This is a genomic window from Anaeromicrobium sp., from assembly GCF_025210435.1.
Taxonomy (GTDB): Bacteria; Bacillota; Clostridia; order Peptostreptococcales; family Thermotaleaceae; genus Anaeromicrobium.
This window is the reverse complement of record NZ_JAOART010000032.1, coordinates 1-57,671: the sequence shown is the minus strand read 5'-3', so window position 1 is coordinate 57,671 and position 57,671 is coordinate 1. Positions and strand designations below refer to the sequence as shown.

Sequence of the window (57,671 nt, the reverse complement as noted above, 5' to 3'; positions counted from 1 at the left end):
GTTACTGTATAAAGAAAGCCTAGTGTTGATAAATCTATAGTCATTTTACTGGTTTATTTTTTCATATACCTTATTAATTATTCTAGAGAGTTTCTAAACTTTACTAGTTTTTCAAGAAGTTTATCTATATTTTCTATAACTATTTCCTTTTCGTCTTCATTAACATGTAATTTTTGCATTTGATTAATTTCAAAGGTAGCCTTTTCTAGTAATCCCTTTAAATTGGGAGAAGTTCTAGTGCTAGAATAGGTCCATTTAGTAATATCTCCATCTCGGATTTGCTTGAAGTTTCTAGATATTTGGGATTTTAAAGATCCTAATGAATTATTATATAGTTTACTTTTGCGTAGTTCAAAATATAGTTTTCTTAAGGGAATTCCTTCATTTAATCTAGTAAGTATCACATTAACACATTCTTTGTTAAGAGAGTCATAAGGATGCATATAAATTTCCTCCATATTTAAGCTTTATATGAGTTGTTGTACACTTAGATCTTCAACAACGTATTTCTATTATAATCATATTAATATAGTTTTTTGTTTATTACAAAAATCTAAAATGCAAAAGAAATAATATTTTTTTAAATTTAAAAAGAAGCTGAAAAAAGAAGTTTCTTTTTGAAAAAGGGCGAGTATACTGGTAAAATGTATATTAAGAGGAAATTATGTAAAAAAAGGAGGAAATATGCAGATGAGTAAGAAAAAGAAATCATCAATAGGAACGAAAACCTTAGGCGCATTTTTTGTAACAATGACCATAATAATAGTAATAATTACTACATTATCAGGTTTTATGATTGATAAATATATGAAAAAGCAAATGGCTGATAATGCTCTTAGGCTGATTAAGGAAACATCACAAAAGATTGAAATTAACGAAATGGCTGTAATAAACCTTGAAAAGCAATTAGAAGATAAGATTAAAATAGCAGCAAAAACAATAGAGGTAAGTGGCCATGTATCTAATAAATATTTGAAAGATATATGCCAAAAAGCTGGTATTGATCAAATAAATGTATCTGTAAATAGGGTAATAGTCAACTCAAATCATGATGAATATGTGGGATTTGTATATGGAGAAGATCATCCTGCAGATAGGTTATTTAAAGGTGAAATAAATGAAATTATGGAACCTATAAGAGCAGATACGGAATCTGATAAGGAATATAAATTTGGTGCTATTAAAACGGCTGATGGAAGAGTAATACAGGTTGGAATATCTGCAGATAAGGTAAGGGAGACTGAAAAGGCTTTTAGTAAACAAAAAATTATGGAAGAACTGGCTAAAGGTAAAGATATTGTATTTGCCCTTATTGTAAATGAAAAATTAAAAGCAATAGCCCATAGTGACAAGGATAGAATTGGAAAAGATTTAAGTGAAGATCAAGGAGTTAAATCGGCAGTTATAGACAAAAAACCATATACAAGTACATATATGTATAAGGATCAAATAGAAACCTATGAGGTATTGTTACCATTAGATATTAACGGAGAATATATGGGGGCCATAAATGTGGGCCTTTCATTAGAGCCTGTGAAAGAGACTATAAAAGAAGTTGTAAAGAAAAGTATAATCTATAGTTTAATACTCTTCGCATTATGTGGACTTTGCATATATATTTACATTAAGAAGTTAATAAAGCCATTAGGAGAACTATCAAAGGTGGCTGAGAAGGCTTCTAAAGGACATTTAAAGGCAGAGGTAAATATTAAGAGAAATGATGAAATTGGTTTCGTAGGTAAGGCCTTTAATGAAATGATGGAAAATATTAGGCACATGATAAATGGAATTATAAGGAATTCAAATGAAGTGAATAAATCTAGTGAAGAACTTTCAAGTGTAGCAGAAAAAATAACGGCAGAAATTCAAAATGTAGGAGCTACTACAGAAGAAATAGCAGCAGGAATGGAAGAAAGTAGTGCAGCTATAGAAGAAATAGTAGCATCTATAGATGAAATAACAGAGGCTTCTAAGAACTTATCTAACAAGGCTAAAGAGGGAAATTATATAGCAAAAGAGATTGACATTAGAGCTTCTAAGATGAAGGAAAATGCAGCAAATTCTAAGGAAGTAACTACTAAAATGTACAAGGAGAAGCAAGAAAAGATTGTTAATGCAGTTGAAAGAAGTAAAGTAGTAGAAAAGATAAAGGACATGTCAAATGCTGTATCTTCCATATCAGAGCAAATAAACTTACTTGCACTAAATGCAGCTATAGAGGCTGCTAGAGCAGGAGAACAGGGGAAAGGATTTGCAGTAGTTGCAGAGGAAGTAAGAAAACTAGCAGAAGAGTCTTCAAATAGTGTTGGACAAATTGAAAGTGTAATAGAAGAAGTACAATTGTCAGTAAAGGAACTTACTAGTAATGCTACTGATATATTAGATTTTATAAATAGGGATATAATGAAAGATTATGAGTTCTTAGAAGAATCAGGAGAGCAGTACTATAAGGATTCAGAGTCAGTAAAAGAGCTATTAGAGGATTTCTCAAGAGCCACTGTGGAAATTTCTACAGCTATGGATGAAATGAATACAGCTGTATCAGGAGTATCTGTTACAATAGAAGAATCTGCTTCTGGATCTCAGGATATAGCCGAAAGCATAGGAGATGTAACTGGATCAGTAGAAGAAATATCTAATGCAGCGTACATTCAGCTAAAGGCAGTAAAAGAATTAGGTGAAATGGTAAATAAATTTGAAATATAGAAAAAAAGTCTTCTCTTGGGAAGACTTTTTTCTCTTTCATGCATATAATGAAGTAATAAGTATAAAGGGGGATTTTAGTAATGAAAATACTCATAAATTTACTAACCCTTATATTATTACCTATAATATTAGTTAGTCTAATAATTGACGGTGTAGCCATTTATAGAACATCTGCCATAATAGTCCTAGTTTTATATATTCTATTTGTAGAAAATAAGTATGACAGAATAGTTTTATCATTTAAAGGTATACTAAACAAAGTAAAAAAATAGCCACCTAAGATGGTGGTATTTTTTTGCTTTGTTTAGTATATCTAAATTATTAAGTTAAATCTTTTCTTAAGTTAAATAAATTCCATGGATAGGTATCACCTGGTAATGTGCTAAAGTTTAAATACCCTTTTTTTACAGGATGCTTAAAATTTAGCTTATAAGCCCATAGGGCAATTTGGGACCAATCTTTTCTTTTCATAAATTCCTTGTTGTATTTAGTATCTCCCCAAAGGGGAAAACCGATGTGGGATAATTGAACTCTTATTTGATGGTGACGACCTGTTTTTAACTTTATATGTAATAGGCTTAGATGTCCAAACTCTTCCGTATCTATAGTTTCAATGACCCTGTATTCTAATAGAGCTTTTTTAGCATTTTTATCATCTTGGGTAGTAACCTTACTCATATTTACCGTTTTTAGTTTTTTTAGATAGTCTGTTAATTCCATAGATTCCTCAGTGGGTTTTCCACAAACTATGGCTAAATAATCTTTCCTAAAGGATCTACCTGAAATCTGTTTAGATAGATTTTGATTAGATTCCCTTGTCTTTGGAAAAACCATAATTCCTCCTACAGGTCTATCTAATCTATGGACAATTTCTAAATAAACCTTTTTTAAGTTAGGATTATTTTTCTTTATATGCTCTCTAAGTATGGAAAGAAGGCTAGTATCCATACTCTTATCATCCTGGCAAGGTACTTTAGGTGGTTTCTCAGCTACTATTATGTTCTTATCTTCAAATATTATTTTAGGATCCATCATATGTCCTCCTTATAAACTAGTTACTTAATTAGTAAAAGTCATATATGATCTTTTGTCAAGGTATATATGGTAAAAAAATAAAAATGTGGAATTAGGCATATTCAAATTCCTCAGGGAACTGACTAGTTTATTTCTTTCATATGCCTTAATCCACATTAACTTAATATTAAAACACTAAATTTAATTTTTTTAGTCTATTCTTTAATTCATTAATAGTATTTATTTCTTCTTCTTCGTTTTCAGCTTCAAAGGTTACAGAAAATCTCACGTAAGGTTCTGGTATATTCCATGGAACGGTACATATCATACTTTTTTCTAGTAGGTACAATGAAAAATCTTCTGCATCCTTAAATACTTTTCCATCAGCAGTTCCCTTTGGAATAGGAACATATAGATAGAAGGTGGCCTTAGGTTTACTTACTGAAAAACCTATTTCACTTAGGGCATCTACTAATAGATCAAATCGTCTGGAATAACGCTTAGAATTTTCATATATAAGGTTATAATTATTCAGTGCATAAAGGCCTGCCTTTTGAATTGCCCTAAATTGTCCAGAATCTGAATTTGCTTTTACATTAGCATATATGTCTATAACTTGTTTATTACCAGCTAAAAATGCCAGTCTCCAGCCAGTCATATTAAAAGCTTTAGATAAGGAATGAATTTCTACTCCAACTTCCTTTGCACCATCTAAGGATAAAAAGCTAAGGGGTTTTTCTCCATCAAAAGTAAGGGGAGCATAAGTAGAATCTGCAATGACTATTATTTTGTACCTATGGGCAAAATCAATGACCCTTTTATAAAATTCTTCTGTGGCAACTTGGCCTGTAGGATTATTAGGGTAGTTAATATATAAGAGTTTGGACCTGTGAAGAATTATATTTGGAATATTTGAAAAATCTGGATAAAAATTATTTCCATGGGTTAAGGGAAGGCCATATACAACTCCACCTAAGTATTTGGTGTGAGTGGATATAATAGGATAACTAGGAATTGTAGTAATGGTTATGTCTCCTGGATTAATAAAGCATAGGGGCAGTATGGATAAAATGGATTTAGCTCCTATACCATGGAGTATTTCCCTTTTAGGATCAATATTATTAATTCCAAATAAATTATATAAATAATTTCCAGCAGCCTCTTGAAACTCTGGGATACCATTGTCTGAATAGAATCTGTTTTCACTCTTTGGACATTCTAAAGAAAGTATATCACATATATTTTTATGAGCTGGTTTATCAGGTTCCCCTACCCCCATATCAATTATAGGAATATTAGGGTATTTCTTTTTTATATCTTCCTTAGCTTTTTTTATCTTCATAAACTTATAGTCCCTTTTAGCAATATCAAAGCTTTTGTCTCTAAATCTGTCAGCTATATTATCTCTGATAAATTCCATAAGGAAACCTCCTTTATAGTAAGTTGGAATTATAAAAAGTTTTATTTCAATTAAGTTATATCTTATACATAAGATATTTTATTCTTTTAATAAGAAAAATGTTCTTTCATGTAATAAAAATGAAAAAATACTTTAGTAAAATAGCTAAAAGGATGTGAATTTTTCACATCCCTTTAGCTATTTTATCAATTTCCATGGAGTTTCCCAGGGATTAGCCACTTTTTCATTAGGAATATCCCCTTTAGTCCACCATTTAGCTTCGTAAACTTTACCATTGTAGGTTATTGTAGAATCAGCATAATAGGTTTTATTAGGATTCCATTTTTCTAAATTATTTTCATACTCTGTATCTTCAGTCATGTTACGGCTATTATAAGCCCTCCAATAGGGAGAATTACTATAATGAGACATAATAATATTACCCTCCTATAAAACAGTATTTATACTATAATATTTTTTAGAAATTCTGCCTGTGACAATTAAAAATATAAGTCCTTGTAGAATTTTAAAATTAAAATGAATTGAAAAAGGTCTTTTATACTTGTTTAAAAATGGTATTATTATATATGAGAAACAGAGAGAGGTAGGAGCGTTATGATTAAAAAAATAATATTAATAAGTATTTTGGTTTTTGGACTGTCTATTAATTTTTCCTATGGGGAAGAAAAGATGTTTGTCCATGGGTTTTATGCCATAAACTCATATGATCAATTTAGTAGTATGGAAAAAAATAAATCCATTAAAAATATAGATTCCCTAGGATTTGGATGGAGCAGATTAACCTATGACGAAGAACAAGATTCTATAATCTTAAATATGAAGCCTACAAACAATAATGATTTCTATGTTCCATATGGTTATGAGGATCCCTTAAAAATAGCTAATAAATATGAAATAAGTACAGGTCTTAATGTTTATGCTAAAGATAATTTAAGTAAAATTTTAGAAAAAGAACATGAGCTCGTAGAAATTCTTATGGGTGAAATTAATTCAAATAATATTTCAGGGAAAAATATTAATTTTAATAGTATAATAATAGACTTTGAAAATTTAAAGGAAAGTGAACGGGATAATTTTAGTAATTTTTTAAGAAATTTAAAAGGAAAATTAAGTGAGAACAATAAGGAATTGTATGTGATGGTGCCTGCAAGTGATTGGTATAAGTCTTATGATTATAAGACCATAGGAGAAATAGCAGACAAAGTCATAGTCATGGCCCATGATTACGATTTTAAAAACATTCAAATACAAAGGGCTGAGACAGTCTATTCTCCCCTTGGACCAATAGATAATATAAGAAAGACATTAGATTACATTACAAATGAAGAAACGGGAATAGAAGATAAAAAGAAAATACTTTTACAAATAAATTTTGGCACTAGCCAATGGAAGATAAAAGATGGATATATATACACACAGACAAAGGATAATATAGCCTATTCATCTAAACCTACCTATGAAAAAATCTATGAAAGGGTAGAAAGGGAAATTGAAAAGGGGAATTCTGTAGATAATATAATATTTTATGATATAAAATCTAAATCTCCATGTATAACCTATTATAATGGAGAAGATTCAACTAAGAATATAATTTGGTATGAAGATAAAAGGAGTGTATTTGAAAAAATAAACCTTGTAGATGAATTTGGTTTGGGAGGCATATCTATTTGGAGAATAGGTAGTATACCAGAGTTTTATAGTTCTGGGAAAACTTCCCTTCATCTAGATGTTTGGCAAGAAATCCAATCAATTTTTTAGTATAAATCAAATCTTTGCCTTTGTGAATACTTTCATGCTATACTAACAGAGGTATTTTAACAAAGGAGGGAACAATGTGTTTAAAGAATATAAGGAAAAAGTTTTATTAGGATTGGGATTATTAGGATTATCTTTAATTTTATATGCTTTTCACTATCTGGCATTTAGGGATATGCACCACATATTAGTATTTAGTTTTGAGCATGTGGCTTTTATACCAATAGAAGTATTATTAGTAACATTAATAATTGAAGGTGCCATTGAAAAAAAAGAAAAAATGAAGATAATGGAGAAGTTAAACACCCTAATAGGATTGTTTTTTAGTGAAGTGGGATTAAAACTATTAAAAGACTTTATAAGTTCAGATTCTAATATAGATAAAATAAGAGAGAGGTTAATAATTTGTAAAGATTGTGAAGATATAACTTTCAAAGAATTAAAAGTTTTAGCACAAGATTATGAATATGATGTGCATATAGAAAAAATTAATTTATTAGAGTTAAAGGAATTTTTAAACTCCCTTAGAAATTTTCTAATGGGAATGATGCAAAATCCTTATTTGCTAGAACACGACACGTTCACAGATTTATTAAAGGCAGTATTTCATCTACAAGAGGAACTTAATTTTAGATCCAGTATGGATGAAATAAAAGAAAGGGATAAGGAACATTTAAAGGGTGACATAATAAGAATATATAAGCTAATCACTTACGAATGGGTAGTATATATGGAATATTTAAAGGTAGAATATCCATTTATGTATGCTACGGCTTTAATGAACAATCCATTTGATAAAAGATCTATTGATGAAATGGAAAGACAAATATATAAGGCATCTTAAAAATAGCATTTTAAGAAGGCCCATTATCTAGAGATTATTGAAAAAAGTCTTCCTTATGAAGACTTTTTTTCAATAATCTTATAATTTTATAATGAATATGGAGAAAAAATGAAAGAAGAGCAATTAATAAATTGAACAAAATTACTGAGTAATTTGACTACTTTATTTCGTTAATGAGCCTAATTGGAATTTAATAAGATAAATAGTTTTAATATATTACTCACAAAAAAATTATTATTGCATAGGAATATAAAGGGGGGATTTTTTTGATTAGAAATAAAAGAGTACATAAAAGACGAAGTTTTAAAGTTTTCATATCCCTAACTTTAATTTTCTTATTTTCCATATATGGATTCATATTTATAGACAAAAAAGTTAAACCAGCTTTTTTAACTATTGCTACGGTAAAGGCTAGAGAAATAGCCACAAGGGCTATAAATCAATCTGTAAATGAAAAGATAAATGAACATATAAAATATGAAGATCTAATATTTATAAGAACAGATATAAATGGAAATATTACTATGATGCAAGCCAATACGGTAATGATGAATCAGGTGGCTTCTGAAGTGGCCTTATCTATTCAAGATAACATAAAAAAAATTAAAACATCCTCCGTAAGTGTTCCACTAGGAACTGTCTTTAAGAGTCAATTGTTAGCCAAATATGGTCCTAAAATAACTATAAATGTTACACCGATAGGTATGTCTAGTGTAACATTTAAAACGGAATTTGAAGAATCTGGCATAAACCAAACTCGCCATAAAATATACCTAGTAGTCACTACTCAAGTTAGGATTATAGTTCCATTTTCATCCCAAGCAGCTAGTGTACAAAGTGAAATACCAATAGCAGAAACTGTCATACTTGGAAAAGTACCTGAAACTTACATGAAGGTACCTAAAGATGAGGCAACTAACGTATTTCCAACGGAGTAAGAACCTAAAAAATAAAAAAGTATCAGAGATTAAAATCTTTGTTACTTTTTTTATTTTTATATATTGTAGTGAAAGGGTAAAAAAGCATGGAAATATATGTAATAATTTCAAATAAAAGAATTAATAATAAAAGGTAAAGTAGATAATCATATATATATAATAGGCTATTTTACCAAGATTTCGTATGAAATAAATTTAAAAATATTTTTTCTGTTACGAGGATGGTTTTCAATTTAAGGATTAATTTATTTAAATAAGACCTTTAATCTTGCAGTAGTTTAACTAAAACTACATAAATACTAGGTTATGAGAAAAAGGAGGGCTTAGTTGTGAAAGATGTAAATCAAGAAAGAGAACAATGGGGATCGAAAATAGGATTTATTTTAGCAGCTGCTGGGTCGGCAGTAGGGCTTGGTAACTTGTGGAAGTTTCCATATGTGGCAGGTAAAAATGGTGGAGGAGCCTTTGTGCTAGTATATTTCATAATTTTATTTTTAGTTGGTTTCACATTAATGTTAGCAGAAATAGCCTTAGGACGTCATACTCAATTAAATGCAGTAGGAGCTTATAGAAAGCTTAGGGGAAAATGGGCATTTGTAGGTGGATTAGGTGTATTAGCTGGATTTATGCTATTATCATTTTATAGTGTCGTTGGAGGTTGGGTAATAAACTATGTAATTAAATCTTTAACAGGAGGATTAAATGTAAGTGACCCGGCTGTGCTTGGAGATATGTTTGGTAATTTAGTAGCAGATGCTACAAGGCCTATAATATACCATAGCATATTCATGTTATTAACTTTGCTAATAGTACTTGGTGGAGTAGGTGGAGGAATTGAAAAGGCAAGTAAAATAATGATGCCAGCTTTATTTGGATTTATTATTCTATTAGCAGGAAGAGCCATAACATTGCCAGGCGGAATAGAAGGTGTTAAGTATTTATTAGTGCCAGATTTCTCTAAAATAAATATGGAGGTTGTTTTAAGTGCACTAGGACAAGTATTCTTTTCTTTGAGCTTGGGGATGGGATGTATGATAACCTATGGAAGTTATTTAGGCAAGGATACGAATATTCCAGAGAGTGCCGTTATAATACCCCTTTGTGACACTGCCATAGCCCTATTAGCAGGTTTAGCCGTGTTACCAGCAGTATTTGCATTTAATTTTGAACCAGCGGCAGGTCCAGGACTTATATTTGTCACATTGCCAGCAGTATTTTCTCAAATGCCCTTAGGTAATTTGTTTGCCATAATGTTTTTTATACTAGTTCTATTTGCTGCATTAACATCATCTATTTCCCTACTTGAAGTATGTGTTGCATATGTGGTTGATGAATGGAAATGGAATCGTAAATTCAGCACATGGGCAATTGCAGGAACTATTTTTTTAATTGGAGTTCCAGCATCCTTATCAATGGGTCCTTGGGCAGATATTCATTTGTTAGGAGATAGAGGATTTTTTGATACTTATGATTATATAGTAAGTAACTTTTTACTTCCATTAGGTGGATTGTTATTATGTATTTTCGTAGGTTGGATTTGGGGCACAGATGAAGCTATAAAAGAAGTTACTAATAATGGAACATTAGAATTTAAACTTGAAGGCTTATGGGTATTTTTAATTAAGTATGTGGGGCCAGCAGCCATATTAGTAGTATTTATACGTTCATTAACATAAGACATATTCAAAAAATCGGGAGAATTTCCTGATTTTTTTATTTTTTTCCTTTTTATTAATTTTTTTTTGATTATAATAATATTATTGGGTTATTAAATAATCTATTTATCATTTAAATAGTTGAGGTTGGTGAACATATGAAATTTAATGAAAATAATGAAGTGATTTTAGAAGTGAAGCAAAGGGCCATATTAGTAGGATTAGATACGGGAAAAAGAAATGAAATACTTACTATGGAAAATTCCTTAGAGGAATTAAGGGAATTGACTAAGGCAGCCGGTGGTGAAGTAATAGATACTATTATCCAAAAGAGGCCTAAAGTGGATAGTACATTTTATATTGGAAAGGGAAAGGCTGATGAAATAAAAGTACTATGTGATATGTTAGATGCTAATTTAGTAGTATTTAATGAAGAATTATCGGGAGCCCAAATTAGAAATTTAGAAGAAAGAATAGAAGTTACTGTATTAGACAGAACTGCCCTTATACTAGATATATTTGCCCAAAGGGCAAAATCAAAGGAGGGTAAACTACAGGTAGAATTAGCACAATTAAAGTATAGGTTGCCAAGATTAGTAGGTCTTGGAAGATCCCTTTCTAGAACAGGTGCTGGTATAGGTACTAGGGGACCTGGGGAGACAAAGTTAGAATTAGATAGAAGACATATATTAGAAAGAATAAGTGACATAAGGAAACAAATTGATGAAGTTAAGAAGAATAGGGAGGTTCAAAGGAAGCAAAGGCAAAAGAATGAAATTCCTGTAGTGGCCCTAGTGGGATATACTAATGCAGGAAAATCAACTTTAATGAACAAAATATTAGAAATTTGTGAACAGGATATAGAAAAAAGTGTTTTCGCAAAGGATATGCTCTTTGCCACACTTGATACTACCCATAGAAAGATTACTCTACCTTCTAAGGATGAGTTTGTTTTAATTGATACGGTAGGATTTGTAAGTAAACTACCCCATGACTTGGTTGATGCATTTAAGGCCACATTAGAAGAAGTTCAAGATGCAGATTTACTAATCCATGTGGTAGATAGTATAAATGAAGATTATGAAGGGCAAATGAGAGTAACTAATTCTGTATTAAAGGAATTAGGCGTAGAGGACAAGGAGAATATATTAGTTTACAATAAGATAGATAGACTAGAGAATAATAATATATTAAAGGATAATGATGATACATTAGAAATATCGGCAATAAAAGAAATTGGATTGGATAATTTAATAGAAAAAATAAAAGAAAAAATATTTTCCCATATGAAGGAAGTAACCCTATTAATACCTTATGATAAGGGAAATATACTTTCTTATTTATGTGATAAGACTAATGTTTATAGTCAAGAATATGGGGAAAAGGGTACTTTAGTAAAGACAAAGCTTGATAATATAGATTATAATAAATATAACCAATACATCCTAGAAGGTTAGGAGATGAAAAATGGAAAAAATAAAATTTTCCTGGTCTAATACACAAGATTTAGATGATGATACTATAACATATTTATTATATAAAGAAGGCAAAAGCTTAGAACTAATAGGTCGTATAAGAAATATTAGTTTAAATGAAGTGAAAAAACAACTAGTAAATGCAAAGGCCAGGCTTAGATCTCGTAAGAAGGAAGAGAAAAAACTATTAGATTATTTACTTGAAATGAGCAAAACCCAAAGGCAAAAAATAATTGTAAACCTCTCAAAGGAAGAAAAGAAATCTTTAGCTAAGGATATATATATATCTTATCCTAATATTAAAAATTATGATGATAAATTGACCCTAATTTGGATAGTAGGGGAACTTGGCGTTAAAAAGTTGCTTCCCCTAATTTATGGGGAGATAAATCATCCCTTTGTAAATATTAGGAGAGTTACATGTTCTGCCATGGGGAAATTGAAATATGAAAAAAGTAAGCCCTATTTAATGAAATTTTTAAGGGATTCTAATCCTCAAGTAAGGCAATATGCAGTTAAAGCCTTAGGTCATATAGGAGATGAAAAATCAAAGGAAATATTAAATGAAATCCTAAGAAATCCTAAGGAAAAAGCTTATGTAAAAAGGGCCATACTAGAATCAGTTCAGGAAATAGATAAAAGAGTGATTAAGAAATAAGCGGTTTAATTTTATTAAGCCGTTTTTTTAGTATTTTTTTTTATAAAGGGTCAATAATATAAGTAAAGAAAACAAAGGTTATAATGTATATAACAAAAATAAAAGAAAATTTAGAAAATTATACCAATTGTACAGAATTTATTATATAATAAAATAAAAAGGAGGCGTTTCCAATGCTTTTTAGAAATTGTGCAGGTGGAGTTGTATTTTCAGAGGATAAGGTGCTTCTATTGAGAAATGAAAAAAATGAATGGATACTTCCAAAGGGTGTAATTCGTAATGGGAATCTTTCCTGTGATGTTGCTATTGACCGTGTCAGAGAGGAAACTGGAGTGGATGCGGAAATAGTATCATCGGTGGGAGATACTTGTTACGAATTTTTTTCTATTTCCCGACAAAAACCCGTTTGCAATGAAATCAATTGGTACTTAATGAGGGCCCTAAATGAGGATTGTGTTTTAAATAAAGAATTAGATTTTATAGATGTGGGTTTTTTTAAGGTAGATAAAGCATTGGATATGATTACTTATAGTCAGGATAAATCATTAGTTCGTTTGTCATATAATAAATTTAAATCCTTAATTGTACAGGAAATAATGGTATAATTGTAAAAGAGTAGTGAATACTACTCTTTTTACTAATTATATGTGTGAATATGCAAGGGGGATTTTGCTTTGATAAGGGAATATAAAACTATATATGAATACGGAGAAGATGAACAATCAATACAAAAGTCAAGGTTTATAGCCTACGTAAAACCTGTAAAGACAGAGGAAGAAGCTATTAATTTTATAAATAGTGTAAAAGAACAACATAAAACAGCAACCCATAATGTACCCGTATATGTACTAGGCCAGAATTATGAAATACAAAGATATAGTGATGATGGAGAACCATCTGGTACTGCAGGACTTCCAATTTTGGAAATGATAAAAAAGGAAGAAATAAAAGATATGGCCATTGTAGTAACGAGATACTATGGAGGAACTAAATTAGGTACAGGAGGGCTGGTAAGAGCCTATACTAGTACAGCTAAACTAGGAATAAATAAGAGTCAAGTAGTCAATAAAGTATTACATGACTTTGTAAAAATAAGAATAGAATATACTCTTTTAGGTAAAATGCAAAATGAGATTATGAATAATAATTATATTATAAAGAACACAGAATTTGATGATAGTGTGAATATATATGTATACTCTAAAGTGGAAGAAACGGAAAAATTAGATAATATAGTAAAGAATATTACAAAGGGTAAAACTAAAATCCAGATAATAGATACTTTGTATTTAGATAAACTTAAAGATGAGATTAAATTCTAATAAAAAGGAAGGTTATATTATGGAAAATTTAGTTAATATCATGCTACATAAGAAAAAATGGGCTGTAATGGGAGCTTCTGACAATGTGGATAAGTTTGGATATAAGGTGTATAAAAAATTAAAGGATAAGGGCTATGAAGTATATGGAGTAAATCCTAATTGTAATGAAATAGAAGGGGAAAAGTGTTATGATTCTATAGACTCTCTGCCAGAAAAGGTGGAATGTGTAAGCATTATAGTAAACCCTAAAATAACTAATAAATCCCTTGAAGAAATTAAGGATATGAATATTAAGCATATATGGGCACAGCCTGGTGCTTTTAATGAAGAAACTAAGAAAATCGCAAAGGAATTAGAATTGAATTTTGTATATGACAAGTGTGTATTAGTTGAATTAGCATAAAAAATATGACTTCATTCATATGATGAATGGAGTCTTATTTTTTTTCCTTGTAAAAAAATTCATAAAGGGCCATGAATAATAAAAAAATTCCAAATAGCCTCCTTAGGAAAGAGGATGGCATTTTAACGGCCACACTAGCCCCTAAAAGAGCCCCTAAAAGACCAGTTATTATTAATGGCATGCAGAACTTGGTTTCTATATATCCACCTCTTAAATGGGTTATGAAGGCCACTAGAGCTGCAGGGATAAAGCAAAGTAAATTTAGACCTTGAGATTGTTGTTGGTTTAAGTTTGTGAACATTATAAGAGCTGGAATTAATATGGTGCCACCACCTATGCCCATTCCTCCTAGGACTCCAGATAATAATCCTACTAGTACATAAAACAATCAAAACACCATCCTTAGGGCTGCAATTAACATGAACAGGCCAAAAGTTTTTCTTAGAATTTTTTCTGGAATATGACTAAGTAGCTTTGCACCTATATATGCGCCAATGACACTTCCACAGATGATTTTAATTCCAATAGTCCAGTTTATATTTCCATTTTTCATATATATGTATGTACTTAGTATAGTTAGAGGAAGAATAATGGATATGGCTGTGGCATGGGATTTATGTTGTTCTATTTTTGTTAAAAAAAACATACCCGGTACTAAAATGGTTCCTCCTCCAGAACCAAAGAGACCATTTATTAAACCTGAGAAAAAACCTAACAATAATAATTTAAATAATATGACTTTTTTCATATAATCTCCTATAAACTATGAATTCGTACTATTAGTTTGAGCTTTTAAAGGATTTTTATGAATATATTGACGTAAAAAAGAAAATAGTATAAAATAAATACAATAATTCCGATAAGAATACAATGAAATAAAAAGGGGTGTATGACGTGAGAATAGCAAAGGATGTTACAGAATTAATAGGAAAGACACCTATGGTGAGATTAAACAAGGTGGTAGACAAGAAGGGTGCCCATATATATGTAAAACTAGAATCCTTTAATCCAGGAAGTAGTGTAAAGGATAGGGTAGCCTTAAATATGATATTAAGGGCAGAAAAGGAAGGGCACTTAAGGGAAGGATCTGTAATAGTAGAACCTACTAGTGGAAATACGGGTATAGGTATAGCCATGATTGGGGCTGCAAAGGGATATGAGGTAATATTAGTCATGCCCGATACTATGAGTATAGAAAGAAGAAAGCTACTTAAAGCCTTCGGTGCTAAATTGGTTCTTACAGAAGGTTCCCTTGGGATGAATGGTGCCATAAATGAAGCCCGAGACTTGGTAAGTAAAAATGAAAATTACTATATGCCACAACAATTTGAAAATATGGGAAATCCAGAAGCCCATTCTCTAACTACAGCCCTTGAGATATATGAACAAATGGATGGAAAAGTGGACTATTTAATATCGGCTGTAGGAACGGGAGGAACTATAACAGGTATAGGTAGGACTTTAAAGGAAAGGATAAAAGAGTTAGATGTAATAGGAGTAGAACCATCTGCCTCAGCCGTATTATCAGGAGAAAAGGCAGGACCACATAAAATTCAGGGAATAGGGGCAGGTTTTATTCCTAAAATACTTGATATGTCTGTCATTGACTCTATTATAAAAATAGAAGACCAAGAAGCTATGGAAATGGCAAGAAGAGTTGCAAAGGAAGAGGGCCTATTAGTAGGTATTTCTTCAGGAGCAGCCATAGCTGCCGCTGCCCAAATTGCTAAGAAAATGAAAGAAGATAAAAGGGTAGTAGTAATAGCACCTGATTATGGGGAAAGGTATTTAAGTACATCCTTATATGAAGGATAATAAAGATAAAAGCATGGTGAATAGAGCCATGCTTTTTCATGTATAATAATCAAAAATACCATTAAAAAATCTTTTTTGTATGGTATAATTCAACATATAGGAAAAAAAGAAAGGAAAGATTTATCATGAAAAAACACATAGAAAAAGATATTGATAAAGTAGTACAGTGGCTTAGAAAAATGGTCAATGAATCAGGGACTAAAGGGTTAATAGTAGGGGTTTCTGGTGGTATAGATTCTGCAGTAGTGGCTTATTTAATAAAAAAAGCATGTCCTCATAATTCCATAGGAGTAATACTACCATGTAAAAGTAATCCTAAGGATAAGGAAGATGCATTAGCTGTGGTTAATGGATGTGGTATAGATTCTGTAGAAGTGGATTTAACATCTGTTCATGAAAGTTTATTTGATCAAATCACAAATAAGCTAGTGGATAAAGATCTTATAGATGATGAAACATCAGTAAGATTAAGTGATGCTAATTTAAGAGCTAGACTTAGAATGAGTACTATATATGCCATTGGAAATACTAAAAACTATCTAGTTGTAGGTACTGATAATGCAGCTGAAGTATATACGGGGTATTTTACTAAATATGGAGATGGTGGAGTAGATATACTACCTATTGCTAATCTATTAAAAAGAGACGTATATGAATGGGCTAGAGTATTAGGTGTACCTCAGAGTGTATTAGATAGAGCACCTTCAGCCGGGTTATGGGAAGGCCAAACGGATGAAAAGGAAATGGGTACCACATATGATATGATAGATGATTTAATTGAGGGAAAAGAAATTCCACAAAAGGATAGGGAAGTTATAGAAAACCTACATAAAAAAACAGATCATAAAAGAAAAATGCCACCTGCACCAGAAAAATAAGGCATATGAAAAAAACAAATTTTTTCAATATGCCTAAAGAGTAGAATTTAAAAAAGTCTTCCCTTTGGAAGACTTTTTTAAATTTGAGATTCTATTTCATTAGCCATGGAAATTACATTTTTCATTACTATACTGGAGTGGATTTTGATTAGATTGACATCCTTTTCATCAATGGCATCATTTAATTTTTTTATGGAAGCTTCAAATTTTTCTATGATGGTCTTGGAATTTTTACCTTTTAGTTTATTTTTCACATTAAGGCTTTGAGCTTCTAGGATTTTTACATCTTCCTTAGAACCTGAAAAGTCTCCTTTGGCAGCCTTTAGGACACAATCACGTAAAAAATATTTAAGAGAATATATGGTTGGTGGAATTTTACCTTTACCATAGGCCATAAATTCAGCAAGACAATAGGTTAATTTATTAGATAACAAAAGGGTATTAAAATAATCATGGTTCAATGAATGTTTAGTTAATAACTCCAGATTCTTATCAAATTCAAGTATAGACACAGAAGCAGCATTTTTAGATAGTAGCATAGGTTCTAATGTATTCCAGGTTTCATGAAGACTTATAACCGTATCACTTATTTTTTTCCAAACTTCATTTAAGTCTTGGGGAACTTTTTTAGCATCCTTATCTTCTTCTAAAACTTTTTCTTCTTTTATTATATCGGCTAATAGCATTTCTTGAAACATTAAAGGATCAGGTTTATCCTGTACTTGATTAGGTGATTTTCCTTCCTCCTTACTGCCTTTCTCAGAGTTACCAGATTCCTTAGTATCACCCGATTCTTCGGAAGATTTAGAATCAGATTCCTTAGAACTAGAACCTTTTTTTAGAATTTCTTCTTTTAATTCTTTTTTTCCTAATTCTTCCCTTTGTTTAACGGACCTTTCATAATATGGCACCAGATCTGCCATATATGTAACGGTCAAAATTTGTTTTTCAAGTTCCTTTATTATTTCAGGTATTTTTTTTGCTTGTTCTTCTTCTGGACTGGGTTTCTTAGACTTTTTGGTACAAGATGTTGATGTGAATAAAAGGGCAGTTATTAATATGAAAACAAAAAAGTTTTTGCTTTTAGACATATAATCACCTCAAAAATAGTATTTCCGAAGGTGAAAAAAACCATACTAAAAAAGCTCTGTCAAATTTGACAGAGCTTTTAAAAAAATTTTAAAAAATTATTTAACTAAGTTCATAAAGAATGTTATTATACCTGCATTGAAGAAATCTATAAATAAACTTCCTACTAGAGGGATAATGAAGAATGCTGCTGGAGCAGGTCCGTACTTAGATGAAATAGCTTCCATGTTTGCTATTGCATTTGGAGTAGCACCCATTCCGAAACCACAGTGACCACCAGCTAATACGGCAGCATCGTAGTTTCTACCCATTAAGTTAAATGTAACGAAGTATGCAAATGTAGCCATAAGTACTGCTTGAGCTACTAACATGGCAAGCATTGGGCCTGCAAGATCAGCTAATTGCCATAATTTTAATCCCATAAGAGCCATAGCCAAGAATAATGATAAAGATATGTTTCCAAGTATATCAATTTCTTCAGATGGTAATTTGTATGATTCCATTGCATCTGACATATTTCTCATGATAGCTGCTGCGAACATGGCACCTATATAAGGTGGGAATGTCATACCAGTTTTTTGTAATAAAGCTGATAATATTGTACCCAATCCCATAGCTATTATAATTTGCATTGCTGCAGAGAAGAAATTCTCTGGAATAAGTGTTGATGCCACCTTTTCAGTAGTGGAAACCTTTTCATCAGAGTCAAGCTTTTTAGATGTTTTAAGTAAATTGTTCTTCTCAATTAATCTCTTTGCAATTGGTCCTCCAAGCATACTACCACAAATAAGACCGAAAGTAGCTGAAGCCATGGCTACAGTAGTAGCACCACTTGCACCTGCATTTTCAAATAAAGGAGCAAATGCACCTGATGTTCCGTGTCCTCCAGTCATTGGAACAGAACCTGTAGAAAGACCTAATAATTGGTTAAGTCCGAAAACTTTAGCTAAACTAACACCAACCACGTTTTGAAGTGTAACTAGGATAGTTGCTAGTCCTAAGAACGCAAGAACTTGAACTCCACCCTTTTTTAATAATTTAAAACTAGCAGTAAAACCTACTGTAGTGAAGAATGCAGTCATTAGTACCTTTTTAAGAGTACCATCAAAGTTAAATTCTAAAATACCAGTTTGCTTTAAAACTAAAGAAAGTATTGCGAAAATAAGTCCACCTATAACAGGGGCAGGAATACAGAATTTTTCTAGAGCATTAACTCTTTTTCTTATAAACTGTCCTACAAGTAATACAACAACAGCTAGGGCCGTAGTTTGTATCATATCTAGTTCAAATATCATTTTGTCAACCTCCTTGAATTTTGTTATTTCTTATATTACTTATTATAATGGAAATATACGTAAAATAACAAAATCCTACACTTTCTGACATATAAAATTTAAATTATTCAATAGAAAGTGGGCATGTGAAAAAGTACATGCAATTATCTAAAAATTTAAATAAGACATTATTCCTTCGATGAACTTCTTTATATTAACCTTTCCACGACTTTGATTAGGATCCTTTATATGCAACATTTCCTGTTTCACTTGTTTGAAGTCAAATAATCTTGTGGAATATTCATTAAATTTTCCATTGTAGTAGTCGTCAATTCCTAATTGAGCTATACAATGGAGGGATTTTAGTATAGATCTTCTAATCCTTTGTTCTATTGATTTTGTGTTTATAGATTGACTATTTTCCTTATATTTTTCCTGGGATAGTTCTATGTATATATCCTGTAGCTGATATTTATTCCTAGAACCTCGCCTTTTGTGTTCGCAGATTATCTCTATAGTGCGAATGAGGTCCCTAGTGCCAGATTCACTAATTATTCCTAAATCTGTTAAGACACTAGAAATCTGTGTTTGTAAATCCAAAACAGCAGTAGGTCTTTGCTCTGTGGTATTAGAAAGAGCTCCTTTGATTATGGACAAAGTTTTTTCTAAGTTTATATGATTGCATATTTCCTTTAAGGTATAGTACATTTCTGTATAAGTTATGGGATTTCTTATGAAAAATCTGATACCAGATTTAAAGGATTTTGAAATAATATCTTCATCGTGTTCGTAGGAAAATAATACAAAAGTAATATTTTTTTCTTGTGAATGGACTTCTTGTACTATTTCTAAGGCATTTTTCTTACCTATATTATAATCAAGGATTACTAAATCAGGTTTATAAAATAGTATTTCTTCAGATGCATATTTGCCCTTTTGTAATATTTCAACAATATTTCCTAAAGTGTCATGGGTTATTACGGACTTTAAAAAATTAATAGTATTTATATTTTCTTGAATTATTAGAAATTTACAACTCATAAATGAACTCCTTTTTCCATTAAAATGTATTAACAATAGTAGTCTGTAAATGATATTATTACTATTATTGAACTTTGTCAAATAAAAAAGACATATATATAGGAAGGAATTTGGAATTTCATATGGATCTGCCATGTGGAAACTACCTTAATGTGAACCTACTTAAGGAAAACTTTGGATTTATATATACATATATTTTTCATATATGGACCTGCACCATATTAGATGAAACTAAATAATGTGGTTAGTATGAGGAAAAATATATTATAAGGGAGGTAGTACTATGGCAAAAAAGGGTCATATAAAGCGTGTATTTCCAGGAGGAAATACGGGAGATGGGTTTTATTCCTATTATGACCATATAATAGATGCATCTTCTAATAGAAAATATGTTATTAAAGGTGGACCTGGTGTTGGTAAATCATCTTTTATGAAGAAGATTGGATATGAGATGGTAGATTTAGGCTATGATGTGGAATTTCATCAGTGTTCTTCAGATAATAATTCCTTAGATGGTTTAGTTATTCCAAAATTGAAGGTTGCATTTTTAGATGGAACAGCACCACATGCTAGTGTTTCATAAAATTAAATTTCATATTCCTTAACATAGAATTTACAATTCCTTTATTTTGGCCTAACAATAGGATGTTAATTTATTAGTGTAGTAAGAAACGTTGAAAATAAAAGCTTTAAATAAAGGGAGGAAAATAAGAGATGAAAAAGGTAATAAGTTCAGTGTTAATAATAGGCCTTTTAATGGCTACACTAGTAGGTTGTGGATCTAAAAGGGAAGCAGTAGTTGAAAATAAAGAGGTAGAAGTAATAGGTTCTACTACAGTGACAGTTGTAGCCCAAAGTGTGGCAGATGAATTTGAAAAGGAAAATCCTAATATTAAGATAAATGTACAAGGAATAGGCTCATCAGCAGGGGTAAAGGCAGCCCATGATAAGAGTGCAGATATAGGTATGGCCTCAAGAGAATTGAAAGAAAAGGAAAAAGAATGGAACTTAACAGAGCATGTTATTGCATATGATGGAATTGCCCTTGTAACTAATCCTAAAAATAAAACTCAGTTAACAAAGGACCAAGTAAAGGACATATTTACAGGAAAGATTACTAATTGGAGTGAAGTTGGTGGGGCAGATGCTAACATTATCGTTGTAAGTAGAGAAGCAGGTTCTGGTACTAGAGGTGCCTTTGAAGAATTAACTAAGTTACAAGAAAAAAATGCAGAAGGTAAAAAAGTAAGTATAGTAAAGAAGGATGCCTTAGTAGCAGAAGGAAATGGAGCAGTAAAGGCAAATGTGGCTAGTAAGGAATACGCTATAGGATATGTTTCACTAGGATATGTAGATGAAAGTATATCAGTAGTGAATATAGATGGTGTAGAACCTTCTGTTGAAGCCATTAAAAGTGGAGCATATACCATATCTAGGCCGCTACTTATGTTAACTAATGGAGAGGTTAGTGAAGAAGTAAAAGCTTATTTAGACTATATGATGAGCCAAAAGGGGCAAGAAATAGTAGCTAAAAAGTATATACCCGTAACTAAATAGATAAAAGAAGGTTCAACTCTAAGGGGGTTGAATCTTTTTTGGTTAAAATTTAACGTAGATTTAATATTATTATATTATTATATTATCATAGTAGGTGGGTATTAATAATATAAAGGCGGTGAGAACATGAAAGAAAAAAATATACTAGTTGTGGATGATGAAATTCATATATTAGAACTTTTAAAATACAACTTAGAAAGTAATGGATTTTCAGTTGTTACTGCAGAAGATGGACAAGAGGCCATAGAAAAATTAGAGGAAAATATAGATTTAGTCCTTTTAGATGTAATGTTACCTATTTTAGATGGAATAGAAACTTTAAAAATAATTAAAGAAAAGAAAAAAAATCTTCCAGTCATAATGGTTACAGCTAAGGGGGAAGAAATTGATACGGTTATTGGACTTGAAGTGGGGGCTGATGATTATATAACAAAGCCCTTTAGGATTAGAGAGTTAATTGCTAGAATAAAAGCTGTCTTAAGAAGAAGTGAATCACAGGGTGAAAAGAAAGAAGAAACTGTGGAAATAACTATAGAAGATATTAAAATAAATGAAGAATCCCGTGAAGTTAGCATAAAGGATGAAAAAATAGATCTTCCAAAGAAGGAATTTGAATTATTACTATTATTAGTCAAAAATAAGGAGAAAGTATTTACAAGGGAAAGCCTTTTAGAAAAAATATGGGGTTATGATTATTATGGTGAAACTAGAACTGTAGATGTGCATATTAGAAATTTAAGAAAAAAGCTAGAAGGTAGCAAGGTTTCCTCTTATATTAAAACCTTAAGGGGAGTGGGATATAAACTTTCTGTGAAATAAAAAACTCTATTAAAGGTATAAACGCCTTTGATAGAGTTTTTTTGTTTAAAGTATTATAAAACTTAACAAAAACTTTACATTGAATTTAATATAACATAATAAAAGAAGTCTAAAATAAACTTAGGTTAAGAAAATAAAGGAGCTGATTAAAATGTCTGAGTTTATAGGCAGATTAGTAGATAGAAAAATAATAAAAGAAAAAAGGATTGGAATCAAAAGACAAGATATTATAGAATACGTGTTTACAAATATGTTTAAGTTTAGTGCCATAGTAAGTATTTTATGGATATTTATCATAAGTGGGTATATCTTTGTAGAAGGTCTACCAGCCATTTATGAAATTGGAATGAAAAGCTTCTTCCTAGGTGGAGAGTGGATGCCATCGGCAGATGTGTATGGAATATTTCCTATGATTATAGGGTCCATATTAGTAACCCTCTTGGCAATTTTAATAGGAGTTCCAATAGGAGTTTGTACAGCCATATATGTGGGAGAAGTAGGAAATAAGAAATATGCTAGAATAGTTGAAAACATAGTAGAGTTATTAAGTGCTATTCCATCTGTAGTATATGGATTTTTTGGTCTTATGGTCATAGTACCTTTAATTAATGATACATTAGGTGGTCCTGGAGGAGGAAATAGTTTACTAGCAGGGGGTATTGTACTAGGAATAATGATACTTCCAACTATAACACGTATTTCTGAAAGTAGTATAAAGGCAGTTCCAATGGCTTATAAAGAAGGTTCCCTTGCATTAGGAGCATCTTATATGGAAACTGTTTTTAAGGTTATACTTCCAGCTGCAAAATCAGGAATACTAACATCTGTAATATTAGGAATAGGAAGGGCAGTAGGAGAAACTATGGCAATAATCCTAGTGGCAGGAAATACACCTATTATTCCTAAATCCATAGTGGCACCTGTTCGTACACTAACTGCTAATATAGCCATAGAGATGGGGTATGCATTTGGGTTACATCAAGAGGCCCTATTTGCAACAGGAGCTGTACTTTTCATGTTTATAATGCTACTTAATTGTTTAATTACATTTACAGTATATAGGGGTGAAGCATAATGAAAAAAGTAAAAGATAGAATACTGAAAAATGTAGTAATTGGAGGAACTTTATTAACTAGTGCAATATTTCTTTTAATAATAGGATATATAGTATCAAAGGGTATTAGAGGAATAAATTTACATTTTATAAAGGATATTTTCCCAATGGTAATTAGTACTTGTTATATAATTTTGTCATCCATAAGTATATCTGTCCCAATAGGAATATGTGCTGCCATATATCTGGTAGAGTATGCGAAAGAAGGAAAACTTATTAAATTGATTAGATTTGCAGTAGAATCCTTAGCAGGTATACCATCCATAATATTTGGACTCTTTGGTATGATATTTTTCGTAACCTTTTTAAAGTTTGGATTTTCCATATTAGCAGGATCCATAACTTTAAGTATTATGGTATTACCTACCATAATAAGAACTTCAGAAGAAGCTTTAAAATCTGTACCTATGGCTTATAGGGAAGGATCCCTTGCATTAGGGGCAACTAAATTAACAACCATAAGAAAGGTAGTATTACCAAGTGCCATACCTGGAATTATGGGAGCTGTAATCTTGACCATAGGAAGAATTGTAGGAGAGACGGCGGCAGTATATTTAACAGCGGGAATGGTTCCTAGGGTGCCAGAGGGAATATTTAGTTCTGGAAGAAGTCTTTCTGTTCACTTGTATGTCTTGGCTAAAGAAGGTATTTCTTTTGAGGAATCCTTTGCTACGGCAACCCTATTAATAATACTAGTAGTTCTTATTAACCTAATGGCACATAGAATAACTAAAGTCTTTAAATATGCTAAGTAAAGGGAGGGATTTTATGAATACTAAATTTTCTATAAAAGATTTAAATTTACATTATGGTAGTTTCAAAGCATTAAAAAATATAACTATAGAAATTCCCAAGAATAAGGTAACAGCTTTAATTGGTCCTTCAGGCTGTGGAAAGTCTACTTTCTTAAAGACTTTAAACAGAATGAATGATTTAGTAAATAATGTGAAAATAGATGGAGAGATTTTATTAGAGGAAGAAAATATATATGATAATAATATTGATATTACAGATTTGAGAAAAAGGGTAGGTATGGTATTTCAAAAGTCTAATTTATTTCCAATGAGCATTTATGACAATATAGCATATGGACCTAGAATACATGGAATAACAAATAAAAAGGAATTAGATAAAATAGTAGAAAAATCCTTAAAAGGAGCGGCTATTTGGGATGAAGTAAAGAATAGATTAAACAAGAACGCATTAGGCCTATCAGGAGGACAACAACAACGTATTTGCATAGCCAGAGCTTTAGCTGTAGAACCTGATGTACTACTCATGGATGAACCCACATCTGCATTAGATCCTATTGCTACATTGAAGATAGAAGAACTTATTAAGGAATTGAAAAAAAATTATACCATAGTAATAGTTACTCACAACATGGCTCAAGCCGCAAGAATATCTGATAATACGGCATTCTTCTTAATGGGAGAATTGATGGAATATGGAGATACAAAGGAAGTATTTAATAACCCAACAAATGAAAAAACTAATGACTATGTTACTGGAAGATTTGGATAAAATCATTCTTCCAGTAACAGTTTTTTTTTATAAAGAATATCCTTTAATTTTAAATTTAAAATTAAAGGATATTCTGTTGTACATGAAAAGTAGGAACATCTATCGAGGCATGGACATAAAATAAAGTAATGTAATATAGGGAGGTAACATTATGGATGAAAATAAAGAACTTAATTCTTTTAGAAAAGATGCTACCCTTAAAACTATAATAATAAATGAAGAAGTATATAAGAATATAGATTTTGACAGATTAAAGATAGAAAAAGAGCTGGCAGAGGAGAATGTAGTTGTAGATGCGGGATTACCTGTAATTAGAAGAAATGATAGTATAATACCTGTGTGGGATTTAGAGAGGTACGCCTTTTTAATTAAGGATAAAATTCCTTATACTGCTAATCCAAAGCTTTGGGAACAAGGTAAGTTGAATTTAAATGCAGGTATATTTAAAGTTACAGATGATATATATCAAGTAAGGGGCTTTGACCTTGCTAATATGAGTTTAATTAAGGGAAGCACAGGTTGGATTATAATTGGATGTTTAACTTCAAAACAAACGGCAGAAGCTGCTATAAGTATAGTTAACGAATATTTTGGACATATTCCTATTAGTGCCATAATAATTACCCATTCCCATGTGGATCATTATGGAGGCGTCTTAGGTGTATTGGATAGTTGTACAGAAGATGATATAAAAGTATATGTACCGAGTGGATTTTCCGATGCGGTAATAGAGGAAAATGTTAATGCTGGAGTTGCCATGTCACGTCGTGGCATATATATGTATGGTGAGATATTGCCTCGAGACAAAAAAGGACAAATCGACTGTGGAATTGGGAAATATGCTTCTTTAGGAACATATACTCTTACAAAAAATGTTGAAGAAATAGCTTTAAAGGAAAAAGAAGAATATGTAGAGAAAACAATTGATGGAGTAACTATGCAATTTCAATTAACTCCAAATACGGAAGCACCAGCAGAAATGAATATATATATTCCAAGTAAAAAATCTTTATGTATTGCAGAAAACTGCACTGCAACCCTTCATAATATATACACATTAAGGGGGGCAAAGGTTAGGGATCCAGTTGCCTGGGCAAAGTATATACAACAGGCAATAGATTTATTTGGAAGTAGTCTAGAATCCGTATTTGAAGTCCACAACTGGCCTAGATATGGGACTAAGTACTGTATAGACTATTTAGAAAAACAAAGGGATTTATATCAATACATGAACGATCAAACCTTAAGATTGATAAATCAAGGATATACTATAGATGAGGTTGGAAGAATGGTTAAATTTCCAGAGACCTTAAGTGAAGAATGGTACAATAGTCCATTCTATGGAACGGTAAATCACAATGTAACGGCTATCTACCAACGGTATATGGGTTGGTATAATGGAAATCCAGTAGATTTAAATAAACTTCTTCCAGAAGATTCGGCGAAAAAATATGTAGAATATATGGGAGGAGAAGATTCTATTATAGAAAAGGCAAAGAAATCCTTTAAGAATGGAGAATATCAATGGGTGGCAGAAGTAACAAAACAAGTTATTTATGCAAATCCTAATAATAGGGATGCAAAGCTTTTGTGTGCTGATGCTTTAGAACAACTTGGATATATAGCCGAATCAGGACCTTGGAGGAATGAATATTTAATGGGAGCTTGGGAACTGCGTTTTGGCAAGATTCCAATGGCCGGTTCTTTTATAACGGATGATGTTTTAAATGCATTACCACTTGAGAACGTTTTGTATTTACTATCCATTAGAATAGATGGGTTAAAGGCTGGAGATTTTAATTATAAAATAAACTTCATAATTCCAGATAGAAAAGAAGTGGCATCTACTGAAGTTAAAAGAGGAATTTTTAGATATTTAAGCAATGAGCTTGCACAGTATGCTGATGTGACAGTTACCATGTCAAAGGACACATTATATGAACTAGCAACAACAAATAACAAGGCAGATAGTTCATCAATTATAGTAGAGGGAGACCTTTGTAAGTGGCTTATATTCTTATGGCTACAAGATAAAATTGATCCAGATTTCAATATAATGACACCAATAGAAAAATAAATTTATTTTAAAATATAAAACTGCTTCTAATTGTAAATGAAGCAGTTTTTATTTCTTATTCAATAGAATAAATAAAAAAAGTAAATAGAGATTAGGCATATTCAAAAAAAAATTAGTCATTTCACTGGTTATTTGAATTATTTTCTTCGTTATGGAATCGCTTACATATGTTCAATATGCTCGCTCACCATGCCTTGAAAATAATCCGAATCCCTCAGGAAATTGACTAGTTTATTTTTTTATATGCCTTAAATGAAACTTAAAAAATTAATAAATATGCATTTATAGTAGGGGAAAGAAGGAAATTTATGAGTATTTAATCTCTGTTTTTGATGAAAATTGCAAAAAAATTGTGATAAATTAAAATTTACTATTTACAAAATAGGGGCAGAAGTATATAATGAATTGCGGAAATGATAATAATTCTCATGTGTGGTAGCGTATGGAGATATTCCAATTACAATTGCCAAAAAACTTTATTTTAAGAATACTTTAGATTAGTCAGCTAAGAGGAGAAAAATAAGGGGGATTTGAAAATCCTCATTATTTATGCATTTATGTATTTAAATTTAAGGAGTGATATGGTGCAAAATTTTAAAATGAAATATAAGCTAATAACAATGTTTATAGTTACAGGACTAATACCAATAATATTAATATCTGGATTTTTTTACTATACTATCAAAGAGGACGTAATAAATGAAAATAAAGTAAATGAAGTAGCCCTTGGGCATGTAGATAAAAATGGAGATTCTCCTATAGTAGAGGAATCAGAAGGTCTATTACTATTAAAGAGGATGGAGAATATGATGGCTATAATTATACCTTCATCATTAATATTTGGTCTTATTATAACATTTTTAATGGCAAAGCATATACAATCACCAATGATACAAGTATCTAAAGCAGCAAATTTAGTTGCTAACTTAGACATTAGAGAAGATTTGAATATAAAATTAACTAATAGGAAAGATGAGATTGGTGAAATAGGACGAGGAGTTCAATCTATAACAGATAACCTAAGAATAATCTTAAAAGAAATAGAAGATACTTCTTTTAAAGTAATCCAATCATCTAAAGAACTATCAAATTCGTCACAGGAAACTTCATCAATGTCAGAAGAAATTGCTAAAACTATAGAAGGTATTGCAGCTAATGCAAATAGTCAAGCGGAAGATACTCAAATGGGTACAGAAAATGCATCTATCTTGGGGAGTATTGTAAGTATGAATCAAAGTTATTTAGATGGATTAAATAGGAGTTCTAATCAGATAGATAAAAATGTAGAAGAAGGATTAGAGGCATTAAATGATTTAGTTCAAAAAACTGAAGCTACAAGGGAAGCAGCACAGGATATACATAATGCTAGTATAGAAGCTAATAAGAGTTCCACAAAAATAGGAGCAGCTAGTGCCGTTATTGCTCAAATAGCAGAACAAACTAATTTATTAGCATTAAATGCTGCCATAGAAGCAGCTCGTGCAGGAGAACATGGTAAGGGATTTGCTGTAGTGGCAGAAGAAATTAGAAAATTAGCAGAACAGTCTACAAGTTCTACTAAAGAAATAGATAATGTAATAAAGGAGCTTATGATTAAGTTTGAAATTGTTTCAGAATCAGTTGAAGTTGTAAATGAAATAGTTAAAGACCAATCTGAAAGTGTGAAAAATATAGAAGAAAGATATGGAAAAATAACATGTGGGGTGAAAAGTTCTAAAGAAGCAATTGGGGGATTAAATGATTCGGGGCAGACCTTAGAAGGTGGAAAAAATACAATTTTAACTATAATGGATAACTTAGTTATTATAGCGGAAGAAAATGCCACTTCAATGGAGGAAGCGTCTGCATCTATAGAAGAGCAAAGTACATCAGTACAAGGAATGGCAATCTCTAGTTCAGAGTTATCACAATGGGCACATAAATTAGAAAATCTTTTAAATAAATTTGAAATTTAATAAATTAGTAAGGCAATTTTACTGGGAAGAATTATATTTAAAATGGCTGGGTTCTATGAACTTAGCCATTTTTCTTATGGTTATAAATTTTTATATTTTCTTAACAATATGGAAATCATTTTTTTTAGGTGACTTTTTTGTCTTTTGGTTTCTTCTAGGACAAAATGTATCTTTAATATAATTTATGAGGGGGATTATATGAAAGATATAAAATATATAGTAGTGGATAAATATGGTGAAGAAGTATGTATGGAAGAAGTATTTGCTAAAATTTTAGAAAAGATAGAGAGAGAAAAGATGGGAGAGTCAGAGTGATTTTATGGATAGGGTTGCCATATATTGTAGATTAAGTGATGAAGATGATCGTAAACTTGGCCTATTTAGTGAAAGTATAGAGAATCAGAAAAAACTATTAATTAAATATGCTACAGAGAAAAATTGGTCAATATATAAAATTTACATAGATGATGACTATTCGGGACTTAATGACCATAGACCTAATTTTATTAGAATGATCCAAGAGGGGAAGGACGGAAATTTTGATATAATCCTTTGCAAGCATCAATCGAGATTTTCTAGAAATATAGAGACTATAGAAAAATATCTTCACAATAAATTCATACAGTGGAATATAAGATTTGTAAGTGTGACTGATAATGTGGATACAAGGGATAAAAAAAATAAAAAGACAAGGCAAATAAATAGTTTAATGAATGAATGGTATTCACAGGATATTAGTGAAGCCATTAAAGCAACACTACAAGTAAAACAAAGAGATGGTAAATTCATAGGAGCATTTGCGCCATTTGGGTACAAAAAGGATATGAATGATAAGAATAAGTTAATAATCGATGGGGAGGCAGCCCAGATCGTTAAAAACATATTTAACTTATATATGGAAGGGAATAGTACAAATGGCATTGCAAAAATATTGAACAAAAAAAACATATTGACTCCTAGTAGGTATAAAATAAAATGTGGATATAATTATAGAAAATCTTCACAGATTAGTAAGTGGAATAAAACTACTGTAAAAAGGATTTTGAGAAATGAAGTATATATAGGTAATATGGTTCAGGGAAAACGAAAGAAAATTAATTATAAGAATACTAAAGTGATAAATATACCAAAAGAGAACTGGGTAGTAGTAAAAAATGTCCATGAATCTATAATAGATAAAAAACATTTTCAACTTGTACAAAAAAAGTTAGATAATAAAAGTAGAATAACTAAGAATGGCAAGAGTCACATACTTTTTTCAAAGGTAATATGTGGTGAATGTGGTGGAAAGCTAACATATGTTAAGGTTGCTGAAAAAGAATATTTAAGGTGCTTAACTGAAAGGAAAAGTACTAGTATAAGGGTAGATATGTTAAAAAAAATAATAATAGATAGGATAAATTTCCATCTAAGAGAGAAAATAGACAAGGATAAGCTTTTTTATATTTTAAATAATAATGATAAAGTAAAATCAGAACTTAGAGTATTAGAAAAAAAATACAATAATTTCATATGTCAATTAAATAAAATTAATATTAATTTAAAAAGATTATATATGGATAAAGTAGAGGAAAAAATAGATGAAATGGAATTTCATATTATAAAAGAAGAAATCATGGCTGACAGAAAAAATCTATTGGCCCATGTGAAGAATATTCAATGGGAGATTAAGAAAAATAAATGTGAAAAGAAAAATCATAATATAATTTTCAATGAAGAAATTAAAATGTTAGACCACTTTATAATAAATGAATTAATAGATTATATAAAAATATATAAAATAGACAAAGAAAATAAAAAACAGGTAATAGAAATTAAATGGGAATTTAAAGGGCTATGAATTTTCATAGCCCTTTAAACTTATTCCCTTTCTAATAACCAGTTAGCTAATTTGGGAGCAATTTCCTTTTGCGATTTGGAACTAACGTACATGCCTATATGCCCTACAGAGAAAGAAGCCAGTTCCTTATCTGTACTTGAAACTAAATCATTTAATGCTGAACTAGAACTAGGTGGGACCAAATGATCGTACTCAGCGTAAATATTTAAAAGGGGCATGGTTATATTTTTAAGGTCAACTTTTTTATCTCCAATTTCTAGTGTACCCTTTACCAATTTATTATCCTTATAAAGGTCATTGACAAATTGTCTTAAGGTTTCTCCAACTTGGCCAGGGCTATCAAATATCCATTTTTCCATTCTTATGAAATTAGTCATAATATCAGGTTTATGAATATTATCTACAAGATTTACATATTTGTCTAACATCAATTGGAATGGCTTTAACATTAAATAGCCACTATTCATCATGTCTCCTGGTAATACGCCATAGGCATCTACCATATTATCTATGTTTAAGTGTTTTCCCCACTTAAAAAGTAGGCCTTCATCCACATCAAAATCTATAGGAGTTACCATGGTAACTAAATTTTTAACTTTTTCTGGATATAAGGCAGAATAAATACTAGAGAAGGTACCTCCCTGACAAATGCCCATAAGATTTACTTTATCCACATTATTAGTTTTTAATATATGATCTACTGCATTATTAATGTATCCATTAATATAATCGTCCATAGTTAGATACATATCCTCTTGTTTTGGATATCCCCAATCTATAATGTATAGATCTAATCCACTTTGAAGAAGTTTCTTAATGACACTTCTGTCAGGTTGAATATCCATCATATATTGGCGATTTACTAGAGCGTAAACTATTAATGTGGGTGTTTTACTAACCTGCTTACCCTGAGGTTTATAATGATATAACTTCATTTTATCTTCTGTATAAGATATATCTTTAGGTGTAGAATCAGATTCTAGATCTTTTATGTCCATCATGTATTTTACACCCTTTGATAGTTTTTTGTTTATTTCAATAAATTCATCAATAGATTTCTCCATGTCTATATTTAAATAAGGGAACATACTTTGACCTCCTAATTTTCCTAAGTTATTAATCTATTTTCTTAGATAACTCTCTTACTTGCTTTTTCAAGTCGTAAACAGTTTTATATAAACTATTTAAGTCACTTTTTAATGGAAATGGTAAAAAGCTAAATTGTTGTTCTAACAGATTATCGAAATCCTTTTTAAAGGTAGCTCCTGAATCTACTACATGGGCTAATAATTTAGCAAAATCGTCCGTATTAAATAAGTTATTATAGGCTTCTTCGTTTTTTCTCCACCAGTATTCATAAAATTCTCTAAAGGATTGTGGCTCCTTATTTTCTTTAATTATATTTAAAGATTCAGAGACGATATTCTCCATTGTTTCATAGGCTACTTTGTATAAGGTAGAAGTAAATTCATTTGTAGTATTAATGTAGTTAATATAAGATTCCATACTTTTTAGATTTACTTCAAAATAATTGCGATTAAGACCTAGAGTAGGCATATCAAAGAACTTGCCAAAGCTTCTTTCATAGTTCTCTTTCCAAAGTCTTGTAAACTCCACAAAGGAGTTGGCATCACCCATAAGAGTTTTTGTGTAAAGTTCATTAAGTGGGGCAGAACTGTCAGTCCAAGGCTTAAAGAAGTTATTAGCATTAGCCATGTGTGACTTGTAAATATCTATACTATCCCTATAAAGTTTTTGAACTTTTTGTGGTAATACGGGAGAAAAAGTAGTACCTACCATATCTAAATATTCCTTTTTCCAAGAATCCATGAAAGAATTCATATCAAATGGATTAGTACCCATGGTCTTATCCTGAAAATCTTTCCACATATTAAATAAAGTGCCATAGGAGTTAATATTTGAGAATACTTTGTCATAAGTGCTATAAACTGGATTCTCTTTGGAAAATCCCATCATATTTTCAAAGAACTTAGAGTTAACTTCGTTCCATTTATTCATCATTTCTAAAGAAGAATCAATAAAATTAGGATCTTTTGAAATTTCTTTTTCTGTAACAGAAGGTGCTACAGCATTTTTCCACATGTCAAATATTTTCTTTTGAGAGTCAAATACATTTTCCATAAAATTTTCATAGTGTTTTTGTGTATACATGAGAATCCCCCTTTGTAATGTTCACATTTTTTTTACTACGGCACTGCCGCTTACTACTTTAGTACCATCTGATTTAAATATATTAGTTTCTAGTGTTAAAAGTCGCTTGTCTTCTCTTTTGTCAACAACAGTAACGGTGGCAGTGATAGTATCGTTAATATAAACCGGTGCTAAAAACTTTAAGGTTTGAGACAAATAAAGGGTATTAGCCCCTGGCAATTTAGTACCCAGTACAGATGAAATTAAAGAACTAGTCAACATCCCATGGGCAATTTTTTTCTTAAAGATACTTTTAGATGCGAAATCTTCATCTAGATGTATTGGGTTAAAATCACCTGATACTTGTGCAAAAGTGGAAATGTCATCCTCTGAAATAGTTTTAGTTAAGCTATCATTAAGTCCTATGGTTATCTCTTCATATTTTATGTCTTTTATCAATTGTGCGTCCTCCTTTATAATGATGGATAAATTTTTAAATTGCTTTTTTACTCACATTTTGAATAATATGCTCAAGAGTCAATTTAAATTACTAATTTTAAAAAAATAATTTCTTAAAAAATATTAAGAAATAAAAGAATCATTAATAAAATTTAGCTAACTCTTTCAGTTCACATTTTCAATAATATGCACTAAGGGTAGTTTAAATTACTACTTTTTGGAAAAAATATTTATCTTAAAGAAATTTTAAGAAATAAGAATTAGTTTAAAGATACATCAGGTCATGTTGTTGACCCCATATATCCTGGTGCATACGACGAAATTTTAAATTTCGGAGAGTTTTGGAATCGTAATAAGTTAGAAGAAAGTAAAGAAGAAATTATTAAAATGACTAAATTTATTGGGGAGAGCTTTAAAAGAGCCTACAAGTTTTTTAAAGCTGCTAAAATATTAAGGGATGATCTAGAATATATCTATGACAAATCTACTGATGAATTTAAATTATTAGAGGAAATTGAACTTATTAAAAATGAAATATTAAAAGATAAAAATGGGAATGGCCAGATGGGCAAGATTAGACATTTATTTGGAAGTGCATTAAGTCCTAAGGGATTAATAGATTATTACAATACTATAATAGAAAATAAACATAAAATATATTATATAAATAGTAAAAGTGTGAATAAATCTTCATACTTCATGGAAAAAATAGTAGGAGAAGCCATAGGAAAATCCTATGATGTGGAAGTGTATCATGAGCCCTTAGATGAAAAAAGGATAGAAACGATCATAATACCAAAACTAAATATTGCCATGACTTCCCATATTAAATATAAGGAAAATCATTTTAAGAAAATTGATATTATGATTTACATGGATAAAAAAATATTGAAGGATGAAGATGGAAAGATTAAAGAAGATAATGAACTAATAGGAAGTCTTTTAAATAAAGGTATTAAATGTATAGAAAAAGCTAAAGAAAAACATGATCGATTAGAAGAATTTTACGTTTCTAATGTGGATTTTAAAAAAATAGATATGCTAAAGGATATAATAATAAAAGACATACTAAAGTACAAAGGAAAGTAGAATTCTTGTTAGTGGTTGACAACAATCTAAACTTATAGTATTGTTAACAAGAAAGGTGATTTAACTATACTGAAAAGTCTAGTTACTTTTCCAAAGGAACAAAGATTAAGAATAGGGAATCAAGAAAAAGGCTCTTGAGTTATCTTTTCGATGTTTGTATAGGGGTCGTCTTTTAATTATTGATTTTAGGAGGAAGCAACATGAAAAAAGGTATTGTAAAATGGTTTAACGCTGAAAAAGGATTTGGATTTATCTCAGTAGAAGGAGAAGACGATGTATTCGTACATTTCTCAGCTATTCAAACTGATGGATATAAGAGCTTAGAAGAAGGTCAAGAAGTAGAATTCGAAGTAGTTGAAGGACAAAAAGGACCTCAAGCTGCAAACGTAATTAAACTTTAATTAAAATGAAAAAATAATAAGACATAATAAGGGTAATACTACCTTTATTATGTCTTTTTTAATTTTATATGCCTTAGGCATATTCAAAAAATAAATTAGTCATTCCACTGGTTATTCCTTATGATATTATTTCATCATAGGAAAGGGATAAAAGCAGTTCTAAATCATCTGTGGAATTAACTCCACCTTGGCAAATATGATTGTTTCCTCCGCCATTTATAGTCATTTTACTTCTCAAATTATTCACTATGTCCTTCATGTTAATGTTAGAAATATTTTTAGAGGCAGCAAGGATAAATTGTGCTTTGTCCTTTTTAGTTCCCAATAGGGCTATTACATCAGCCTTAGAACATAAATTAAGTGCTAGTGTACGGAGGTTTTGAAAATCCCTATCTTCAAAGGTTTTCTTTAATATTTTATAATTTCCTTTGGAAATACATTCATTATATAATTTTTCTCCTTCGTAAAATATTAATTCAGATTGAAGTTTATTTATTTCTTTTTTATTAGAATTATTCACATTATATATTCTCTCCACAGCCTCATATACTTGAGAATCCTTTATTGATAAAAGGGTAGAAAGACTGTTTATTTGATTGTTTTTAATAAGATAGTCATTATAGGCCCTATTACCACAAACAAATTCTAGCCTCGTTTTTCCTCGTGTCTTTTCATAGGTTTTTATTTTTATTAATCCAACTTCACCAGTTCTATCAACATGAGTACCACCACAAGGGGAATGATCAAAAGAATCAATACTAACTACACGAATATCTTCATCTACAGAAGGGGTTTTTCTAAGGGGTAACTCTTTTAAGGTATCTGAATCAGGATAAAATTGATTTATGGTTAAATTGGCAAAAACTATTTCGTTGGCCAGTTGTTCTATTCTTTGTATATGTTTATCTTTTAAGTTTTGAGTAGTAACGTCTATGGTAGTGTAATCTTTACTCAAATGAAAACCCACAGTTTTACCGCCGTATAATTTGTCTACACATGCAGATAGAATATGTTGACCTGTATGCTGTTGCATAAAGTCGAATCTTCTAGACCAGTCTATAGAACAGTTTAATTCATCTTTTTTTGATGGTAAACTATCCACAACATGATATACTTTATCCTTTTGTGTATACACATAGTTTACTGACACACCTTCAATAAATCCCATATCAGAAGGTTGTCCACCTCCCTCTGGATAAAAGGCCGTTTTGTCTAATACTAGGTGAAAAGAGTCCTTTTCTTCTTTAATTTCCACAATATTAGCAGTAAAGTTTTTTAAATATGTATTTTCGTAATATAGTTTTTTACACAAAGTTATCACTCCTATTGAAAGTTTATTAGATTAGAGTTAAAAGTTTTAAATGTTCACCTTGTAACCCTAATCTATAATTTTTCTCGAATAATTATGAATTCTATAATAAAATAGAATATCCTGTTAATTAGTATTAACTATTTTATAATTTTCGTCATTTATTGATGAAAATTCACCAAAAAAATCTACTGGTAAAAGGAGAGTAGATGTTTTTTTGTCAGTTGATATATATTTATTTGAGTTTTCATCCCAAATATAATTTTCTGTTGAGGAACTTTTTCCTAAAAATTCAAATTTGTCTGAAGAGGGAAATACATCACTAAGGGCCAGATAAGATTCTATAGTAGTTCTAGTTGTGATACTTTTGTCAGAAGGGAAATCTACAAAACTAACTTTAATATTTTTTTTCCATTTATTCTTAGGTTCATCTGGATCTACCCAATTTAAATTGTATATTTCCTCTGAATAGGTGGTTTTTCTAAACAATTCTTTGAAACTACCATCATTAAATCCCCAAAGTTCTAAAAATTCATCATAGTAAAAGGCGCCTAGGCGTTCATCAAGTTTTTGATGACTAATAATTAGATTATAATCCCTATGGGGGTATGGTCTGAATTCTAGACCTTTTACAGGGAGTATATCCTCAATACTGTACATATAAACATATTCACCATTAACTTTATTGTAAATAGCCATAACACTTACATCTTTAGATAGATTTAAAACTACTATTAGATTTGAGTTATTTGGAACAACCTTGTTCTCATATAATTTTAATTCTATGTATTCTTCATAGGGAAGCCATTTTGAGTAGTTTAAATTTTTTAGGGTCGTGTTTATGATCTTTTTTCTACTGTCATTTTTCATATTAATATCATTTGAATTATAATTATCTACCGTATCCATAGAGATTTTTAAATCATCTACAATATAAGATTTGAAAGTGGAAATATAAGGGTTAGAAGTAGGTATCATGTACAAACCTATTAAAAAAAATGAAAAACATATTATTATTAGAAAAATAAATATGCGATATAACATAAAATCACCTCTCATAAATTATATGTACTAATCATTGAGAAAAACACAAATTTAGACATGCTGAATAAAATAAATTAAGAGGTATTCTTATGAGGAGGAGTTTTTACATGAACTTAGTGGAAAAAATATATGAAGGAATAAAAGAGTTTATAGATTTATTCATAACTAAATATGAATACGAAAATAGAGGAATGATAAAAAAAATTAGAATAGATAGTAGATTGAATCTAAATATAGAAGAAGAAAAGTGGAGTAGATTATTTTTATATAAGTCCTGTTATAATTATTGTGCCAAAATAATTATGTTAAGATATCTAGAGGATAATAAATTAACTTATGTAAAAATGAATAAAAATGGTTTTGGTAAATGGAAAGAGTTTGTAAAGAATATATCTGAAAGGTTTAGTTTACTCTATAATGTGGCCATAATGGATCTACAAGAAGATAAGAATAACAAAATACGAAATATATTTAAAAGTAGTGAATATGATTTATTTAAGGTAGATGATGAATTGGCTAGTCTATTGTATAAAAAATTTTCAGAGGTTGATTTTTCTAATTTGAAAGAAAAGGATATATGTAGCATTTTTAGAAAAATATATTCACTAGAAAAAAGGGAAGAATTGAATTTAGAGAAATTTTATAAAAGGGCTCCAGCATTTTTCTATTTACTTAGATTAGAAGAAAATGAAAGAATATTATAAAGTAAGAAAATAGGTTATTGATTATGGGACCCATAGGATGGTCCCATAATTATTAAATAAGTTCATTGTAAAATATTATAATCTGTTATATATTTAGAAGGAACAGGTTAATAAAAGGAGAGAAATAATTATGAATAATATAAAAGATAGAGTTGAAGAAAAATTATTTAAATTTATATCTGAAGAAAAATATAAAGAGCATATGGAAAAGTCAAAGAAATTATTTTACGAAGAAATTAGTAAAAATAACGTAAGTGATAGCTTTATCATGAATTTTACAGATTGGATTTTACATAATTATAAATTAGATAATAAAAAGAATTTCATAGAAGAATTTTTAGAAAATCATAAAAGTTTAAATGAAAAAGAGATAGGATATTTAGAAAGTAAGTTAAATTCATACTTAAGTATATATGAATTAGTTAGTTTAAAGGAGAAAGTGGGAACTTTTAAAGATATATTTACTAATGAGGAAATATCAATTAATATAGATGAAGAAGAATTTAAGGTAAGGGATTTGATATTTGTAAGGATAATGGACCTAGAGGGTGAAAAAATCCCTTGTTCAGATACGATTTATATACCAAGTATGTTTAAAACAGTTATTGAAAAAAATATTAAAACCTATTATGACGAATACAAAAGCAAAAGGGAATTTTCAGACATGGTAGACTTTTTAAGAAATCATCCCATGGTATTGTATAAGCATGTGTCAATTGTGGAAGATGTACTAGAAAAGGAAATGGAAAAAAGTGAAGATTACGATGTATGGCAAAGTGTATATTTGTTTCAAGATAGGAAGAAACTAATGGATGAAATAGATAAAAGTGAAAAATTTGTTATTGATTTTTGTGATGAAGAGGAAGTTTCATATAATTTAATGGAAGAGAATGAAGTATTAGCTAAAATACTTATTGAAAGTAATAAATTGGAAGTAGAGTGCAATTCTCAAGTAATGAGAGATGAAGTGAAAAAAATAATTCAATCTACTTTGGGCAAATCTGTACATCATTATAAGGATGAAATTGTAAAATTTGAAGATTTAATATAAAAGTAGATAAATATACTATTACATAGGGGGGATTGAATTTTGAAAAAGTGGGAGTATAAAATAATAAACTTAAAATCAAAGGGCGTAACTAATTTAGTATTAAGCAAAGATGATGAGGATAAATTAAATGAATTAGGTGAAGATGGATGGCAATTAGTCAGTTCTGTTCCTACAGTCAATGGTAGAACTATCTGTTGTATGTTAATGAAAGAAAAGGAATGAATGAAAAATGAAATTGACAGATGAGAATAATAGGTATAAAATTATTAATAAAAATTCGTTTTTGACTTTAAAGGGGGCAAAAAAAAAAGTATGGAAATTTCATTATCAGACCTGGTAGACTCGTGTAGTGATGACATTTACCTGGAAATGAAGAGTCCGAATGAAGAGAAATCTCAAAATTTAAAGTTCTTAAAGGAACTCAAGGATCTTCTCATGAAATATGGTAAATCTACAAGGGAAGTAGATTATATAATAAGTGAATTAGAAGGTAAAGCTACACATGAAAATGTTATAAGCATGTTTGATATAGACGAGGATAAAATTCTTGAGTATATTAAAAAACATCCATACTTCAAAAATCCATGTGATTATCCTATCAGGTTAATTACTATTATGAAATATCTAAAGAAAAAGGGAATTCCTACTAACTACAGGGACATGGATTTAATAGTAGAAAAGATTATATTAAAAATGGATGGAGTAAAAAAGGTTGGAGATGGCATGTATTTAAGCAATAATTAAGGTACAGTTTAGTTAAACTGTATCTTTTTTTTATAGATTTCGTATTTATAAACCAGCTTTGTGTGTGCCTATTTCAGGAAACTATTGAAAATCTTTTCCACCCAAGTCCTTGTCACAAGCGAAAGTGTGAATCTTCGTATATAGGTTCATGTGTCATGTTCAAGTAGCATAGGATGTTGTGACGTTCCAGGGTTCCAAAGATTTTCAATCGTTTCCCTTATAGGCAAGTTACTGTATAAAGAAAACTTAGTGTTACGAAAATTATATGCCTTAAAAAAGGGGAAAGGTTTTTTTTGTAGAAAATATTAATGTGCAGACTAATCTGAATTTTTTTACTTTCTAGCAGACTATAGGATAAGGTGGATAATTATGGGTGAATTTGAGGGGAAAAAAGAAAGAATAAAAAACATAATAGGTGTAAATAAAAGAACAGTTCTACTGCTTATTGTTACCTTAAGCATATTGGTGTGTGCGGGTACATTAAAGGATATGGGTTTTAATTACTTTGCCAGAAAAGAGATATTTTTATACTTAAAGAAGATGCAGCCTATTGAAAAGGAATTTTACAATCTTATGGATAGTTTTATGGAAGATAGTATGAAAAAGGGAAAGGATAATGAAATATATTCAATTGAAATTAAAAGAATTCTACAAAGGGCATATGGGGAAAGTTCTAATAGGTATACTAGGAAAAATTACGAATTATTTATAAGGGAAATAGAAAAGGGAAAAGAATTAATAGATTATGGCCATAAAGAAGGGGAAAGGGATAAAATTAGGGTTTATATGGAAAATTACTTTTTAGTGGGTGAAAGTCGTAATAAGAATTTAATAGATATTTTCGAAAAATACGGTATATCATATATTCATATGGATGGGAAAATAATATATGAGACAAAATAATTCATAATTAATTTTCTTGGGGAATATTGGTTTTATGTGAGCCTACTTCAGGAAAATATATTGAAAATTTTTTCCATTGAAGTCCCTGTAACAATCGAAAGTGTGAATTTAAAAACTAGGTTCATAACTCATGTTGAATTAGCATAGGATGTTGTGACGTTCCACAATTTCAAAAATTTTCAATATATTTTCCCTTGTAGGCAAGTTACTACATAAAGAAAGCTTAGTGTTACGAAATCTATAGAATATTAGATTTATAATCTAAAACAGGGGGATAAAATGGGAAATAGGGTAGAAGAATTAATAGAAGAACTTATGGAAGTGAATAATAATTTTTATGGAAATATATCTGTAATGGATGTGTTTTTTAAAATATTTATAAAGAAATATGGAAAGGGAGCACTTGTTAATATAGAACCAAATATAAAAGAGAAAGAAATGCTTTTAAAGGATGAAGTATTAAATATGGAAATAACATCCTTTAGTAGGTTGTATGAAAATTATATTTCTTTATTTAATAAACATAAGACAGGTAGTTTTTATACACCAGAGTATATTTTAAAGTATATGATAAGAGAATCTTTAATAAAATATGTAAGTTTGAATATTAAATTAGATATAAATGTTGTAGAAAAAATACTAGAAAAGAAAGAAACAAATTTGGTAGACGAGACTGTGTTAAAAAGTATACTGAGTAGCTTAGATAATATAAAAATAATAGATGTGGCCTGTGGAACAGGTTTATTTTTAATAGAAGCATATAAAAGTATATATAAGTATAAGGTTATTTTATATAAAGCTTTAAATATGAAAATAGACCCAGGGGTGAAGGCCTATATATTAGAAGAAAATATATATGGAATAGATATTCAAAGGGATCCTGTTTTAGTATGTAGAATGTGTTTAACTTCCTTAGGTTGGACAGGGGAAGAATTGAATATAAAAGAAAATATAATAAGGGGTAATAGTTTAATAGAAGAAACCTATAATAGGCCTAAAATTAAAAAAATATTAGAAGAAGGAGGGTTTCATATAGTTATAGGAAATCCTCCTTATTTAGGAGAAAAGGGAAATAAAGATATATTTAGAAGGATAAGGGAAACTTCCTTTGGAAGGGAGTTTTATGAGTCTAAAATGGATTACTTTTATTATTTCATATATAAGGGAATTCATATGCTTAATAAAGATGGAATACTTACTTTTATAACTACAAGTTACTTTTCAACAGCAGATGGAGCCATGAAGTTGAGAAGTTTTTTAAAAGAAAATGTGTCTTTTTTTCATATATTAAACTTAAATGATTATGAAATTTTCAAAAATGCAAAGGGACAACATAATTTAATATACTTCATGAAAAGAGGTAGGAGTAAAGAAAAAATCAAATTAACATGTATTAGAGATAAAAATATAGATATAGTAAAATATCTAAAGAGAAAAGGAAACAATAAATATACAGAAGAATTTATACTAGAAAACCAAGGTAAATTGTATGGGGAAAATAATCATATATTCATACAAGGTCATGTGGCAGGAGATAGTATATTGGATAAATTAGAAAAAAATAAGGATTGTAATTTAGGAGAAAAATTTAACATAAATCAAGGTATTGTAACAGGACTAGATAAAGTAACTAAGGGAGTGTTGAACAATAAATTTACAAAGGAAGAAATTGTGAGTAAAAATATTAAATTAGGAGAAGGGGTATTTGTCATTACAAAAGAAGAAATGAAAAAGCTAGGACTAGAAAAAAATATACATATAAAAAAGTTATATAAAAATAGTAATATAGGCAGATATGTTACAAAAGGAGAAAGTGGTAAATATATTTTCTATTTTAATGGTTATTTAGAGGATGATAGATTTTATGATAAGGAAGTTAAAAAGCATTTATGTAGATTTAAAATAGCCCTTGAGAAAAGACGTGAAGTTATAAATGGTACAAAACCTTGGTACTCTATACAATGGCCAAGGAGGGAAGACTTGTTTTTACATGAGAAAATATTAGTGCCTCAAAGGGCAAAAAAAAATACCTTTGCCTTTGAAGGATTACCCTGGTATGCTAGTGCAGATGTATATTATATTACTAAAAAATCTTCCCTTATAAATTGGAAATTCATATTAGGTCAATTAAATTCTAAGTTAATATATTATTGGTTATATTACTTAGGAAAGCGAAAGGGCCAGTATTTAGAACTATATTCCACTCCCCTTAAAAATGTACCCATTAAAACAAGCTGGAGAGGCCATGAGGAAATAAGTAATCTTGTGGGGAAGATTATACAAGGAGGATCAGAGGAAGAGTATCAAAGGTTTATAGATGAAAGAATATATGAAATGTATGGATTAAACGATGATGAAATAAGAAGGGTTGAAAGGGTATACAATGAAAATTGTATCGCTTCAATTGTCTAAGATATATGAAATCTTTTCCTTTACATAGATACAATTGGATGATATAATTAAAACAAGAATTAATAACGATACAATTTGACAAAAGGAGCGATACAATTATGAAGGGTTTTACTTCAAGAAAACTTACTTTAGGAGGAGTTATGGCAGCATTAGTTTTAGTGGGAACTATGCTTATACAAATTCCAACTCCTACTAAGGGTTATATTCATATTGGAGATAGTATGGTTTATTTATGTGGCATATTTTTAGGCCCAGTATATGGAGCATTGGCAGCAGCCATAGGATCTTTTTTAGCAGATGTCTTATCTGGATATATGGTGTATGCACCAGCCACTTTTGCCATAAAGGGTTTAGATGCCTTCCTAGTAGGAATTATATATTATAAAATTGTAAAAGATGGAGATTCTACGGTCAAGAAAATCATAGGATTTTTAGTAGGGGCTTTAGCAGGTGGAGCCTTAATGGTAGGTGGATATTTAATTTATGAAACCTTCTTATATAAGTTTGAAACGGCCCTATTGGGAGTTGTAGGAAATATTACTCAAGTTATAGGTGGAGCTGTTGTGGCCTTACCACTTCTAGTAGGTCTTGAAAGAAGTAAAGTAATACAAAGGTATGCAAAGGAGTTTTAACAGATTATAAAGCCGATTTTTTATTGGCTTTATTTTTATTGGAAAAAAAGGTAATAATATACTAAGTCACATTAAAATCATTGAGGAGTTTTAGGATGAGAAGACCCATGTTGTTTATTTTTTTAGTATATGCCTTTGGAATATATTCTGGAGAATACATAGAAATAATTAATGAAAAGATTCTATTATCCATATTAATATTAGGTTTACCTATTATTTTGAAAAAAAAGAAGAAATACATAGCATTAGGATTGATTATTTTTTCATTAGGCAATTTCAATTATATAGGACAGAAACATTATGAGGGAGAATTAAGTAGTTTTGAGAATGATAAAATAAAAATAAAGGGATTAGTAGTACAACAACATACATATGATAATAAGTTCATATTAAAGAGTGAGTATGTTATACATGAAAACAAAAAATATTTTATCAGGGAAAAAATATTAGTAAAGTTAAAAGAGAAAAAAATCATAAATACATTGGGAAAAAGGATTATAGTAGAAGGTAATGTGCTAAAGAGCCCTAGAAGAAATAACCCTAAGGAATTTGACTATAGAACCTATTTAAAGAGCAAAGGAATAAATTCTATAGTATATGCTAGTTCTATGAAAGTTACTAAGGAAGTGAATCTATTATTATATGGGGCTTATAAAACTAAAAATTATGTATACAAATTTTTTGAAAATACCCTACCACCATTAGAAGGAAATCTATGCTATGGTCTAATAACAGGAGATAAAAGTTTGCTAAATGAAGAAATATATGATAACTTTAAAAGTCTGGGAATAAGTCATATATTAGCAATTTCTGGGTTACATGTGGGAATAATATATATATTTGTTTATAGGGTTACTTTTAAAAAAAAGTTTATACAAAGATTCTTAGGTGCTATGATATTTCTCATGTATATAATTGTAACAGCATATTCCATATCCATCATAAGGGCCGTATGTATGTTGCTTATATTAGATATCTCTAATGAAATGGAAAGACCCTATGATTCATTGTGTGCCTTATCCTTCATAGGTTTTTTATTTATCTTAATAAATCCCTATGTACTGTATAATAGCGGATTTTTACTATCATTTTTTACTGTTATATGGATTGTACTTCTACATGGTAAGCTAGAAAGGTTATTATACTTTTTTAATGAAACTATTAGGAAAATCATAAGTGTAACTTTAAGTGCCCAACTGGGAATATTACCAATTATATTATATAATTACAATGAGATATCCATCTATTCAGTCATAGTGAATATAATAGGAATATGGATATTATCTATTTTAATGCCTATTATATTGTTGAATCTATGTTTATACTTAGTAATTCCAAAGGCTAGCGGCCTATTAGGTGTTTTAATATTATGGGGAAGTAGAATAATAATAAATTTGGTAAAGGTGTTTATGAAAATGCCCTATAGTAGTTTTCTTTTAGCATCTCCAAGTGAAATTTTTATAATAACCTATTATGTCATATTATTCATTATAGTTTATGAAATTTGGCCCATAAAAATAGGGAAAAAAAGTATGTGTATTATAATAATAGGAATATTTTTTATAACCAATGTGGTAGATGACTTAGGGAAAAAACCATTTACAATGACATTTTTCCATGTTGGCCAGGGAGATTGTATATTGATAACTACTCCTCATAAGAAAAACATATTAATAGATGGTGGACCTGTAGATGAAAATGATAAAAAATTATTATATCTTTTATTAAAAAATAGAATAAAAAAGATAGATATTATGATCCTATCCCATAGCCATGAGGATCACATTGGTGGACTAGTGAGGGTGGCTGACAAGATGAAAGTGAATAACCTAATATATGGAGTATATGCCAATGAAGTAAAAGAGTTTAATGAACTCATTTACCATTGTAATAGGCATGGGGCTGAAATTTTTAGCATGTCAAGGGGTGAAAGGATTACAGTGGAAGAAGATTTATCTATCCAATGTATTAATCCAAAGGGGAATACTTTATACAATGAAGATGATGAAAATGATAATTCTCTTAGTTTTATTATGGATTATAATAATTTTAAATGCCTATTCACAGGAGACATAGAGTCAAGGGCAGAAGAAAACATATTAAAAAGTAATGAAAATATAAAGGCTGATTTAATTAAAGTACCACATCATGGTAGCAATACATCTAGCACCAGGAACTTCTTAAATAAAGTGGATGGTAAAATAGCCATCATTCAAGTTGGAAAAAATTTTTATGGACATCCAAGTAAGGAAGTAATAGATAGGTATGATAAGGATGGATATGAAATTTTTAGGACAGATAAATATGGAGCAATAATAATAAAAGTAAATGAAGATCACATAAATATAAGAACAATGGGAGATAGGAGTAATGGATTACAAGGAAATAATAAAAAAGATAAAAAAGAAAGAACTTAAAAATGTAAACTTATTTTATGGAACAGAAAATTATATAATAGATAATATTGTTAAGATAATAAAAAAGGATCTTATAATAGATGATTTTGAGGCGTTAAACTACCAATCCTTAGAAGGGGAACAAGCTACAGTAGATAATATTATTAATGCTTGTGAGACATTACCATTTATGGGAGATTGTCGATTGGTAATAGTAAAAAATATGGAATTATTTCTTGGGAAAAGAAAAAGCATTAGTGAAGAAGAAGAAAAAAGAATTATAAAGTATTTTAGCAATATTCCAAGTACTACATATCTAGTATTTACTTCAATGGAAGGGGTAGACAAAAGAAAAAAAATATTTAAGGAAATAAAAAAATATGGTGAAATAGGTGAATTTAATAAGTTAGTAGGATCTGATCTTTACAAATGGGTGGAAAAGCATTTTAAAGAAAAGGGGAAAAAAATAGAATTAAAAAATATTCGTATGCTTTTAGAAGGAATTGGATATGAGGAGAAAAATTCTCCTAAGACTCTAAGGGATGTGGAAAATGAAATAAATAAAATTGTGGGATATATAGGCACAAATCAAGTTGTTAATAGGAAAGATATAGAAGCCTTATCTCCAAAGACTTTAGAAAATAATATATTTATATTAGTAGATTGCTTAGGGACTGGTAAAATTAAAGAAGCATTGAGTATACTAAATGATATGGTATTGCAAGGAGAACCTATAGTACGAATAACTCACATGATAATTAGACAATTTAGATATATATATCAAGTTAAGTTAATGTTAAATAAGGGATATACTAATATGGCCATAGGACCTAAGCTTGGAATACAATCCTTTGTGGTAAGTAAGTATGTTAAGCAATCAAAAGAATTTACCCTAAAAAGGTTAAAAGAAATTTTAGATGAATTAGCTAATACGGATAAGGCTATAAAGAGTGGAAAAATGGAACCTAAGCTAGCAGTAGAAATTTTTATAGTAGGTAGTAGATCATAGATGGATAAAAATAATATTTGTAAATAAAAATACAGGATATCATATCCTGTATTTTTATTTACAAAGTAAAAAAGCGTACTATGTACGCTTGTTTCCATGGGGAATTTATGACGGGTTGAAACGATAATGTATAAATTACATAGCTGCATTTAACTGCTTAGCTAATTTAGCAACTTTTCTTGAAGCATTATTCTTGTGGAATATTCCTTTAGAAGCTGCTTGCATGATTTTCTTTTCTGCAAAAGAGAACTTTGCCTTAGCTTCTTCCATGTTTCCAGCAGTTAAAGCTTCATTAAATCTTCTTATAGCAGTTTTAACAGCAGATTTAACCATTCTGTTTCTAGCTGTCTTAACTTCGATAACTTTAATTCTTTTCTTTGCTGATTTTATATTTGCCAATCGGTTCACCCCCTTGTATCATTCAATTCAACAAAAGTAATTTTATCATGATTGTTTTCAAATTGCAAGGTAAAACTAATATTTATTTTATTTCCAATATACAAAAAAATTATTCACACTTATATTTACTTATTTTAATTACATAAATTTCATAAAAAGGTGAAAACTATATAAAGATAGGAGGTATGTGTATATGATAAGAACAGATTTGGCTTTAGAAGCACAAGAAATGTGTCAAGAGGAAAATCGTGGCGAAATCCCAGGAGTGTCTGTAGACCAACGTAAAGAGGATATGGCCACAACTACCTATGTGAAAGTTTTTAATGGAGAAGGTAGTAAGTTGATGGGAAAACCAGAGGGAATGTATATTACCATAGAAGCACCCCAATTAAAAAAGGCAGATGCAGATTTAAAAGACAATATGAGTAAACTTTTAGCGAAAGAGTTAAAGGCCTTTGTTCCTAAAAAAAACAATTTTAAAACCCTAATTGTGGGATTAGGGAACTGGGATATAACTCCAGATGCATTAGGGCCACAAGTAGTATCTAAAATATATGTGACTAGACATTTTTTTGAGGCATACGAAAAAGAAGATGATGAGACTATGAGATCTGTCAGTGCCATATCTCCTGGAGTTATGGGTACCACTGGAATTGAAACGGTGGAAATTATAAAGGGGATAGTAGAAAAAACTAATCCAGACTTTGTAGTGGTCATAGATGCACTAGCATCTAGAAAGATGGAAAGGGTTCACACAACTATACAAATAACAGATACGGGAATAAGTCCTGGTGGTGGTGTGGGAAACAAAAGAAAAGAATTTAGCAAGGAAACCTTAGGTGTGCCAGTTTTGGCCATAGGAGTACCTACTGTAGTAGATGCTGCCACATTAGCCAATGATACCATAAGTTTAGTGGTGAATCATCTTGCTAATCAAACATCTAAGGGTTCTTCCTTTTACAATTTGCTAAAGGGAATGAAAGATGAAGATAAATATGAATTAATAAGAGAAGTTATGGAGCCCTTTAATGCTAATGTAATAGTAACTACTAAGGATATAGATATGATAATTACAAATATTTCACAAATAATAGCTAATGCTTTAAATATTTGCCTACATCCCGGTATTGAAATTAAAGATGTAAATAGATATCTACATTAGCTTAAAGGAATATTTCATGATTTTAAAGCATATAATTCTTTGTAAACATAAGACAAGCAAGGGGGGAACCTATTGATAAAAATTATAGAATTAAAAAAAATATATAAGTGGATAGGACTGATTTTGACTATAACCTTGTTTGTATTGTCCATAAAATTTTATGTATATGATATAACAGTAGAAGCATTGAGTAAGGATAAAAATTATGAAGTCCAAGTTGAAGAAAAGAATATAAAAAAGGACATATTAAGGGCTGTGTTTTTAAAGGGAATACCTGCTATGGAGGTAACATACAAAAAGGAAGTGGTACAAAAGGAGTACTCTCCTAAATTGGTTTTTTACAAGTTACTAGATATTAACTATAAGGATCCTAAGGCTTTTTTAAAGGTTGAGGGAGATATTTTAGAAAATAGCCATGAGGATATGGAAAATTATAATGACCACAATAAAAAGGTGGTAGAACCTAAAATAGAATCTGAACCTACCATGAAAAATGAGGATGAAAATTTGGCAGAAGAGAAAACTACTACTGAAGAAGAAGGAAAAAAAGTAAAAGAACCAGATGAAACAGATGAGGTGAAGATAGTCGCTTCACCAGCAAAAAAACCAAATAAAAAATTAAAAATTGTAAGTGGAAAACCAAATATATTTATTTATCATACCCATGCTACTGAATCTTATCTTCCTGTAGATGAAGGAAATTTCCATTCTCTTAAAAGAGATTATACTGTTAGAAAAGTTGGGGAAGTTCTTACAAACTCTTTAAAGGATAAGGGGTATAATGTGGTTCATGATGAAACCCTTCACGACTATCCCTCCTATAGGGAATCTTACACAAGGGCATTATCAACCCTTAAAATCAACATGAAAAAATATCCTACAGCCAATTTTATAATTGATATACATAGGGACGCAGGGGGAAGTTCAGAAGAAAGTAGAAAAAATAGCTATATAACTATAAAGGGTAAAAAGGTAGCAAAATTTAGTATGGTAGTAGGAACTAAAAACGAAAATTATGAAGATTTAATGGCCTTTGCAAACTATATTAAGGGAAAGAGTGATGAACTTTACCCAGGACTTTGTAAAAAGACTATTAAAAAGCCATATAAGTTTAATGAATATAATTCAGATCACTATATTTTAATAGAAATAGGTAATACGCAAAATAACATAGAAGAGGCTACTAAAGGAGCTTATTATGTTGGTAAAATACTAGATGAAGTAATAAAGGATATAAAGGAATAGAATCTTAAATTAAGGTACATAATACTAGTGGTGATAATAATGGGCAGAAAAGAGGAAAAAAATAAGAAAAACTATTACTTTTTCAAAAGTATGAGTATATTATTAATTATGATAACCATGATTGTGGGCATAGTTTCTGTAGACAATTCATTTCGTCAATTAAATAAAATAGATGATAATATGGCACTTGGATATTGTAAGATAACTAAATCCCTTTATGAAATACATGTATGTGGTGAAAAATTATACATAGATGAAAAAAAAGTTAAAGATAAATATATATCTATAAAAAATAATATTGATATTTTCATAAGGGATGTGCAAAATAAAAATGATTTTTTTCATAAATAAAAATGGATTTTCAAAATTCATTTTTATTTTTATTTTATTTGCCTTTTAAAAATAAATACTAAAATAGTTAGTAAAACTACACCATTTCAATAAATTATGATATAATGATACAGATTTTAAAGAATAAAAGGAGGACTATTAATGGGTAGTAACCGCCAAAAGCAGATACGAAATTTTAGTATTATAGCGCATATTGACCACGGAAAATCTACTTTGGCAGATAGATTAATAGAAAAGACAGGTCTTTTAACGGAAAGGGAAATGAAAGATCAAATACTAGATAGTATGGAACTAGAGAGAGAACGTGGTATTACTATAAAGTTACAAAGTACTAGATTGGTTTACAAGGCCAAAGATGGTGAAGAATATATATTGAATTTAATAGATACACCAGGGCATGTGGATTTTACTTATGAAGTTTCACGAAGTTTAGCAGCTTGTGAGGGAGCTGTATTGGTAGTAGATGCAGCCCAGGGTGTAGAGGCACAAACATTAGCCAATGTATATTTAGCATTAGAACAAGATCTAGAAATAGTTCCTGTTATAAATAAAATAGATTTACCAAGTGCAAGACCAGATGAGATAAAAGAAGAAGTGGAAGACATTATAGGTATAGATGCAAGTAATGCACCTCTTATTTCCGCAAAGGAAGGCTTAAACATAGAAGATGTATTAGAAGCAGTAGTTAAATATGTACCAAGCCCAAGTGGAGATGAGGATGCACCTCTTAAGGCTTTAGTATTTGACTCCTACTATGATAGTTATAAGGGTGTAGTAGCTTACACAAGAGTAAGAGAAGGCAGTGTAAAGCGTGGAGATAAGATTTTAATGATGGCAACAGGCAAAAAATTTGAAGTGACGGAAGTAGGGGTATTTACACCAAGTGCCATGGCTACAGATATATTAAGAGCAGGCGATGTGGGATACATAACTGCTAGTGTTAAAAATGTGGGAGAAGTGGAAGTTGGAGACACTGTAACCCATGCTGATAATCCAACTGATGAACCACTACCAGGATACAAAGAGGTAATTCCAATGGTTTATTGTGGTATTTATCCGGCAGAGGGTGAAAAATATGAAAACGTTCGTGATGCCCTTGAGAAACTTCAAGTTAATGATGCATCTTTAGAATTTGAAGCGGAAACTTCAAATGCATTAGGATTTGGATTTAGATGTGGATTCTTAGGATTACTTCATATGGAAATAATCCAAGAAAGATTAGAAAGAGAATTTAATTTAGGATTAATAACCACATCTCCTAGTGTTATATATAGGGTTACAAAAACTGATGGGGAAGTATTAATGATACAAAATCCTACAAATTTACCTCCAAGGGAAGAGATATCTTTCATGGAAGAGCCCATAGTAGATGCAAAGATTATGATTCCTAATGAGTATGTGGGAAATGTAATGGAACTTTGCCAAGATAGACGTGGAAATATGAAGAATATGGAATATATAGATGAAAGAAGAGTAGCTCTTAATTATGACCTTCCTTTAAATGAGGTAATATATGATTTCTTTGATGCATTAAAATCAAAGACTAGGGGATATGGTTCCCTAGATTACGAGTTAAAGGGATATGAAAGATCTGAACTAGTTAAAATGGATATATTACTTAACAAAGAAGTGGTAGATGCATTTTCTATGATTGTTCATGAATCTAAAGCTGCCTCTAGGGGAAGAATAGTATGTGAAAAATTAAAGGAAGTAATTCCTAGACATATGTTTGCTATACCTATTCAAGCGGCTATTGGAAATAAGGTAATAGCTAGAGAAACTATTAAAGCTATGAGAAAAGACGTATTGGCAAAATGTTATGGTGGAGATATAAGTAGAAAGAAAAAGTTACTTGAAAAGCAAAAAGAAGGTAAGAAGAGAATGCGTCAATTAGGAAATGTTGAAGTTCCTCAGGATGCATTTATGGCCGTATTAAAATATGATGATTCAAAATAGTCACCTTTAGGTGGCTATTTTTATTAAAAAAAGATTAAGGCATATGAAAGGTGTTTATTATGAAAGAAATAGGATTATATATACATATTCCCTTTTGTCACAGTAAATGTTTTTATTGTGATTTTAATTCTCATTCAAATATGGAAGATAGATGGAGTTCCTATGTGGAAGCCATGATTAAAGAATTTCAAATGAAAAAAGAGTTGTTATCTCAGTATATAATAAAATCCATTTTCATAGGTGGAGGAACTCCATCCTTACTTCCAATAACCCAAATGAAGAAAATATTAGATTATATAAATATTAATTTAAAAATGAAAAAAGATTTAGAATTTACAATAGAATCAAATCCAGGAACTCTAGACAGGGAAAAATTAGAATTTTACTTAGAAAGTGGAATAAATAGGATTAGTATGGGATTTCAGGCTTGGCAAGATCATATCCTAAGAGAAATTGGGAGAATTCATACTAAGGATGACTTTGTACAAAATTTTAAGTTGGCCAGGGAAGTGGGCTTTAAAAATATAAATGTGGATTTAATGTTTGGCCTTCCAAATCAGACTATAGAGGAGTGGAGAGAAACATTAGAAAATATAGTTAAGTTAAATCCAGAACATATATCATCTTATAGTTTAAAGATAGAAGATAATACCATATTTGCAAGGAAGTATGATAAAGGCCTATTAAAGTTACCATCGGAAGAAGAAGATAGAAAAATGTATTATTTAGCCAAAGACATATTGACTAAAAATAATTATATTCACTATGAAATATCAAATTTTTCAAAAAATACATATGAAAGTGTACATAATATGATTTATTGGAAAAATCATGAATATATTGGTGTGGGATTAGGTGCCCATTCATACATAAATAAAACTAGAACTTCAAATCTTATAGATATGAATGAATATATTAAAAATTTAAATATTGGGAATGAAATCCATATTGTAGAAGAAGTGAACAGTATGAAGAGTCATATAAGTGAATGTATGTTTTTAGGACTAAGGTTGGTAAAAGGTATAAATATTCATGAACTAAATGAAAAATATAAGGTGGACATTGAAAAAATTTATGAAAAACAAATGAAAAAACTTATAGGTGAAAAGTTGTTAAAAAAAGAGGGGAAATACCTATTTTTAACACCAAAGGGAATTGATCTATCAAATCAAGTATTTATGGAATTTTTAATAGAGTAAAAAAACATATTGACAAATTATTTCATTAATGATAATTTAAAAACATAATAGTTTAGCACTCAATGATAGAGAGTGCTAACAATTAGGGGTGATATTATGGAACTGGAAGAAAGAAAACTGAAAATTCTACAGGCCATAATAAGAGATTTCATAGAAACGGCAGAGCCTGTAGGCTCACGCACACTAGCTAAAAAGTATAATCTAGGAGTGAGTTCTGCTACTATAAGGAATGAAATGTCTGATTTAGAAGATTTAGGATACTTAAGTCAGCCCTATACATCTGCTGGAAGGATTCCATCAGATAAGGCGTATAGGCTATATGTGGATAATATGATTAATGACTTGAAAGTTGATAAGAAGCTTAATAGGGAATTAGAAAAAAAGTATATAAGTAGCATAAGCCAAATGGAACAGGCAATTAGTCAAACGGCTAAATTTATTTCTAAAACTACTAAGCTTACATCTGTGGCCCTATCCCCTCAATTGAGAGAAGGTATATTAAAGGGTGTAAAATTAGTACCTATTGATTCAAGAAGCATATTATTGATTATAGTATCTGAGACAGGAGAAGTGAAAAATACTGTCATAAGAAGTAAAGAACCCTATAATGTAGGCGAGTTAGAACTATTATCTAATGTTTTAGAATCAAAGTTAAAGAATTTAAGGATTGGAGAGATAAATCCCTCCCTAATTAAAATGGTCTATGAGGAAGCCCTAAGGTATACACGAATTGTGGAATCCATATTGCCAGCTTTAATAAGCACTATTGAAGATATGATTAATGTGGAATTATATTTAGAAGGTATTGCAAATATATTTGATTTGCCTGAGTATAATGACATAGAAAAGGCAAAAAAATTCATGAAATTATTAGGAAGAAAAGACAACTTGATAAGTTTGCTTCTCAATTCACAGGAAGCACTTAACATAAAAATAGGTAAAGAAAATGAGTTTGAAGAAATGAAGGAATGTAGTTTAATTACAGCTACTTATAAGTATAAGGGACTTATAATAGGGAAAATTGGAGTAATAGGGCCAACTAGAATGGACTATAACCATATAACATCAGTAGTATCCTGCATAACTAACAGCTTAAGTAAAATATTGAAAGATAATAAATAAATATTGTTTAAGATTAAAAACAAAATAAGCTTAGTCCTTCATTAGGACTAGGTCTTATTCATGAAAATTTTAATTAAATTAAGAAATCAGGTAGGTGAATGGAATGGAGAATATAAATTCTCAAGATCAAGAGGAAATAGAAGAAATAATTGAAGAGGTTAAAGATGAATCTGTAGAAGAAAAGATAGAAGAAGTAGAAAATACTAATAATGAGTTAGAAAAGATTAAGCAGGAGAATGAAGAATTAAATACAAAATATCTAAGAATGACTGCTGATTTTCAAAACTTTAAGAGAAGAGTTGAAAAGGAGAAAAGTGACATATACAAATTGGCAAATGAAAAGTTAATTGTTGATCTATTGCCTATTTTAGATAATTTAGAGAGAGCTATTAATTCTCATAAGGATGAAATAAAAGACGAATCATTTTTCAATGGAATAGATATGATTCTAAAGCAATTTGTTGATATTCTTGGAAAAAATGGTTTAGAAGCCATAGAGGCAGTGGGAAATCAGTTTGATCCAAATTACCATCATGCAGTTATGCAAGATAGTTCAGATGATGTGGAACCTGATACTATCCAAGAGGAATTTCAAAAGGGTTACATATTAAATGAAAAAGTAATACGCCCTAGTATGGTTAAAGTTATTAAATAAAATTTTAAAATTTATATATATATTGAAGGAGGAGATTTAAAATGGGTAAAGTAATAGGTATCGATTTAGGTACAACTAACTCATGTGTAGCAGTTTTAGAAGGTGGAGAACCAGTAGTTATTCCTAATGCAGAGGGAAATAGAACTACTCCTTCTATAGTGGCATTCTCAAAAAATGGAGAAAGATTAGTAGGAGAAACTGCAAAAAGACAAGCAATAACAAATCCAGAAAGAACAATAATGTCAATAAAAAGACATATGGGAACAGACTATAAAGTTGAAATAGATGGAAAAGAATATAGTCCACAAGAAATATCAGCTATGATTCTTTCAAAGTTAAAGGCCGATGCAGAGAGTTACTTAGGTGAAAAGGTAACTGAGGCTGTTATTACAGTTCCTGCTTACTTTACAGATAGTCAAAGACAAGCAACTAAGGATGCTGGTAAAATAGCAGGTCTTGAAGTAAAGAGAATAATAAATGAGCCAACGGCAGCGTCCCTTGCTTATGGATTAGATAAGGAAACGGATCATCACAAGATTATGGTATTTGACCTAGGTGGTGGAACATTCGACGTGTCGGCATTGGAACTTGGAGATGGAGTATTTGAAGTTCTTGCTACTAATGGAAATAACCATTTAGGTGGAGATGACTTTGATGAGGCTGTAATGAACTTCTTAGCAGAGTCATTCATGAAGGAACATGGAGTAGATTTAAGAAAAGATAAAATGTCTTTACAAAGATTAAAAGAAGCTGCAGAAAAGGCTAAGAAGGAATTATCTAGTGCTCAAAGTACTAATATTAATTTACCTTTTATTACAGCAACTGCAGAAGGTCCACTTCATTTAAATATGGATTTAACAAGAGCTAAATTCAACCAATTAACATCAGTTTTAGTAGAAAATACTATGGAACCTACTAAGAAAGCTTTAGCTGATGGAAACTTAAGCTCTGCAGATATTGAGAAGGTAATTTTAGTTGGAGGTTCAACTAGAATTCCAGCAGTTCAAGATGAAGTTAAAAAACTTACTGGAAAGGACCCACATAAGGGGGTTAATCCAGACGAGTGTGTTGCACTTGGAGCTGCTATTCAAGCGGGAGTATTAACGGGAGAAGTTAAGGATGTATTACTATTAGACGTAACTCCTTTATCTTTAGGTATTGAAACTTTAGGTGGAGTATTTACTAAGCTTATTGAAAGAAATACTACTATTCCTACAAAGAAGAGCCAAGTATTCTCTACAGCAGCAGACAATCAACCATCTGTTGATATTCACGTATTACAAGGTGAAAGACAAATGGCAGGAGACAACACTACATTAGGAAGATTCCAATTAGATGGAATTATGCCAGCACCAAGGGGAATTCCTCAAATAGAAGTAACTTTTGATATTGATGCTAATGGTATAGTTAATGTTAGTGCAAAGGATAAGGGAACTGGAAAAGAGCAAAAGATCACTATTTCAGCATCAACTAATTTAAGCGATGAAGAAATAGAACAAAAGGTAAGAGATGCAGAAAAATTTGCTGAAGAAGACAAGAAAATTAAAGAAGCTATAGAGTCAAGAAATAAGGCTGATTCATTAGCTTATGAAACGGAAAAGACATTAAAAGAAGTTGGAGACAAGATTAGTGCCGAGGAAAAAGCTAAAGTAGAGGCAGCTTTAGAAACTCTAAAGAAATCTTTAGAGGGAGATGATATAGAAGCTATCAATAAGGCTACAGAGGAATTAACTACTGAGTTCCATGCCATATCACAAAAAATGTATGAGCAAGCAGCTCAAGCTCAAGGTGGAGCAGAAGGTCAACCAGGAGCTAATCCACAAGATGATAATGTGGTAGATGCAGACTACGAAGTAGTAGATGAAGATAAGTAATTTAGATTGTTAAACCTAGGGCACCCTTAAATGGGTGCCTTCAGATTGTATAGAAGTATAGATTTCTGGCGTATAAACTTGCTTTATGTGAGCCTATTTCAGGAAAATATATTGAAAATCTTTTCCACCCAAGTCCTTGTCACAAGCGAAAGTGTGAATCTTCGTATATAGGTTCATGTGTCATGTTGGAGTAGCATAGGATGTTGTGACGTTCCAGGGTTCCAAAGATTT

General features: G+C 30.3%; 54 protein-coding genes and 1 pseudogene. 41 read left to right on the top strand and 14 right to left on the bottom strand.

Features of this window, described 5'->3' with window-relative positions; translation table 11 throughout:
* Nucleotides 1–77 precede the first annotated feature (77 nt).
* The gene (locus N4A57_RS03850; RefSeq protein ID WP_293656256.1) at nucleotides 78–443 is read right to left on the bottom strand and encodes a hypothetical protein; all 366 of its coding nucleotides are present in this window, start codon (nucleotides 441–443) and stop codon (nucleotides 78–80) included.
* 247 nt (nucleotides 444–690) lie between these two features.
* On the opposite strand from N4A57_RS03850, the gene N4A57_RS03845 reads away from it, so the two are divergent.
* Nucleotides 691–2,706, top strand: coding sequence for a methyl-accepting chemotaxis protein (locus N4A57_RS03845; RefSeq protein WP_293656255.1), 2,016 nt, complete (start codon nucleotides 691–693; stop codon nucleotides 2,704–2,706).
* A gap of 80 nt (nucleotides 2,707–2,786) precedes the next feature.
* A complete protein-coding gene (locus tag N4A57_RS03840) occupies nucleotides 2,787–2,978 on the top strand; it encodes a hypothetical protein (RefSeq protein ID WP_293656254.1) in 192 nt (63 codons plus the stop codon).
* A gap of 49 nt (nucleotides 2,979–3,027) precedes the next feature.
* Here the strand turns inward: N4A57_RS03840 and N4A57_RS03835 are convergent, their stop codons facing one another.
* The 3 genes from N4A57_RS03835 to N4A57_RS03825 form a co-directional block, all read right to left on the bottom strand.
* On the bottom strand, nucleotides 3,028–3,738 hold the full coding sequence (locus tag N4A57_RS03835; RefSeq protein ID WP_293656253.1) for an RluA family pseudouridine synthase: 711 nt from the start codon (nucleotides 3,736–3,738) through the stop codon (nucleotides 3,028–3,030).
* Between the two features lie 169 nt (nucleotides 3,739–3,907).
* Nucleotides 3,908–5,140, bottom strand: a complete 1,233-nt coding sequence (locus N4A57_RS03830; RefSeq protein WP_293656252.1) for an LL-diaminopimelate aminotransferase — start codon at nucleotides 5,138–5,140, stop codon at nucleotides 3,908–3,910.
* 177 nt (nucleotides 5,141–5,317) lie between these two features.
* On the bottom strand, nucleotides 5,318–5,551 hold the full coding sequence (locus tag N4A57_RS03825) for a carbohydrate-binding protein (RefSeq protein WP_293656251.1): 234 nt from the start codon (nucleotides 5,549–5,551) through the stop codon (nucleotides 5,318–5,320).
* Between the two features lie 183 nt (nucleotides 5,552–5,734).
* Between N4A57_RS03825 and N4A57_RS03820 the strand changes: the two genes are divergently transcribed.
* From N4A57_RS03820 to N4A57_RS03780, 9 genes are all read left to right on the top strand, one after another.
* On the top strand, nucleotides 5,735–6,898 hold the full coding sequence (locus tag N4A57_RS03820; protein ID WP_293656250.1) for a glycosyl hydrolase family 18 protein: 1,164 nt from the start codon (nucleotides 5,735–5,737) through the stop codon (nucleotides 6,896–6,898).
* A gap of 76 nt (nucleotides 6,899–6,974) precedes the next feature.
* Nucleotides 6,975–7,739 (top strand): hypothetical protein, encoded by a 765-nt coding sequence (locus N4A57_RS03815; protein ID WP_293656249.1) that lies wholly within the window; start codon nucleotides 6,975–6,977, stop codon nucleotides 7,737–7,739.
* A 266-nt stretch (nucleotides 7,740–8,005) separates the two neighbouring features.
* A complete protein-coding gene (gene yunB / locus N4A57_RS03810; RefSeq protein ID WP_293656248.1) occupies nucleotides 8,006–8,677 on the top strand; it encodes a sporulation protein YunB in 672 nt (223 codons plus the stop codon).
* A 329-nt stretch (nucleotides 8,678–9,006) separates the two neighbouring features.
* Nucleotides 9,007–10,353 carry a sodium-dependent transporter gene (locus tag N4A57_RS03805; protein WP_293656247.1) on the top strand — a complete coding sequence of 449 codons (1,347 nt, stop codon included), beginning with the start codon at nucleotides 9,007–9,009 and terminating at the stop codon, nucleotides 10,351–10,353.
* 137 nt (nucleotides 10,354–10,490) lie between these two features.
* Nucleotides 10,491–11,789 carry a GTPase HflX gene (gene hflX / locus N4A57_RS03800; RefSeq protein WP_293656246.1) on the top strand — a complete coding sequence of 433 codons (1,299 nt, stop codon included), beginning with the start codon at nucleotides 10,491–10,493 and terminating at the stop codon, nucleotides 11,787–11,789.
* 10 nt (nucleotides 11,790–11,799) lie between these two features.
* Complete coding sequence (locus N4A57_RS03795) at nucleotides 11,800–12,465, top strand: HEAT repeat domain-containing protein (protein WP_293656245.1); 666 nt, start codon at nucleotides 11,800–11,802, stop codon at nucleotides 12,463–12,465.
* A 173-nt stretch (nucleotides 12,466–12,638) separates the two neighbouring features.
* Nucleotides 12,639–13,070, top strand: coding sequence for an NUDIX hydrolase (locus N4A57_RS03790; protein ID WP_293656244.1), 432 nt, complete (start codon nucleotides 12,639–12,641; stop codon nucleotides 13,068–13,070).
* Between the two features lie 69 nt (nucleotides 13,071–13,139).
* A complete protein-coding gene (locus N4A57_RS03785; RefSeq protein ID WP_330671437.1) occupies nucleotides 13,140–13,787 on the top strand; it encodes a YigZ family protein in 648 nt (215 codons plus the stop codon).
* Between the two features lie 19 nt (nucleotides 13,788–13,806).
* Nucleotides 13,807–14,190, top strand: a complete 384-nt coding sequence (locus N4A57_RS03780; RefSeq protein ID WP_293656243.1) for a CoA-binding protein — start codon at nucleotides 13,807–13,809, stop codon at nucleotides 14,188–14,190.
* Nucleotides 14,191–14,224: 34 nt separating this feature from the next.
* On the opposite strand, the pseudogene N4A57_RS18490 reads toward N4A57_RS03780, so the two are convergent.
* Nucleotides 14,225–14,938 (bottom strand): annotated as a pseudogene (locus N4A57_RS18490) (sulfite exporter TauE/SafE family protein).
* A gap of 146 nt (nucleotides 14,939–15,084) precedes the next feature.
* On the opposite strand from N4A57_RS18490, the gene cysK reads away from it, so the two are divergent.
* Together cysK and nadE are read left to right on the top strand one after the other, a co-directional pair.
* Nucleotides 15,085–16,005: a cysteine synthase A gene (gene cysK, locus N4A57_RS03765; protein ID WP_293656240.1), complete on the top strand. Its 921-nt coding sequence runs from the start codon at nucleotides 15,085–15,087 to the stop codon at nucleotides 16,003–16,005.
* A 125-nt stretch (nucleotides 16,006–16,130) separates the two neighbouring features.
* Nucleotides 16,131–16,883 carry an NAD(+) synthase gene (gene nadE, locus N4A57_RS03760; protein WP_293656239.1) on the top strand — a complete coding sequence of 251 codons (753 nt, stop codon included), beginning with the start codon at nucleotides 16,131–16,133 and terminating at the stop codon, nucleotides 16,881–16,883.
* Between the two features lie 77 nt (nucleotides 16,884–16,960).
* On the opposite strand, the gene N4A57_RS03755 is transcribed toward nadE, so the two are convergent.
* The 3 genes from N4A57_RS03755 to N4A57_RS03745 all read right to left on the bottom strand — a co-directional run bounded on the left by N4A57_RS03755 (nucleotide 16,961) and on the right by N4A57_RS03745 (nucleotide 20,287).
* Nucleotides 16,961–17,974, bottom strand: coding sequence for a hypothetical protein (locus N4A57_RS03755; RefSeq protein ID WP_293656238.1), 1,014 nt, complete (start codon nucleotides 17,972–17,974; stop codon nucleotides 16,961–16,963).
* A gap of 96 nt (nucleotides 17,975–18,070) precedes the next feature.
* Nucleotides 18,071–19,267 (bottom strand): sodium/glutamate symporter, encoded by a 1,197-nt coding sequence (gene gltS / locus N4A57_RS03750; protein ID WP_293656237.1) that lies wholly within the window; start codon nucleotides 19,265–19,267, stop codon nucleotides 18,071–18,073.
* Between the two features lie 147 nt (nucleotides 19,268–19,414).
* Nucleotides 19,415–20,287: a response regulator gene (locus N4A57_RS03745; protein WP_293656236.1), complete on the bottom strand. Its 873-nt coding sequence runs from the start codon at nucleotides 20,285–20,287 to the stop codon at nucleotides 19,415–19,417.
* Nucleotides 20,288–20,570: 283 nt separating this feature from the next.
* Between N4A57_RS03745 and N4A57_RS03740 the strand changes: the two genes are divergently transcribed.
* The 9 genes from N4A57_RS03740 (at nucleotide 20,571) to N4A57_RS03700 (ending at nucleotide 31,173) form a co-directional block, all read left to right on the top strand.
* Entirely contained in the window at nucleotides 20,571–20,870 is a 300-nt protein-coding gene (locus N4A57_RS03740; RefSeq protein WP_293656234.1) for an ATPase, read from the top strand.
* Between the two features lie 131 nt (nucleotides 20,871–21,001).
* Entirely contained in the window at nucleotides 21,002–21,844 is an 843-nt protein-coding gene (locus N4A57_RS03735) for a phosphate ABC transporter substrate-binding protein (protein WP_293656233.1), read from the top strand.
* Between the two features lie 126 nt (nucleotides 21,845–21,970).
* Nucleotides 21,971–22,663 carry a response regulator gene (locus N4A57_RS03730; protein WP_293656232.1) on the top strand — a complete coding sequence of 231 codons (693 nt, stop codon included), beginning with the start codon at nucleotides 21,971–21,973 and terminating at the stop codon, nucleotides 22,661–22,663.
* Nucleotides 22,664–22,814: 151 nt separating this feature from the next.
* Complete coding sequence (gene pstC, locus N4A57_RS03725) at nucleotides 22,815–23,738, top strand: phosphate ABC transporter permease subunit PstC (RefSeq protein ID WP_293656231.1); 924 nt, start codon at nucleotides 22,815–22,817, stop codon at nucleotides 23,736–23,738.
* Entirely contained in the window at nucleotides 23,738–24,532 is a 795-nt protein-coding gene (gene pstA, locus N4A57_RS03720) for a phosphate ABC transporter permease PstA (RefSeq protein ID WP_293656230.1), read from the top strand. The genes pstC and pstA overlap by 1 nt, the downstream gene beginning before the upstream one ends.
* A gap of 13 nt (nucleotides 24,533–24,545) precedes the next feature.
* Complete coding sequence (gene pstB, locus N4A57_RS03715) at nucleotides 24,546–25,301, top strand: phosphate ABC transporter ATP-binding protein PstB (RefSeq protein ID WP_293656229.1); 756 nt, start codon at nucleotides 24,546–24,548, stop codon at nucleotides 25,299–25,301.
* 151 nt (nucleotides 25,302–25,452) lie between these two features.
* Complete coding sequence (locus N4A57_RS03710; protein ID WP_293656228.1) at nucleotides 25,453–27,378, top strand: alkyl/aryl-sulfatase; 1,926 nt, start codon at nucleotides 25,453–25,455, stop codon at nucleotides 27,376–27,378.
* A 599-nt stretch (nucleotides 27,379–27,977) separates the two neighbouring features.
* The gene (locus tag N4A57_RS03705) at nucleotides 27,978–29,333 is read left to right on the top strand and encodes a methyl-accepting chemotaxis protein (protein ID WP_293656226.1); all 1,356 of its coding nucleotides are present in this window, start codon (nucleotides 27,978–27,980) and stop codon (nucleotides 29,331–29,333) included.
* A 319-nt stretch (nucleotides 29,334–29,652) separates the two neighbouring features.
* Nucleotides 29,653–31,173 (top strand): recombinase family protein, encoded by a 1,521-nt coding sequence (locus N4A57_RS03700; protein WP_293656225.1) that lies wholly within the window; start codon nucleotides 29,653–29,655, stop codon nucleotides 31,171–31,173.
* A 20-nt stretch (nucleotides 31,174–31,193) separates the two neighbouring features.
* Here the strand turns inward: N4A57_RS03700 and phaC are convergent, their stop codons facing one another.
* From phaC to N4A57_RS03685, 3 genes are read right to left on the bottom strand one after another with little or no spacing between them, the layout of a single operon-like run.
* Nucleotides 31,194–32,261: a class III poly(R)-hydroxyalkanoic acid synthase subunit PhaC gene (phaC, locus tag N4A57_RS03695; protein ID WP_293656224.1), complete on the bottom strand. Its 1,068-nt coding sequence runs from the start codon at nucleotides 32,259–32,261 to the stop codon at nucleotides 31,194–31,196.
* Between the two features lie 28 nt (nucleotides 32,262–32,289).
* Entirely contained in the window at nucleotides 32,290–33,345 is a 1,056-nt protein-coding gene (locus N4A57_RS03690) for a poly(R)-hydroxyalkanoic acid synthase subunit PhaE (protein ID WP_293656223.1), read from the bottom strand.
* A gap of 21 nt (nucleotides 33,346–33,366) precedes the next feature.
* The gene (locus N4A57_RS03685; protein WP_293656221.1) at nucleotides 33,367–33,783 is read right to left on the bottom strand and encodes a MaoC family dehydratase; all 417 of its coding nucleotides are present in this window, start codon (nucleotides 33,781–33,783) and stop codon (nucleotides 33,367–33,369) included.
* Between the two features lie 387 nt (nucleotides 33,784–34,170).
* Here N4A57_RS03685 and N4A57_RS03680 point away from each other — a divergent pair, with 387 nt between their 5' ends.
* The gene (locus N4A57_RS03680; RefSeq protein WP_293656220.1) at nucleotides 34,171–34,872 is read left to right on the top strand and encodes a hypothetical protein; all 702 of its coding nucleotides are present in this window, start codon (nucleotides 34,171–34,173) and stop codon (nucleotides 34,870–34,872) included.
* Nucleotides 34,873–35,072: 200 nt separating this feature from the next.
* Nucleotides 35,073–35,273, top strand: a complete 201-nt coding sequence (locus tag N4A57_RS03675) for a cold-shock protein (RefSeq protein WP_293656219.1) — start codon at nucleotides 35,073–35,075, stop codon at nucleotides 35,271–35,273.
* Between the two features lie 118 nt (nucleotides 35,274–35,391).
* On the opposite strand, the gene N4A57_RS03670 is transcribed toward N4A57_RS03675, so the two are convergent.
* Nucleotides 35,392–36,585 (bottom strand): alanyl-tRNA editing protein, encoded by a 1,194-nt coding sequence (locus N4A57_RS03670; protein WP_293656218.1) that lies wholly within the window; start codon nucleotides 36,583–36,585, stop codon nucleotides 35,392–35,394.
* Between the two features lie 123 nt (nucleotides 36,586–36,708).
* Nucleotides 36,709–37,560 carry a hypothetical protein gene (locus N4A57_RS03665; protein ID WP_293656217.1) on the bottom strand — a complete coding sequence of 284 codons (852 nt, stop codon included), beginning with the start codon at nucleotides 37,558–37,560 and terminating at the stop codon, nucleotides 36,709–36,711.
* Between the two features lie 173 nt (nucleotides 37,561–37,733).
* Between N4A57_RS03665 and N4A57_RS03660 the strand changes: the two genes are divergently transcribed.
* The 9 genes from N4A57_RS03660 to holA all read left to right on the top strand — a co-directional run bounded on the left by N4A57_RS03660 (nucleotide 37,734) and on the right by holA (nucleotide 47,477).
* A complete protein-coding gene (locus N4A57_RS03660; protein WP_293656216.1) occupies nucleotides 37,734–38,330 on the top strand; it encodes a hypothetical protein in 597 nt (198 codons plus the stop codon).
* Between the two features lie 130 nt (nucleotides 38,331–38,460).
* On the top strand, nucleotides 38,461–39,381 hold the full coding sequence (locus N4A57_RS03655; RefSeq protein WP_293656215.1) for a hypothetical protein: 921 nt from the start codon (nucleotides 38,461–38,463) through the stop codon (nucleotides 39,379–39,381).
* A gap of 39 nt (nucleotides 39,382–39,420) precedes the next feature.
* Nucleotides 39,421–39,603, top strand: a complete 183-nt coding sequence (locus N4A57_RS03650) for a DUF4177 domain-containing protein (protein WP_293656214.1) — start codon at nucleotides 39,421–39,423, stop codon at nucleotides 39,601–39,603.
* A gap of 90 nt (nucleotides 39,604–39,693) precedes the next feature.
* A complete protein-coding gene (locus tag N4A57_RS03645) occupies nucleotides 39,694–40,125 on the top strand; it encodes a hypothetical protein (protein ID WP_293656213.1) in 432 nt (143 codons plus the stop codon).
* 369 nt (nucleotides 40,126–40,494) lie between these two features.
* The gene (locus N4A57_RS03640; RefSeq protein ID WP_293656212.1) at nucleotides 40,495–41,028 is read left to right on the top strand and encodes a hypothetical protein; all 534 of its coding nucleotides are present in this window, start codon (nucleotides 40,495–40,497) and stop codon (nucleotides 41,026–41,028) included.
* Nucleotides 41,029–41,307: 279 nt separating this feature from the next.
* On the top strand, nucleotides 41,308–43,440 hold the full coding sequence (locus N4A57_RS03635) for an Eco57I restriction-modification methylase domain-containing protein (RefSeq protein ID WP_293656211.1): 2,133 nt from the start codon (nucleotides 41,308–41,310) through the stop codon (nucleotides 43,438–43,440).
* 98 nt (nucleotides 43,441–43,538) lie between these two features.
* Complete coding sequence (locus tag N4A57_RS03630) at nucleotides 43,539–44,072, top strand: ECF transporter S component (protein ID WP_293656210.1); 534 nt, start codon at nucleotides 43,539–43,541, stop codon at nucleotides 44,070–44,072.
* Nucleotides 44,073–44,167: 95 nt separating this feature from the next.
* Nucleotides 44,168–46,489, top strand: a complete 2,322-nt coding sequence (locus N4A57_RS03625) for a DNA internalization-related competence protein ComEC/Rec2 (protein ID WP_293656209.1) — start codon at nucleotides 44,168–44,170, stop codon at nucleotides 46,487–46,489.
* Entirely contained in the window at nucleotides 46,443–47,477 is a 1,035-nt protein-coding gene (gene holA, locus N4A57_RS03620; RefSeq protein WP_293656208.1) for a DNA polymerase III subunit delta, read from the top strand. The genes N4A57_RS03625 and holA overlap by 47 nt, the downstream gene beginning before the upstream one ends.
* 135 nt (nucleotides 47,478–47,612) lie before the next feature.
* Here holA and rpsT read toward each other — a convergent pair whose 3' ends face one another.
* Entirely contained in the window at nucleotides 47,613–47,876 is a 264-nt protein-coding gene (gene rpsT, locus N4A57_RS03615; RefSeq protein WP_293656265.1) for a 30S ribosomal protein S20, read from the bottom strand.
* Nucleotides 47,877–48,069: 193 nt separating this feature from the next.
* Between rpsT and gpr the strand changes: the two genes are divergently transcribed.
* From gpr to dnaK, 8 genes are all read left to right on the top strand, one after another.
* Nucleotides 48,070–49,038: a GPR endopeptidase gene (gpr, locus tag N4A57_RS03610; RefSeq protein WP_330671435.1), complete on the top strand. Its 969-nt coding sequence runs from the start codon at nucleotides 48,070–48,072 to the stop codon at nucleotides 49,036–49,038.
* 72 nt (nucleotides 49,039–49,110) lie between these two features.
* Nucleotides 49,111–50,283: a stage II sporulation protein P gene (gene spoIIP / locus N4A57_RS03605; RefSeq protein WP_293656206.1), complete on the top strand. Its 1,173-nt coding sequence runs from the start codon at nucleotides 49,111–49,113 to the stop codon at nucleotides 50,281–50,283.
* A 90-nt stretch (nucleotides 50,284–50,373) separates the two neighbouring features.
* A complete protein-coding gene (locus N4A57_RS03600) occupies nucleotides 50,374–50,634 on the top strand; it encodes a hypothetical protein (RefSeq protein ID WP_293656205.1) in 261 nt (86 codons plus the stop codon).
* Between the two features lie 141 nt (nucleotides 50,635–50,775).
* Nucleotides 50,776–52,590 (top strand): translation elongation factor 4, encoded by a 1,815-nt coding sequence (gene lepA, locus N4A57_RS03595; RefSeq protein WP_293656204.1) that lies wholly within the window; start codon nucleotides 50,776–50,778, stop codon nucleotides 52,588–52,590.
* A 59-nt stretch (nucleotides 52,591–52,649) separates the two neighbouring features.
* Complete coding sequence (gene hemW / locus N4A57_RS03590; RefSeq protein ID WP_293656203.1) at nucleotides 52,650–53,789, top strand: radical SAM family heme chaperone HemW; 1,140 nt, start codon at nucleotides 52,650–52,652, stop codon at nucleotides 53,787–53,789.
* Nucleotides 53,790–53,885: 96 nt separating this feature from the next.
* Nucleotides 53,886–54,911, top strand: coding sequence for a heat-inducible transcriptional repressor HrcA (gene hrcA / locus N4A57_RS03585; protein WP_293656201.1), 1,026 nt, complete (start codon nucleotides 53,886–53,888; stop codon nucleotides 54,909–54,911).
* 103 nt (nucleotides 54,912–55,014) lie between these two features.
* Nucleotides 55,015–55,566 carry a nucleotide exchange factor GrpE gene (grpE, locus tag N4A57_RS03580; RefSeq protein ID WP_293656199.1) on the top strand — a complete coding sequence of 184 codons (552 nt, stop codon included), beginning with the start codon at nucleotides 55,015–55,017 and terminating at the stop codon, nucleotides 55,564–55,566.
* A 41-nt stretch (nucleotides 55,567–55,607) separates the two neighbouring features.
* Nucleotides 55,608–57,440 carry a molecular chaperone DnaK gene (gene dnaK, locus N4A57_RS03575; protein ID WP_293656198.1) on the top strand — a complete coding sequence of 611 codons (1,833 nt, stop codon included), beginning with the start codon at nucleotides 55,608–55,610 and terminating at the stop codon, nucleotides 57,438–57,440.
* Nucleotides 57,441–57,671: the final 231 nt, after the last annotated feature.

Bases quoted from the DNA above. Each gene is read 5' to 3' on its own strand.
- pstC (WP_293656231.1), top strand. From the start codon at position 22,815: ATGTCTGAGTTTATAGGCAGATTAGTAGATAGAAAAATAATAAAAGAA.
- gltS (WP_293656237.1), bottom strand. From the start codon at position 19,267: ATGATATTTGAACTAGATATGATACAAACTACGGCCCTAGCTGTTGTT.
- N4A57_RS03705 (WP_293656226.1), top strand. From the start codon at position 27,978: ATGAAATATAAGCTAATAACAATGTTTATAGTTACAGGACTAATACCA.
- N4A57_RS03655 (WP_293656215.1), top strand. From the start codon at position 38,461: ATGAATAATATAAAAGATAGAGTTGAAGAAAAATTATTTAAATTTATA.
- N4A57_RS03795 (WP_293656245.1), top strand. From the start codon at position 11,800: ATGGAAAAAATAAAATTTTCCTGGTCTAATACACAAGATTTAGATGAT.
- pstB (WP_293656229.1), top strand. From the start codon at position 24,546: ATGAATACTAAATTTTCTATAAAAGATTTAAATTTACATTATGGTAGT.
- N4A57_RS03835 (WP_293656253.1), bottom strand. From the start codon at position 3,738: ATGGATCCTAAAATAATATTTGAAGATAAGAACATAATAGTAGCTGAG.
- dnaK (WP_293656198.1), top strand. From the start codon at position 55,608: ATGGGTAAAGTAATAGGTATCGATTTAGGTACAACTAACTCATGTGTA.
- N4A57_RS03790 (WP_293656244.1), top strand. From the start codon at position 12,639: ATGCTTTTTAGAAATTGTGCAGGTGGAGTTGTATTTTCAGAGGATAAG.
- hflX (WP_293656246.1), top strand. From the start codon at position 10,491: ATGAAATTTAATGAAAATAATGAAGTGATTTTAGAAGTGAAGCAAAGG.
- N4A57_RS03710 (WP_293656228.1), top strand. From the start codon at position 25,453: ATGGATGAAAATAAAGAACTTAATTCTTTTAGAAAAGATGCTACCCTT.
- N4A57_RS03730 (WP_293656232.1), top strand. From the start codon at position 21,971: ATGAAAGAAAAAAATATACTAGTTGTGGATGATGAAATTCATATATTA.
- N4A57_RS03675 (WP_293656219.1), top strand. From the start codon at position 35,073: ATGAAAAAAGGTATTGTAAAATGGTTTAACGCTGAAAAAGGATTTGGA.
- N4A57_RS03755 (WP_293656238.1), bottom strand. From the start codon at position 17,974: ATGTCTAAAAGCAAAAACTTTTTTGTTTTCATATTAATAACTGCCCTT.
- N4A57_RS03820 (WP_293656250.1), top strand. From the start codon at position 5,735: ATGATTAAAAAAATAATATTAATAAGTATTTTGGTTTTTGGACTGTCT.
- lepA (WP_293656204.1), top strand. From the start codon at position 50,776: ATGGGTAGTAACCGCCAAAAGCAGATACGAAATTTTAGTATTATAGCG.
- hemW (WP_293656203.1), top strand. From the start codon at position 52,650: ATGAAAGAAATAGGATTATATATACATATTCCCTTTTGTCACAGTAAA.
- N4A57_RS03600 (WP_293656205.1), top strand. From the start codon at position 50,374: ATGAGTATATTATTAATTATGATAACCATGATTGTGGGCATAGTTTCT.
- N4A57_RS03700 (WP_293656225.1), top strand. From the start codon at position 29,653: ATGGATAGGGTTGCCATATATTGTAGATTAAGTGATGAAGATGATCGT.
- N4A57_RS03640 (WP_293656212.1), top strand. From the start codon at position 40,495: ATGGGTGAATTTGAGGGGAAAAAAGAAAGAATAAAAAACATAATAGGT.
- N4A57_RS03850 (WP_293656256.1), bottom strand. From the start codon at position 443: ATGCATCCTTATGACTCTCTTAACAAAGAATGTGTTAATGTGATACTT.
- holA (WP_293656208.1), top strand. From the start codon at position 46,443: ATGGATTACAAGGAAATAATAAAAAAGATAAAAAAGAAAGAACTTAAA.
- N4A57_RS03845 (WP_293656255.1), top strand. From the start codon at position 691: ATGAGTAAGAAAAAGAAATCATCAATAGGAACGAAAACCTTAGGCGCA.
- N4A57_RS03665 (WP_293656217.1), bottom strand. From the start codon at position 37,560: ATGATACCTACTTCTAACCCTTATATTTCCACTTTCAAATCTTATATT.
- hrcA (WP_293656201.1), top strand. From the start codon at position 53,886: ATGGAACTGGAAGAAAGAAAACTGAAAATTCTACAGGCCATAATAAGA.
- N4A57_RS03740 (WP_293656234.1), top strand. From the start codon at position 20,571: ATGGCAAAAAAGGGTCATATAAAGCGTGTATTTCCAGGAGGAAATACG.
- N4A57_RS03825 (WP_293656251.1), bottom strand. From the start codon at position 5,551: ATGTCTCATTATAGTAATTCTCCCTATTGGAGGGCTTATAATAGCCGT.
- pstA (WP_293656230.1), top strand. From the start codon at position 23,738: ATGAAAAAAGTAAAAGATAGAATACTGAAAAATGTAGTAATTGGAGGA.
- N4A57_RS03680 (WP_293656220.1), top strand. From the start codon at position 34,171: ATGACTAAATTTATTGGGGAGAGCTTTAAAAGAGCCTACAAGTTTTTT.
- phaC (WP_293656224.1), bottom strand. From the start codon at position 32,261: ATGTTCCCTTATTTAAATATAGACATGGAGAAATCTATTGATGAATTT.
- grpE (WP_293656199.1), top strand. From the start codon at position 55,015: ATGGAGAATATAAATTCTCAAGATCAAGAGGAAATAGAAGAAATAATT.
- N4A57_RS03840 (WP_293656254.1), top strand. From the start codon at position 2,787: ATGAAAATACTCATAAATTTACTAACCCTTATATTATTACCTATAATA.
- N4A57_RS03625 (WP_293656209.1), top strand. From the start codon at position 44,168: ATGAGAAGACCCATGTTGTTTATTTTTTTAGTATATGCCTTTGGAATA.
- gpr (WP_330671435.1), top strand. From the start codon at position 48,070: ATGATAAGAACAGATTTGGCTTTAGAAGCACAAGAAATGTGTCAAGAG.
- nadE (WP_293656239.1), top strand. From the start codon at position 16,131: ATGAAAAAACACATAGAAAAAGATATTGATAAAGTAGTACAGTGGCTT.
- N4A57_RS03630 (WP_293656210.1), top strand. From the start codon at position 43,539: ATGAAGGGTTTTACTTCAAGAAAACTTACTTTAGGAGGAGTTATGGCA.
- N4A57_RS03780 (WP_293656243.1), top strand. From the start codon at position 13,807: ATGGAAAATTTAGTTAATATCATGCTACATAAGAAAAAATGGGCTGTA.
- N4A57_RS03660 (WP_293656216.1), top strand. From the start codon at position 37,734: ATGAACTTAGTGGAAAAAATATATGAAGGAATAAAAGAGTTTATAGAT.
- N4A57_RS03645 (WP_293656213.1), top strand. From the start codon at position 39,694: ATGGAAATTTCATTATCAGACCTGGTAGACTCGTGTAGTGATGACATT.
- N4A57_RS03745 (WP_293656236.1), bottom strand. From the start codon at position 20,287: ATGAGTTGTAAATTTCTAATAATTCAAGAAAATATAAATACTATTAAT.
- N4A57_RS03735 (WP_293656233.1), top strand. From the start codon at position 21,002: ATGAAAAAGGTAATAAGTTCAGTGTTAATAATAGGCCTTTTAATGGCT.
- N4A57_RS03690 (WP_293656223.1), bottom strand. From the start codon at position 33,345: ATGTATACACAAAAACACTATGAAAATTTTATGGAAAATGTATTTGAC.
- N4A57_RS03635 (WP_293656211.1), top strand. From the start codon at position 41,308: ATGGGAAATAGGGTAGAAGAATTAATAGAAGAACTTATGGAAGTGAAT.
- N4A57_RS03830 (WP_293656252.1), bottom strand. From the start codon at position 5,140: ATGGAATTTATCAGAGATAATATAGCTGACAGATTTAGAGACAAAAGC.